Annotated in this window: 57 protein-coding genes and 2 pseudogenes; 30 read left to right on the top strand and 29 right to left on the bottom strand. The window is 71.8% G+C overall.

All coding sequences use genetic code 11. From position 1 onward, the window contains the following. Nucleotides 1–72: 72 nt before the first annotated feature. A complete protein-coding gene (locus ACFWGZ_RS09590) occupies nt 73–498 on the top strand; it encodes a MarR family winged helix-turn-helix transcriptional regulator (protein ID WP_382451040.1) in 426 nt (141 codons plus the stop codon). A 34-nt stretch (nt 499–532) separates the two neighbouring features. Further along, complete coding sequence (locus ACFWGZ_RS09585) at nt 533–1,516, top strand: alcohol dehydrogenase catalytic domain-containing protein (RefSeq protein WP_382451039.1); 984 nt, start codon at nt 533–535, stop codon at nt 1,514–1,516. 19 nt (nt 1,517–1,535) lie between these two features. Here the strand turns inward: ACFWGZ_RS09585 and ACFWGZ_RS09580 are convergent, their stop codons facing one another. Beyond that, nucleotides 1,536–1,724, bottom strand: coding sequence for an MbtH family protein (locus tag ACFWGZ_RS09580; RefSeq protein ID WP_382451038.1), 189 nt, complete (start codon nt 1,722–1,724; stop codon nt 1,536–1,538). Between the two features lie 113 nt (nt 1,725–1,837). Here ACFWGZ_RS09580 and idi point away from each other — a divergent pair, with 113 nt between their 5' ends. Further along, nucleotides 1,838–2,419, top strand: a complete 582-nt coding sequence (gene idi, locus ACFWGZ_RS09575) for an isopentenyl-diphosphate Delta-isomerase (RefSeq protein ID WP_382451045.1) — start codon at nt 1,838–1,840, stop codon at nt 2,417–2,419. Nucleotides 2,420–2,434: 15 nt separating this feature from the next. Here idi and ACFWGZ_RS09570 read toward each other — a convergent pair whose 3' ends face one another. Continuing rightward, nucleotides 2,435–2,983: a LysE/ArgO family amino acid transporter gene (locus ACFWGZ_RS09570; protein ID WP_382451044.1), complete on the bottom strand. Its 549-nt coding sequence runs from the start codon at nt 2,981–2,983 to the stop codon at nt 2,435–2,437. Between the two features lie 99 nt (nt 2,984–3,082). Here ACFWGZ_RS09570 and ACFWGZ_RS09565 point away from each other — a divergent pair, with 99 nt between their 5' ends. From ACFWGZ_RS09565 to ACFWGZ_RS09540, 6 genes are all read left to right on the top strand, one after another. Continuing rightward, nucleotides 3,083–3,940 carry a LysR family transcriptional regulator ArgP gene (locus tag ACFWGZ_RS09565; protein WP_382451043.1) on the top strand — a complete coding sequence of 286 codons (858 nt, stop codon included), beginning with the start codon at nt 3,083–3,085 and terminating at the stop codon, nt 3,938–3,940. Between the two features lie 18 nt (nt 3,941–3,958). Continuing rightward, nucleotides 3,959–4,702, top strand: a complete 744-nt coding sequence (locus ACFWGZ_RS09560; RefSeq protein WP_382451037.1) for an SDR family oxidoreductase — start codon at nt 3,959–3,961, stop codon at nt 4,700–4,702. 108 nt (nt 4,703–4,810) lie between these two features. Next, on the top strand, nt 4,811–5,473 hold the full coding sequence (locus tag ACFWGZ_RS09555; RefSeq protein WP_382451036.1) for a DUF998 domain-containing protein: 663 nt from the start codon (nt 4,811–4,813) through the stop codon (nt 5,471–5,473). Further along, entirely contained in the window at nt 5,398–5,808 is a 411-nt protein-coding gene (locus ACFWGZ_RS09550) for a hypothetical protein (protein WP_382451035.1), read from the top strand. Before ACFWGZ_RS09555 ends, ACFWGZ_RS09550 begins: the two co-directional genes overlap by 76 nt. Next, nucleotides 5,808–6,374 (top strand): TIGR03086 family metal-binding protein, encoded by a 567-nt coding sequence (locus ACFWGZ_RS09545; RefSeq protein WP_382451034.1) that lies wholly within the window; start codon nt 5,808–5,810, stop codon nt 6,372–6,374. The genes ACFWGZ_RS09550 and ACFWGZ_RS09545 overlap by 1 nt, the downstream gene beginning before the upstream one ends. An 11-nt stretch (nt 6,375–6,385) precedes the next feature. Further along, nucleotides 6,386–6,724 (top strand): hypothetical protein, encoded by a 339-nt coding sequence (locus ACFWGZ_RS09540; RefSeq protein WP_382451033.1) that lies wholly within the window; start codon nt 6,386–6,388, stop codon nt 6,722–6,724. On the opposite strand, the gene ACFWGZ_RS09535 is transcribed toward ACFWGZ_RS09540, so the two are convergent. From ACFWGZ_RS09535 to ACFWGZ_RS09510, 6 genes are all read right to left on the bottom strand, one after another. After that, nucleotides 6,717–7,415, bottom strand: coding sequence for a class I SAM-dependent methyltransferase (locus ACFWGZ_RS09535; protein WP_382451032.1), 699 nt, complete (start codon nt 7,413–7,415; stop codon nt 6,717–6,719). The genes ACFWGZ_RS09540 and ACFWGZ_RS09535 overlap by 8 nt on opposite strands. Next, nucleotides 7,408–8,076, bottom strand: a complete 669-nt coding sequence (locus ACFWGZ_RS09530; RefSeq protein ID WP_382451031.1) for an NAD-dependent protein deacetylase of SIR2 family — start codon at nt 8,074–8,076, stop codon at nt 7,408–7,410. The genes ACFWGZ_RS09535 and ACFWGZ_RS09530 overlap by 8 nt, the downstream gene beginning before the upstream one ends. After that, on the bottom strand, nt 8,076–9,092 hold the full coding sequence (locus tag ACFWGZ_RS09525) for a hypothetical protein (protein ID WP_382451030.1): 1,017 nt from the start codon (nt 9,090–9,092) through the stop codon (nt 8,076–8,078). The genes ACFWGZ_RS09530 and ACFWGZ_RS09525 overlap by 1 nt, the downstream gene beginning before the upstream one ends. Before the next feature lie 828 nt (nt 9,093–9,920). Further along, nucleotides 9,921–11,402, bottom strand: coding sequence for a glutamate--cysteine ligase (locus tag ACFWGZ_RS09520; protein ID WP_382451042.1), 1,482 nt, complete (start codon nt 11,400–11,402; stop codon nt 9,921–9,923). 86 nt (nt 11,403–11,488) lie between these two features. Then, entirely contained in the window at nt 11,489–12,127 is a 639-nt protein-coding gene (locus ACFWGZ_RS09515; RefSeq protein WP_382451029.1) for a 4'-phosphopantetheinyl transferase, read from the bottom strand. Nucleotides 12,128–12,129: 2 nt separating this feature from the next. Next, nucleotides 12,130–12,948, bottom strand: a complete 819-nt coding sequence (locus ACFWGZ_RS09510; protein WP_382451028.1) for a metallophosphoesterase family protein — start codon at nt 12,946–12,948, stop codon at nt 12,130–12,132. A 683-nt stretch (nt 12,949–13,631) separates the two neighbouring features. Between ACFWGZ_RS09510 and ACFWGZ_RS09505 the strand changes: the two are divergent. Beyond that, a pseudogene (locus ACFWGZ_RS09505) lies at nt 13,632–13,976 on the top strand (transposase); the annotation flags it as partial. An 81-nt stretch (nt 13,977–14,057) separates the two neighbouring features. On the opposite strand, the gene ACFWGZ_RS09500 reads toward ACFWGZ_RS09505, so the two are convergent. The 7 genes from ACFWGZ_RS09500 to ACFWGZ_RS09470 all read right to left on the bottom strand — a co-directional run bounded on the left by ACFWGZ_RS09500 (nt 14,058) and on the right by ACFWGZ_RS09470 (nt 23,184). Further along, entirely contained in the window at nt 14,058–15,233 is a 1,176-nt protein-coding gene (locus ACFWGZ_RS09500; RefSeq protein ID WP_382451027.1) for a histidine kinase, read from the bottom strand. Between the two features lie 13 nt (nt 15,234–15,246). Beyond that, nucleotides 15,247–16,989 (bottom strand): cation acetate symporter, encoded by a 1,743-nt coding sequence (locus tag ACFWGZ_RS09495; RefSeq protein ID WP_382451026.1) that lies wholly within the window; start codon nt 16,987–16,989, stop codon nt 15,247–15,249. Continuing rightward, nucleotides 16,986–17,387, bottom strand: coding sequence for a hypothetical protein (locus ACFWGZ_RS09490; RefSeq protein ID WP_382451025.1), 402 nt, complete (start codon nt 17,385–17,387; stop codon nt 16,986–16,988). The genes ACFWGZ_RS09495 and ACFWGZ_RS09490 overlap by 4 nt, the downstream gene beginning before the upstream one ends. After that, nucleotides 17,384–18,274 carry a LytR/AlgR family response regulator transcription factor gene (locus ACFWGZ_RS09485; protein WP_382451024.1) on the bottom strand — a complete coding sequence of 297 codons (891 nt, stop codon included), beginning with the start codon at nt 18,272–18,274 and terminating at the stop codon, nt 17,384–17,386. The genes ACFWGZ_RS09490 and ACFWGZ_RS09485 overlap by 4 nt, the downstream gene beginning before the upstream one ends. A 318-nt stretch (nt 18,275–18,592) precedes the next feature. Then, the gene (locus ACFWGZ_RS09480; protein WP_382451023.1) at nt 18,593–18,880 is read right to left on the bottom strand and encodes a hypothetical protein; all 288 of its coding nucleotides are present in this window, start codon (nt 18,878–18,880) and stop codon (nt 18,593–18,595) included. 472 nt (nt 18,881–19,352) lie between these two features. Next, nucleotides 19,353–21,839 (bottom strand): DEAD/DEAH box helicase, encoded by a 2,487-nt coding sequence (locus tag ACFWGZ_RS09475; RefSeq protein WP_382451022.1) that lies wholly within the window; start codon nt 21,837–21,839, stop codon nt 19,353–19,355. A gap of 10 nt (nt 21,840–21,849) precedes the next feature. Further along, nucleotides 21,850–23,184 (bottom strand): glutamine synthetase family protein, encoded by a 1,335-nt coding sequence (locus tag ACFWGZ_RS09470; protein WP_382451021.1) that lies wholly within the window; start codon nt 23,182–23,184, stop codon nt 21,850–21,852. A gap of 315 nt (nt 23,185–23,499) precedes the next feature. Between ACFWGZ_RS09470 and ACFWGZ_RS09465 the strand changes: the two genes are divergently transcribed. Continuing rightward, nucleotides 23,500–24,075 (top strand): MarR family winged helix-turn-helix transcriptional regulator, encoded by a 576-nt coding sequence (locus ACFWGZ_RS09465; RefSeq protein WP_065920564.1) that lies wholly within the window; start codon nt 23,500–23,502, stop codon nt 24,073–24,075. 82 nt (nt 24,076–24,157) lie between these two features. Here the strand turns inward: ACFWGZ_RS09465 and ACFWGZ_RS09460 are convergent, their stop codons facing one another. Continuing rightward, nucleotides 24,158–25,507, bottom strand: a complete 1,350-nt coding sequence (locus tag ACFWGZ_RS09460) for a pyridoxal phosphate-dependent decarboxylase family protein (RefSeq protein ID WP_382451020.1) — start codon at nt 25,505–25,507, stop codon at nt 24,158–24,160. A 203-nt stretch (nt 25,508–25,710) separates the two neighbouring features. Between ACFWGZ_RS09460 and ACFWGZ_RS09455 the strand changes: the two genes are divergently transcribed. The 4 genes and pseudogenes from ACFWGZ_RS09455 (at nt 25,711) to ACFWGZ_RS09440 (ending at nt 28,087) form a co-directional block, all read left to right on the top strand. Next, entirely contained in the window at nt 25,711–26,397 is a 687-nt protein-coding gene (locus ACFWGZ_RS09455) for an energy-coupling factor ABC transporter permease (protein WP_382451019.1), read from the top strand. Then, nucleotides 26,394–26,678, top strand: a complete 285-nt coding sequence (locus ACFWGZ_RS09450; RefSeq protein WP_382451018.1) for a PDGLE domain-containing protein — start codon at nt 26,394–26,396, stop codon at nt 26,676–26,678. The genes ACFWGZ_RS09455 and ACFWGZ_RS09450 overlap by 4 nt, the downstream gene beginning before the upstream one ends. After that, nucleotides 26,675–27,313, top strand: a pseudogene (gene cbiQ, locus ACFWGZ_RS09445) (cobalt ECF transporter T component CbiQ); the annotation flags it as partial. The gene ACFWGZ_RS09450 and the pseudogene cbiQ, both read left to right, overlap by 4 nt. After that, the gene (locus ACFWGZ_RS09440) at nt 27,302–28,087 is read left to right on the top strand and encodes an energy-coupling factor ABC transporter ATP-binding protein (protein ID WP_382451041.1); all 786 of its coding nucleotides are present in this window, start codon (nt 27,302–27,304) and stop codon (nt 28,085–28,087) included. The pseudogene cbiQ and the gene ACFWGZ_RS09440, both read left to right, overlap by 12 nt. Here the strand turns inward: ACFWGZ_RS09440 and ACFWGZ_RS09435 are convergent. Further along, nucleotides 28,069–28,581, bottom strand: coding sequence for a TetR/AcrR family transcriptional regulator (locus tag ACFWGZ_RS09435; protein WP_382451017.1), 513 nt, complete (start codon nt 28,579–28,581; stop codon nt 28,069–28,071). The genes ACFWGZ_RS09440 and ACFWGZ_RS09435 overlap by 19 nt on opposite strands. A 79-nt stretch (nt 28,582–28,660) precedes the next feature. Here ACFWGZ_RS09435 and ACFWGZ_RS09430 point away from each other — a divergent pair, with 79 nt between their 5' ends. After that, on the top strand, nt 28,661–29,077 hold the full coding sequence (locus ACFWGZ_RS09430; protein WP_382451016.1) for a nuclear transport factor 2 family protein: 417 nt from the start codon (nt 28,661–28,663) through the stop codon (nt 29,075–29,077). Then, on the top strand, nt 29,074–29,979 hold the full coding sequence (locus ACFWGZ_RS09425; protein WP_382451015.1) for a hypothetical protein: 906 nt from the start codon (nt 29,074–29,076) through the stop codon (nt 29,977–29,979). The genes ACFWGZ_RS09430 and ACFWGZ_RS09425 overlap by 4 nt, the downstream gene beginning before the upstream one ends. On the opposite strand, the gene ACFWGZ_RS09420 is transcribed toward ACFWGZ_RS09425, so the two are convergent. Then, on the bottom strand, nt 29,976–30,704 hold the full coding sequence (locus ACFWGZ_RS09420; RefSeq protein WP_382451014.1) for an RDD family protein: 729 nt from the start codon (nt 30,702–30,704) through the stop codon (nt 29,976–29,978). The two genes, ACFWGZ_RS09425 and ACFWGZ_RS09420, sit on opposite strands and share 4 nt — an antisense overlap. A gap of 19 nt (nt 30,705–30,723) precedes the next feature. Between ACFWGZ_RS09420 and ACFWGZ_RS09415 the strand changes: the two genes are divergently transcribed. Beyond that, complete coding sequence (locus ACFWGZ_RS09415; protein ID WP_382451013.1) at nt 30,724–31,731, top strand: stage II sporulation protein M; 1,008 nt, start codon at nt 30,724–30,726, stop codon at nt 31,729–31,731. Here the strand turns inward: ACFWGZ_RS09415 and ACFWGZ_RS09410 are convergent. The 6 genes from ACFWGZ_RS09410 to ACFWGZ_RS09385 form a co-directional block, all read right to left on the bottom strand. Then, a complete protein-coding gene (locus ACFWGZ_RS09410) occupies nt 31,728–33,017 on the bottom strand; it encodes a DUF58 domain-containing protein (protein WP_382451012.1) in 1,290 nt (429 codons plus the stop codon). The genes ACFWGZ_RS09415 and ACFWGZ_RS09410 overlap by 4 nt on opposite strands. Before the next feature lies 1 nt (nt 33,018). After that, nucleotides 33,019–33,975: an AAA family ATPase gene (locus ACFWGZ_RS09405; RefSeq protein WP_382451011.1), complete on the bottom strand. Its 957-nt coding sequence runs from the start codon at nt 33,973–33,975 to the stop codon at nt 33,019–33,021. Next, nucleotides 33,972–35,003: a DUF4350 domain-containing protein gene (locus tag ACFWGZ_RS09400; RefSeq protein WP_382451010.1), complete on the bottom strand. Its 1,032-nt coding sequence runs from the start codon at nt 35,001–35,003 to the stop codon at nt 33,972–33,974. The genes ACFWGZ_RS09405 and ACFWGZ_RS09400 overlap by 4 nt, the downstream gene beginning before the upstream one ends. Continuing rightward, entirely contained in the window at nt 35,000–35,599 is a 600-nt protein-coding gene (locus ACFWGZ_RS09395; protein ID WP_382451009.1) for a DUF4129 domain-containing protein, read from the bottom strand. The genes ACFWGZ_RS09400 and ACFWGZ_RS09395 overlap by 4 nt, the downstream gene beginning before the upstream one ends. After that, nucleotides 35,586–36,560, bottom strand: coding sequence for a hypothetical protein (locus ACFWGZ_RS09390; protein ID WP_382451008.1), 975 nt, complete (start codon nt 36,558–36,560; stop codon nt 35,586–35,588). The genes ACFWGZ_RS09395 and ACFWGZ_RS09390 overlap by 14 nt, the downstream gene beginning before the upstream one ends. A gap of 70 nt (nt 36,561–36,630) precedes the next feature. Continuing rightward, nucleotides 36,631–37,209, bottom strand: a complete 579-nt coding sequence (locus ACFWGZ_RS09385) for a uridine kinase (protein ID WP_382451007.1) — start codon at nt 37,207–37,209, stop codon at nt 36,631–36,633. A 67-nt stretch (nt 37,210–37,276) separates the two neighbouring features. Between ACFWGZ_RS09385 and ACFWGZ_RS09380 the strand changes: the two genes are divergently transcribed. Next, nucleotides 37,277–38,626: a replication-associated recombination protein A gene (locus tag ACFWGZ_RS09380; RefSeq protein ID WP_382451006.1), complete on the top strand. Its 1,350-nt coding sequence runs from the start codon at nt 37,277–37,279 to the stop codon at nt 38,624–38,626. A gap of 21 nt (nt 38,627–38,647) precedes the next feature. Here ACFWGZ_RS09380 and ACFWGZ_RS09375 read toward each other — a convergent pair whose 3' ends face one another. Next, nucleotides 38,648–39,055 carry a MarR family winged helix-turn-helix transcriptional regulator gene (locus ACFWGZ_RS09375; RefSeq protein ID WP_382451005.1) on the bottom strand — a complete coding sequence of 136 codons (408 nt, stop codon included), beginning with the start codon at nt 39,053–39,055 and terminating at the stop codon, nt 38,648–38,650. An 85-nt stretch (nt 39,056–39,140) separates the two neighbouring features. Between ACFWGZ_RS09375 and ACFWGZ_RS09370 the strand changes: the two genes are divergently transcribed. Next, nucleotides 39,141–40,037, top strand: coding sequence for an alpha/beta hydrolase (locus tag ACFWGZ_RS09370; RefSeq protein ID WP_382451004.1), 897 nt, complete (start codon nt 39,141–39,143; stop codon nt 40,035–40,037). A gap of 27 nt (nt 40,038–40,064) precedes the next feature. Further along, nucleotides 40,065–40,700: a maleylpyruvate isomerase N-terminal domain-containing protein gene (locus ACFWGZ_RS09365; RefSeq protein WP_382451003.1), complete on the top strand. Its 636-nt coding sequence runs from the start codon at nt 40,065–40,067 to the stop codon at nt 40,698–40,700. On the opposite strand, the gene ACFWGZ_RS09360 is transcribed toward ACFWGZ_RS09365, so the two are convergent. Then, entirely contained in the window at nt 40,697–41,275 is a 579-nt protein-coding gene (locus tag ACFWGZ_RS09360) for a GNAT family N-acetyltransferase (protein WP_382451002.1), read from the bottom strand. The genes ACFWGZ_RS09365 and ACFWGZ_RS09360 overlap by 4 nt on opposite strands. 103 nt (nt 41,276–41,378) lie before the next feature. Here ACFWGZ_RS09360 and ACFWGZ_RS09355 point away from each other — a divergent pair, with 103 nt between their 5' ends. The 8 genes from ACFWGZ_RS09355 to ACFWGZ_RS09320 all read left to right on the top strand — a co-directional run bounded on the left by ACFWGZ_RS09355 (nt 41,379) and on the right by ACFWGZ_RS09320 (nt 48,374). Further along, nucleotides 41,379–41,909, top strand: a complete 531-nt coding sequence (locus tag ACFWGZ_RS09355) for a DinB family protein (RefSeq protein ID WP_382451001.1) — start codon at nt 41,379–41,381, stop codon at nt 41,907–41,909. A gap of 94 nt (nt 41,910–42,003) precedes the next feature. Beyond that, complete coding sequence (locus ACFWGZ_RS09350) at nt 42,004–42,396, top strand: DUF948 domain-containing protein (protein ID WP_330851618.1); 393 nt, start codon at nt 42,004–42,006, stop codon at nt 42,394–42,396. Further along, a complete protein-coding gene (locus ACFWGZ_RS09345) occupies nt 42,393–42,662 on the top strand; it encodes a hypothetical protein (protein WP_382451000.1) in 270 nt (89 codons plus the stop codon). The genes ACFWGZ_RS09350 and ACFWGZ_RS09345 overlap by 4 nt, the downstream gene beginning before the upstream one ends. Before the next feature lie 57 nt (nt 42,663–42,719). Beyond that, nucleotides 42,720–45,389 carry an alanine--tRNA ligase gene (gene alaS, locus ACFWGZ_RS09340; RefSeq protein WP_382450999.1) on the top strand — a complete coding sequence of 890 codons (2,670 nt, stop codon included), beginning with the start codon at nt 42,720–42,722 and terminating at the stop codon, nt 45,387–45,389. Beyond that, nucleotides 45,376–45,861 (top strand): Holliday junction resolvase RuvX, encoded by a 486-nt coding sequence (ruvX, locus tag ACFWGZ_RS09335; RefSeq protein WP_382450998.1) that lies wholly within the window; start codon nt 45,376–45,378, stop codon nt 45,859–45,861. Before alaS ends, ruvX begins: the two co-directional genes overlap by 14 nt. Further along, nucleotides 45,861–47,078 carry an endolytic transglycosylase MltG gene (gene mltG / locus ACFWGZ_RS09330; protein ID WP_382450997.1) on the top strand — a complete coding sequence of 406 codons (1,218 nt, stop codon included), beginning with the start codon at nt 45,861–45,863 and terminating at the stop codon, nt 47,076–47,078. The genes ruvX and mltG overlap by 1 nt, the downstream gene beginning before the upstream one ends. Then, on the top strand, nt 47,078–47,899 hold the full coding sequence (locus ACFWGZ_RS09325; RefSeq protein ID WP_382450996.1) for a shikimate dehydrogenase: 822 nt from the start codon (nt 47,078–47,080) through the stop codon (nt 47,897–47,899). Before mltG ends, ACFWGZ_RS09325 begins: the two co-directional genes overlap by 1 nt. 1 nt (nt 47,900) lies before the next feature. Then, a complete protein-coding gene (locus ACFWGZ_RS09320) occupies nt 47,901–48,374 on the top strand; it encodes a DUF6985 domain-containing protein (RefSeq protein ID WP_382450995.1) in 474 nt (157 codons plus the stop codon). A gap of 12 nt (nt 48,375–48,386) precedes the next feature. Here the strand turns inward: ACFWGZ_RS09320 and ACFWGZ_RS09315 are convergent, their stop codons facing one another. Genes ACFWGZ_RS09315 through ACFWGZ_RS09305 form a run of 3 tightly spaced genes read right to left on the bottom strand, consistent with a single transcriptional unit; the run spans nt 48,387 to nt 50,790 of the window. Further along, nucleotides 48,387–48,776 carry a hypothetical protein gene (locus tag ACFWGZ_RS09315; protein ID WP_382450994.1) on the bottom strand — a complete coding sequence of 130 codons (390 nt, stop codon included), beginning with the start codon at nt 48,774–48,776 and terminating at the stop codon, nt 48,387–48,389. Further along, nucleotides 48,773–50,119 (bottom strand): ATP-binding protein, encoded by a 1,347-nt coding sequence (locus tag ACFWGZ_RS09310; protein ID WP_382450993.1) that lies wholly within the window; start codon nt 50,117–50,119, stop codon nt 48,773–48,775. Before ACFWGZ_RS09310 ends, ACFWGZ_RS09315 begins: the two co-directional genes overlap by 4 nt. Beyond that, complete coding sequence (locus tag ACFWGZ_RS09305) at nt 50,116–50,790, bottom strand: response regulator (protein ID WP_382450992.1); 675 nt, start codon at nt 50,788–50,790, stop codon at nt 50,116–50,118. The genes ACFWGZ_RS09310 and ACFWGZ_RS09305 overlap by 4 nt, the downstream gene beginning before the upstream one ends. A gap of 103 nt (nt 50,791–50,893) precedes the next feature. Here ACFWGZ_RS09305 and ACFWGZ_RS09300 point away from each other — a divergent pair. Next, a partial coding sequence (locus ACFWGZ_RS09300; RefSeq protein WP_382450991.1) for a phosphatase PAP2 family protein occupies nt 50,894–51,474 on the top strand: 581 nt, incomplete at its 3' end.

The raw sequence follows: 51,474 nt of genomic DNA, 5'->3' as shown, positions 1-51,474 counted from the left end.
GGGCGGAACCCCCTCCCGGCCTCCCGTCGTTCGTGGAGAAACTCCAGGAACTCCTCCGGTTAAGCTCGGCTCATGGCGGTCGATGAGCTCGCGGCTTCGTTGCTGTACCAGGTCACGGCGCTGGCCGGGGAGGTCGCCGGCCGGATGCGCGACGGGCTGGAGCGGCTGGAGCTCACCGGCCCGACGGCGAACCTGGTGTGGGTCCTCGACCCGGACGCCGAGCCGCAGCCGCTGCGCAAGCTCGCCGGCCTCCTGCGGTGCGACCCCTCCAACATCAGCCTGCTCAGCGCGCAGCTCGAGGAGCGCGGGCTCGCCGAGCGCCGCCCGCACCCGCGTGACGGGCGCGTCCGGACGCTGGTGCTCACCGGCGAGGGCCGGGAGGTGCGCGAGCGGCTGCTCGCCGTCGTCGCCCGGCACTCGCCGTTCGTCGGCCTCGGCGCCGAGGAGCAGCGGCTCCTGCACTCCCTGCTCGCGAAGGCGCTCGCCGAAGACCGCTGACCAACTCCTTGAGTTTCTCATGTATCTTTCGGGCATGACCACAGCAGCGGGTGCGCGACGGGTGCGGCTGACCTCCACGGGAGGACCGGAGGTGCTCCGGGTCGAGGCCGTACCGGTGCCCGAACCGGGGCCGGGCCAGGTCCTGATCACGATGGAGGCCGCGGGGGTGGCGTTCCACGACGTCACGACCCGCCGGGGTCTCACGCCCGGCGCCCTCCCGGAGGTCCAGGGCTTCGACGTCGTCGGGCACGTCATGCGGGTCGGCGCGGGCGTCGCGGAGTTCACCCCCGGTCAGCGCGTCGGCGCCCTCGTCGGCGACGGCGGGTACGCGACCCACGTGCTGGCACCGGCGGCGCGGACCGTCCCGCTGCCCGAGGGTCCTCCCGCCGCGCAGCTCGACGCGCTGGTGCTCAACTACCTCACGGCCTGGCAGATGGTGCACCGGGTGGCCAGGCCGGCGCCCGGTGACGCCGTGCTGGTGCTCGGGGCGGCCGGCGGCGTGGGGTCGGCGCTGACGCAGATCGCCAGGGCGGCGGGGGTCGCCGTCTACGGCACCTCGAGTCCCGGCCGGCGTGGCCGGGTCGAGGCGGGCGGCGCCATCTGGGTCGCGGACCAGGCCTCCGTGCCCGTGCCGGTCGCGGCCACGTTCGACCCGGTGGGCGGCCCTTCGCTGGTGCGCTCCCGGCGCGCCACGAAACCGTCCGGGGTGGTCGTGTCGTACGGGTTCAGCTTCGCCACCGGAGCGGGCCACTCCCGGGCCGGCGCGATGGCGCGCACCGTCGGTGCCCTGCTGCGGGCGAAGCTCACACCGGGGCCGCGGGTGGTCGTGCACACCGTGGCGCGCGCGGTCGACGGGGACCCGGCCGGGTTCCGGGCCGACGTGGCGGCACTGGTCGAGCGGCTGGTGGCCGGGGTCATCGAGCCCGAGGTGGTCACCCTGCCGCTGGAGCAGGCGGCCGAAGCGCACCGCCGGCTGGAGAACCGCGAGGTCGAGGGCAAGCTGGTCCTGGTGCCGTGACGGGTCACGGCACCAGGCCTCACGCCGCTGCGGGCAGGTGCGACCGCCGTGCGTCGACGTAGTCCTGGCAGGACTGCCTGCAGGCGACTCCGTGGACGACCTGCCAGCCGGCGGGCACCTGCAGCACCGCCGGCCAGATCGAGTACTGGCCCGTTGGGCTGACCAGCACCAGGAACATGGTGTGCGCCTGAGCGAACGGGGACGTCATGACCCCAGGGTGACCTGCGCCACCTGTGGTCCGGCTAGCCCCGCGCTCGAGCCCCTCACCCGGACGCCTGGTTCCCGATCTTCGGCCGCGTGTGATTACGTGTGGGCGTGACTGTGGAACAGGTGGTCCTCCTGGCCGAGGACGGTTCGGCCATCGGCGTCGAGGACAAGGCCGTGGTGCACCACGCGGACACCCCGCTGCACCTCGCGTTTTCCAGCTACGTCTTCGACTCCGCCGGCAACACGGTGCTCACCCGCCGCGCGCTGCACAAGAAGACCTTCCCCGGTCTGTGGACGAACACCTGCTGCGGCCACCCGGCCCCCGGCGAGGACGTCGCGGAGGCCGTGGTGCGCCGGCTGCGGGACGAGCTCGGCATGACGGTCCAGGCTCCCGAGCTGCTGCTGCCCGCTTTCCGCTACCGCGCCGAGATGGACGGGATCGTCGAGAACGAGATGTGCCCGGTGTTCCGGGTCCTCACCGACGACGACCCCGCGCCCAACCCGGACGAGGTCGATTCCACCGAACGGGTGGCGTGGGCCAAGTTCGCGTCCGACGTCCTCGACGGCACGCGCGAGATCTCGCCGTGGTCGAGGCTCCAGGTCGCCGAGCTCGTGGAGCTCGGTCCCGACCCGCTGGCGTGGCCGGTGGCGGACCGGGCCGGTCTGCCACCGGCGGCGTCGTCACCGCTGCGGTGAGCCACCGCTCCCGCGTCACGACCCGGCGATCAGCGCGATCCCGAGACCGGTCATCACGGCGGCGATCACGCCGTCCAGCACCCGCCACGCGCGGGGCTTCGCGAACAGCGGGCTGAGCAGCCGGGCGCCGAAGCCCAGCGCGACGAACCACGTGACGCTCGCCGTGACCGCGCCGATCCCGAAGAGCCACCGGCCCGCGGCGATCGAGCCGAGCAGCAGCAGGGTGTCGAGGTAGACGTGCGGGTTGAGCCACGTCAGCGCGAGCGCCGTCAGCACGGGCCGTCCCGACGCCTCGCCGGAGCCGGTCAGCGCGGAGGGCCGCATCGCCCTCCGCGCCGCGAGAAAGCCGTAGCCCAGCAGGAAGACCCCGCCGGCGAGCGCGGCGGCGGTGATCACCGCGGGCCACCTCTGCACGATCGCGCCGAACCCGGCGACGCCCACCGCGACCAGGATCGCGTCCGAGATCGCGCACACCGCGACGACCTTCGCCACTGCCTGGCGCCGGAGTCCTTGGCGCAGCACGAAAGCGTTCTGCGCGCCGATCGCGACGATGAGGGTCATCATGGTGCCGAAGCCGAGGAGCAGGTCAGTCACCTCGCCGACGGTAGTGACGCGCTTGTGGTGAGACCAGCTAAAGATTTTTACGTAGCATTAGCGCCCGTGATGGACCTGGACCTGGTGCGCACGCTGCTCGCGGTCGTCGACGCGGGCACGTTCGACGCGGCGGCCGCGGTGCTGCACGTCACGCCTTCCGCTGTCTCGCAACGCATCAAGGCGCTCGAACAGCGCACCGGCCGCGTGCTGCTGGTGCGCGCCCGCCCGGTGCGCCTGACGCCGTCGGGCGAGGTGCTGGTCCGCTACGGCCGGCAACTGCTCGCCCTGGACCAGGACCTCGACGCGGCCCTCGGCGAGACGGCCGTCGTGCGGGTGCCGATCGCGGTGAACGCCGACTCGCTCGCCACCTGGTTCCTCCCGGCGCTGCAACGGGTTCCGGCGGAGCCGCGGATCTCGTTCGACCTCCACCGCGAGGACCAGGACCACACGACGGCGTTGCTGCGCCAGGGCCTGGTGATGGCCGCGGTGACGTCGTCCGGGGAACCGGTGGCGGGCTGCGAGGTGCGCAAGCTCGGCCACATCCGCTACGCCGCGATGGCGTCGGAGTCCTTCGTGCGGCGCCACGCCAACGGCGAGCTGAAGTCGTGGCTGCCGCAGGCCCCGGTCGTGGTGTTCGACCGCAACGACGACCTGCAGGACCGGTTCGTGCGCACGCTGACCCGCGGCCGCGGCGCGTCCGACCACCGCCACTACGTGCCGTCGTCGGAGGTGTACGTGCGGGCGGTCGCCGCGGGCCTGGGCTGGGGGATGGTGCCGCCGCAGCAGGTGCAGGAGGGGCTGGTCGACCTCGCGCCGGGCCGGTCGGTGTCCGTGCCGCTCTACTGGCAGCGGTGGAAGCTCGACTCGCCGGCGCTCAGCGCCGTGTCCGCGGCGGTGGCGGCCGAGGCGGCGGAATCGCTCGAATAGGAGTTATCGTCTTCGGCCATGACCGGACGAGAGCTGGATCTCAACGGCAGGGTCGCAGTCATCTACGGCGGTGCGGGCAGCATCGGCGGCGCCATCGCCGCGGCGTTCGCGCAGGCCGGGGCCGAGGTGCACCTCGCGGGACGGACCGAGGCCACGCTCCGGGCCAGGGCCGGGCAGCTCGGCGCCCAGTACGCCGTGGTCGACGCGCTCGACGAACGGGCGGTGGACGAGCACGCCGCCACGTTCGACCGCCTCGACATCTCGGTCAACGTCACGACCGACAACGACGTCCAGGGCACACCGATGGTCGAGATGAGCGTGCAGGACTACCTCAGCCCCGTCGTCTCGGCCGTGCGGTCGAAGTTCCTCACCGCCAGGGCGGCGGCCCGGCACATGACGCGGCAGAAGTCCGGCGTCATCCTGTTCTTCGGCGGCACCGGCGACGCCTCCGCGCACCGCGAGTGGCGGCTCGGCGGGCTGCTCGCGGCGTTCGACGCGGTGGAGTCGATGCGCCGCCAGCTCGCGGTGGAGCTCGGCCCGCACGGCGTCCGCGTGGTCACCCTGCAGACCGCGGGCGTGCCCGAGTCGGTGCCGGAGGACTTCCGCGGCCAGGTCGAACCGGACATGCTCCGCCGCTCGCCGCTCGCACGGGTGGCGACGCTCGAGGACGTCGGCAGGGCGGCGCTCTTCGCGGCGTCGGACTGGGGCCGCACGATCACGGGAGCGCAGGTCAACATCACCTGCGGCAGCGTGCTCGGCTGAGGGCTTCCTGTCGGTTCCCTGAATGCAGGAACCCGCCGGGTTCGTCCGGGCGTTGTCCGTTGTGTGCTGATTCCTCGACTTGCCGCCGTCGGCGGTTCACTCGCCGTCGTGGTCACGGTGGCCATGGTCGGGCTGCTCGACCTCACCGTCGGGTCGCTGCGCCGCACGATCAGCGAGTACGCGCTGGGCGACTACCGGCCGGTCTTCGACGTCGCCGTGCTGCTCCTCGCGTTCGGGTCGCTCGCGATCCTGCTGGCGCTCGTGCACCGGGGGCTGTCCCGCTGGCGGGCACCGGGCGCGGTCGCGCTCGTCCTGTGGTCGGCAGGCCTGCTGCTCGTGGTGGTGTTCCCGAAGACGAACTGGGCGATGGGCACCAACGAGCTCAGCGGCAGCATCCACCGGTTCGGCAGCATGCTCGCGTTCGTCAGCCTGCCGATCGCGATCATCCTGCTCGCCCGGCCGTGGCTGCGGCACGCCGTGTGGGGACGACACGCCAGGTGGACGATGGCATCCGGATTGTTGAGCGTTGTCGCATTCATGCCGATCTTGTACGCCATTGCGATGGGGATGGTGTCCGACGTTCGGTGGTGGCGCGTGTTCCCGTTGGGCTACATCGAGAGGATCTTGCTCATCGCCGAGGTCGGCGCCGTGCTCGTCACCGGGCTCTGGGCCGTCGCGGCCAGTAGGGTTGCGCCATGGCGAGTTGGGGAGACCTCGCGGATTACGTCCGCGCCGAGTACGACGTCATCCACGACGACGGCGAAGAGCTGAGGATCCTCTTCACCTTCGGGGACGAGGACGAGGGCGACGACGACCGCACGCAGGTCGTGATCATCGTCAGGGAAGTGCTCGACAAGATGCACGAGTGGGTGCAGATCGCCTCCCCGTGCGGGCTGGCCTCGCAGGTCGACCTCCGCGCGGTGCTCGAGGAGGTCGGCAACTCCACCGTCGCGTGCGGTCTCGCGATCATGGGGGAGCACGTCGTCGTGCGGCACTCGCTGCCGCTGGCCGACCTGGACATCCACGAGTTCACCGACCCGCTCCAGCTGCTCGCCGGCACGGCGGACACGCTCGAGGAGCAGTTCTGGGGAGGGGACGGCTACTGATGTTCGACCTGGAGCCCGCGGCCGTGCGGCTGGCGGAGGTGGTGCGCAACGTGGGGGACGGCGACCTCAAAGCGCCGACGCCCTGCCCCGGCTACGCGGTCGCCGACCTGCTCGACCACGTGAACGGCCTGACGCACGCGTTCACCATGGCGGCGCGCAAAACCCCGGTGACCGGCAGCGGCACGGGCGACGCGGCGCGGTTGCCGCTCGACTTCCGCGAGTCTGTCCCGCGGCGGCTGGACGAGCTCGTGCAGGCGTGGCGCTCGCCGCAGGCCTGGGAGGGCATGACGGCGGCGGGCGGCGTCGACCTGCCCGGAGAGGTCGCGGCGGCGGTGGCGCTCGACGAGATCGTCCTGCACGGCTGGGACCTCGCCCGCGCGACCGGCCAGGACTTCGCGGTCGACGCGGACCTGCTCCAGGTCGTCCACGGCTTCGTGTCGTCGATCGGGCCGGACGACCGCGACGGCTCGCTGTTCGGGGCGGTGGTGGAGGTCGACTCGAACGCGCCTCTGCTCGACCGTGTCCTGGGCCTCAGCGGGCGTGACCCGCACTGGAGAATAGGTTAGCCTCTCCTAATGTGAGAGCGATTACAGTGCAGGTCCGGGCAGGGCTGGGCGTGGGCCGCCTGGCGGCCGCGATGGAGTCCCTGGTGGAACTGCATCCCGAGCTGTGCCGGTCCGGGTTCGCCCACCACGAGGTCTCCGACCCCGCCGCCGCCACCCCCGCCGCCCTCGCGGAGGCGGAGGCGGGGCTCGACCTGCAGGCCGGCGTGCTGATGCACGTCGTGTGGCTCGACGCCGGCCCCGCGCGGTCCGGGCGGATGGTGCTGGTGCTGCACGACATCGTGGCCGACCGGCTGCCGCAGGTGCTGCCGTGGCTCGTCCACGCCTGGAAGCAACCCGCGTTCGTCAGCTGACCCGCCGCGCCACGAACACGAACTCGCGGCCCGGCCGGTCCGGTGCGTCGCGGACGTCCACGACCTCGAACCCGCACCGCGTGAGGCTCTTCTCGACCTCGGGGCGCGAGCGGAACCGCAACGTCGAGTCCGACGCGATCAGCGAACCGTCCGGGAACGTGTAGGTGTGCCGCAACGAGACGAACGGCAGGCTGACGGTGAGCAGCTCGAGCTGTTCACGCACCCCGCCGCGCACCCGCGGCCGCACCCGCGACCAGTCCTCCCAGGCCCGCCGCTCCGGTCGCCGCGTCTCGAACACGAGGTGACCGCCGGGGCGCAGCGCGGCGTGCACGCCCCGCAGGGTCGCCTCCCAGTCGTCGCCGAGGAACACCTGCGCGACGTTGCCGGTCATCGTCGCGAGATCGGCTTGCAGGGCGGGCAACGTCGTCGCGTCGCCGTGGATCCACGTGACGCGGGAGTCCTTGGCCCGCGCGATCTCCAGCGACGCCAGTGCCGGGTCGACGCCGACGACCGCGTGCCCCGCGTCCGCCAGCAGCGTGGCGAGGCACCCGGTGCCGCACCCGACGTCGAGCACGGAACGCGCCCCTAGTTCGGCCGCGACTCCCAGGTACAGCGCCAGGTCGTCCCGCGGCCCGTCGAAGGCGTCGTAGAGCCGGGCGAGACGGGGGTCGGCGAACAGCGCATCAGGCATTCCACATCCCAGGTCCGACGACGAACGGCATCAGCAACTCGATCACCTCGCGGTCAGGTCGTCCGTTGAGTTCTTCTTCCGCGACCCGCCGCGCGATTCCTGCCAGGAAATCGGCCACCTGCACGCGTGCGTCGTACTGAGAGTCAACCAGAGTCAGGCTCCGCAGCCGCGGGGCGATCTTCCTCAGCTGCCGGATGCGCCCCTCGGTCAGCGACAACTGCTGGTCGTGCACGATCGACACGGGCCCCTGCCACTGCGCCACGGCCCGCAGGATCGCCGGGAACAACGGGTCGAGCGCGCCGCGCGGGCCCCGTGCGCGCAGGAGGTCGTTGTAGAGCTCCAGCGGCCCGCTCACCGCGCCGAACTCGGCGCGCACCCGTGCGGCCAGGAACCGCCGCTTGTCCACGAGCTGCACGCGCGCCCTGCCCGCCAGCGGCCCGTCCGGGCCGAGGAACCACAGCAGCACCCACCGGTTCTTCTGGCGCAGCAGGTGGTTCGCCTTGTACTCGAGCGCCGGCGACTTGATCATCTCGCGCAGCGTCCCGACGCAGTCCGACGCCTCCTCGTGCGTGACGCGGACGCCGGCGTGCGCGAAGACCGCGGTGACGCCGCCGACGAGCTTCTCGCCCTCGGACCCCGACTCGTCGCAGGCGATCTCCATCAGGACATCCGGAAGACCGGGCCGCGGGGGCGGAACGGCAGGTGGGCGCCCGCCGGGATCAGGAACGCGTGCTCGCGCCGGACCCGCAGCACGTCGCAGCCGCCGTCGGTGATCACCAGGACCGGGCCGGAGGAGGCGATGGCGCCCAACGCCTTGCCCAGCAGCCTCGGGTCCATCGAGCCGGACGTGTCGAGCACGACCCCGAACGCCGGCCGCGCCTCCCGCGACTCCGGCCGCACCCAGCCCGGCCGCGGGATGTCCGGAGTGGACGCCTGGCGCCGTGATGCCCGCGCGTGGGAACGCCTCCTCTCGGCGGCGGGGACGAACTCCTCGAACCACCGCGCCAGCCGGGCGTCCCACGGCAGCGGCGGGTGCTCCAGCGCGCGGATCTCCTCGACCAGCCCCGCGGGCAGCAGGCAGCGCGACACCGTGTGGTGGCCCAGGCGGGTGAGCAGGGCACGCCGGTAGAACGCGTCGAGGTCCGCGACGCCGGCCGGGCCGCGCAGCGGTGCGCCGAGCAGGTCGCCCTGCCTGCCGCGCAACGTGAGCAGCCCGCGGTGGCGGCGCAGGTCCACCGCGATCCGGTCGTAGACGGACTCCGCGGACAGTCCGCGCAGCTCGGGGTCGTGCAGCACGCCAGGGGGAGGGGACCCGACGCCCATCTCGACCAGCCAGTCGTTGACCACGAAGTAGGCGGCGATGTTCCACAGGTGGGGGTCGCGCCCGCCCGCCCGGTCGCCGTGGCGCAGCGCGGCGTGCAGCATCTCGTGGGCGAGCACGAAGCGCCACTGCGGTGTCGTGAGGCCCGCCACCGGGTTCACGTAGATCTCGGCCGCCTCCGCGGACACCGCCACGATCGAGATGTCCCAGCCCCGCGCCAGTTCCGCGTCCGCCACGACCGTCATCGTCGCCGCCAGCGCGCCCAGCAGCGGGTGGTGCGACACGAACCGGCCGACGGCGACGTGCAGCAGCACCTCCGGCAGCTGTGCTGGTGTCTTGGTGACTGTGGATGGCATCAGGCTTCGAGGATGCCCCACCGGAGTCGGCCGGGTCGCCTCAATTTGCCGGTGCGGAGCTGTTCCGCGGCTGAGCCGCTCGCGGCCGGGACTCCGGAGGGGCGGTCGCCGTTTTCTGTCGGTGCCGGCCGCTATGGTGGTTGCTGTCGGTGGTCCGGGTGCTCCAGACGCGGGAGCGCTCGCCGCCCTTGATCCGCCGGGCCGCTCTGGTCCCGGCCTGTCGCTGCCGGTCCGACTTGCTGTTGTCGGGTACGACGTGCTGCTTGTCGGGTACGACGCGGATCGTGGCTGTTCCGGGAACACGGGTGGCTTGCGCTCACCACCGCCCGAACCGCGCCGCACCAGCCGAACGCGCCGCACCAGCCGAACGCGCCGCATCGGTCGAGTCCGCCGCACCCAGCCGAGCCCGCCCCTGGGCCGGTCACGCGCGCCCGTGCCCGGCCGGTTTTGCCGCTCGGACCGGGCGACCCGCTCCGGCCCCGACGACCCACTTCACCCCTGGCCGCCTCGCCGCGACCCCGACGACTCGCTCCGGCCCTGGTCGTCTCGCCGCGGCCCCGACAGCCCACTTCCGCCCCGGCCGCCTCGCCGCGACCCTGACAACCCGCTCCGGCCCCGGCTGCCTCGCCGCGGCCCCGACAACTCACTTCCGCCCCGGCCGCCTCACCGCGGCCCCGACGACCCACTTCCGCCCTGGTCGCCTCGCCGCGGCCCCGACAACCCACTCCACCCCTGGCCGCCTCACCGCGGCCCCGACCACCGCTCCACCCCCCGGCCGCGCCTCACCGCGACCGGGACCCGTCTCAGCCGACCGGCGAGATCACCCACTCACCCGGTGACCGGCCACGTGTGCACGGGCTCGTTGGCGTGCATCAGGTCCACGTACGTCCGCAGCATCGTGCGGAGCGCGTCGGCCCGGTCCAGGTGCGAGTGGTCGTAGTGCCGGTGGAACTCGCGCGCCTGCCAGGTCGCGCCGTTCACGCCGGACAGGCACCGCTGCTCGATCACCCCGAGCAGGCGGTCGCGCTCGGCCGAGTCGACGCCCCACCGGATCAACCCCTCGTGCGCGAGAGGGAGGAGTCGCCGCAGCACCAGTTCCACCACGGGCACGGTGCCCACGCCGGGCCAGTACATCTGCGCGTCCATGCCGTTGCGGGAGGCCGCGTTGAAGTTCTCCTCGGCGGCCTGGAAGCTCATCTGCGACCACAGTGGACGCTCGTCCTCCGCCAGCGCTCGCACCAGGCCGAAGTACAGCGCGGCGTTGGCCAGGGTGTCGACGATGGTCGGGCCCGCGGGCAGCACGCGGTTCTCGACGCGCAGGTGCGGCTTGTCCCGCACCACGTCGTAGACCGGGCGGTTCCAGCGGTAGATGGTGCCGTTGTGCAGCTTGAGCTCGCTCAGCGAGGGCGTGTCGCCCTTGTCGAGCACCGCGAGCGGGTCCTCGTCGTCGGTGATGGGCAGCAGCGCGGGGAAGTAGCGGACGTTCTCCTCGAACAGGTCGAAGATCGAGTTGATCCACCGCTCGCCGAACCACACGCGCGGCCGCACGCCCTGGGCCTTGAGCTCGTCGCCCCTGGTGTCGGTGGCCTGCTGGAACAGCGCGATGCGGGTCTCGCGCCACAGCTCCTTGCCGAGGAAGAACGGCGAGTTCGCGCCAACCGCGACCTGCACGCCCGCGATGGCCTGCGCCGCGTTCCAGTAGGCGGGGAACTGCTCCGGCGACACCTGCAGGTGCAGCTGCGTGCTGGTGCAGGCCGCCTCGGGCACGATCGAGCTCGACGTGAGGTGCAGTCGCTCCACGCCGTCGATGGAGATCTGCAGGTCCTCGCCACGCGCGGCCAGCACCTGCTCGTTGAGCAGCGCGTAGCGCGGGTTGCTCGAGAGCAGGTGCGGCGAGATGTGCCGGGACCGCAGGGTCGGCAGGATGCCGTTGACGACCATGTGGGCGCCGACCTCGCGCGCCTTCTCCTCGGCGGAGTTCAGGCTGCGGCGGACGGTCTCCTCGAACGAGGTGATCCCGCCGCCCGCGAGCCTGCGCGGGGCCACGTTGATCTCGATGTTCCACTGGCCCAGCTCGGTCACGAAGTCGGGGTCGTCGATGACCTTCAGCGCCTCGTGGTTCTTCATCGCGGGGTCGCCGTGCTCGTCGATGAGGTTGATCTCGATCTCGAGACCAGTCATCGGCCGCTCGAAGTCGAACCGCGCCTCCCGCAGCATGCGCGCGAACACGTCGAGGCACCGGCGCACCTTGGTGCGGTACCGCGTGCGGTCCTCGCGCGTGAACTCGTGCTTCGCGACGTCCTCGCCCATGGTGGCCTCCCGGCGGTCGAGGGTTAAGCCCACCACTCCTTACCCCGGTTGATCAAGCCTGACACCCTCGACTTTCGGCCTGGGCGTCAGGCGGGCACCGCGATGGCGGTGACCAGCACGTCTCCCTGCACCAGCCAGCGGCCGTCGAAACCCGCGACCGGGGTGTCGGGCAGCAGGACGCGCGAGTGGAACGTGCCGTCGGCGCGGAGCGTGATGTCGGCGTCCTCGAAGCCCAGCCACCGCCGCGTGACCGGGAACCAGGCCTTGTAGGTCGACTCCTTCGCGCTGAACAGCAGCCGGTCCCAGCAGATCTTCGGGTCCTCGGCCCGCAGGACGGGGATCCGCTCGATCTCCGCCGGGAGCGCGATCGCCTCCAGCACGCCCTCGGGCGCGGGCGCGTGCGGCTCGGCGTCGATGCCGATGGTCCGGAAGTCGGTGCTGAGCGCGAGGGCCGCGGCGCGGTAGCCGGCGCAGTGCGTCAGGCTGCCGACGACGCCGTCCGGCCACCGCGGTTCGCGCTTCGGGCCCGGCAGGATCGCGACCGGCGCGATGCCGAGCGTCCGCAGCGCGTCACGGGCGCACGCGCGGGCCGAGCCGAACTCCGCCCGGCGCTTCGGCACCGCGTTGACGATCAGCGCCTCCTCCTCGGGGAAGAGGTCGGCGGGCTGCTCGTCGTCGAACCGCTCCACCGCCGCGATCGGCGGGGGGAGAAGCTGTTCCAGCACCTCTACGACTCCCGCAGCACGTCGTGCAGCTTCACCCTGGTGGTGCCGCGTGGTTTCCACTCGCGCGGGTAGCCGAGCGAGACCTCGTCGAAGCGCACGCCGTCGTGGTGCGTCGTGCGGGGGATGTGCAGGTGGCCGTAGACCATCTCGACCGCGTTGAACCGCGTGTGCCAGTCGGCGGTCAGTTCGGTGCCGCACCAGAGCGCGAACTCGGGGTAGCGCAGCACGAACGTGGGGTCGCGCACGAGCGGGTAGTGGTTGATCAGCACCGTCGGCCCGCTGATCTCGGCGAGCCGCGCCGCGGTCTCCTCGACCCGCGCCTTGCACCACGCCTCGCGCGACGGGTACGGGTCCGGGTGCAGGAAGTACTCGTCGGTGCACACGACGCCCGCCTCCCGCGCGATGGCGAGGGCCGACTCCACGTCCGTGGCGCCCGGTGGCCGGAAGGAGTAGTCGTAGCCCAGGAACAGCGGACAGACGGTGACCGGTCCGCCGGTGCCCTCGAAGACCTCGTACGGGTCCTCTGGCGTGAGCACGTCGAGGCTGCGGCACAGCTCCACGAGCTGCTTGTAGCGCATCTCGCCGCGGGCCTGGTTGGGGTCGTCCTTGGTGGTCCAGAGCTCGTGGTTGCCGGGCGACCACACCACCCGCGCGAACCGCGGGCGCAGTTGCCCGAGAGTCCACTCGACGGCGGCGAACTTCTCCCCGATGTCCCCGGCGACGATCAGCCAGTCCTCGGGGTCCGGTGCCTCGATCGCCGCCACCACGTCGTGGTTGTCCTGGTAGGAGACGTGCAGGTCGCTGGTGGCCCAAAGCTTCACCCCCGAACGGTAACCCGACCGTCAACGCTCGCGGGGGCCTCGCCGGCGGTGACCACCGGGCGCCCACTGGGTGGGCACCGGGTGTCACTCGATCGTGTAGCGGGTACCACGACCGGTTATCCGTTCGTCGCAGACGGTGCGCCACTCGTCTCAACTGGGCGAGCCGCGTATCGCCGCCGCACGCCCGTTCGTCGCCTTGATCGGCTCGACCACTTACCCGCCGAGTGACCGCGTTCTTACCGTGAGCGCTGTCACCTGACGGAAAAGTCCTGGCGGAGGACCACACGATGACCGAATCGCAGTACGCACGCACCCCGGACCCGCGGCTAGCGCGGCAGGTCCCGCCCCGCCAGGTGCCCCCACGCCCGGTGGCCCCGCGCCAGGGCCAGGTCCCGGTCCGCTACGGCCAGCCGGTCGATCCGCGCCTGGCCGCCGGCACGTCGTTCCGCCGCACCGTCGGCGCCGAGATCGCCCGCGGCGTCCAGCCGCACCAGGGCTACGCCGTCCCGCAGCGCCGCACCACGGCCGAGGACACGGCCCTGGCCACCCTGCTCCGCTCCCGCCAGCGCGCCGAGGCCCTCCGCCAGGACTCCCGGCCCGCCGACGCGGCCCCGCGGCAGGACTCCTGGACCCGCGCCCAGGCCTGGCCGGAGCACCCGGCCGACAGCGGCCGCGGCGACGTCATCGACCAGCTCTCGGCCCGCCTCGTGTCCCCGAACCTGTGGGCCGTGGTCGAGCCGCTCATCCCACCCGCCAAGGTGCGCCGTCAGGGCGGCGGCCGCGGTCGCGTGTGCAACCGGTCGGTGTTCACCGCGATCGTGTTCGTCCTTTCCTCGGGCTGTGCCTGGCGGCACCTGCCCGCTTCGTTCGGCGTGACCGTGCCCACCGTGCACCGGCGGTTCCAGGAGTGGACCGACCTGGGGCTGTGGGTGCGGTTGCGCAGGGCCGCGGCCGAGGGGGCCTGCGGGACCGACGAGCTCGACTGGATCAGGGCCGTGCTCGACGCGGCCGATCGGCGGGCGGCGAAGGCTGCCGGCTGAGCTCGTCCGTTCTGCGCCGGGGGCGCCCCCGAACCGGGGGCGCCCCCGGCTTTGTCGTGCCGGGCGCGGTCACATGCCGTTGATGCCCGCCTGGTACTTCGGCACCCGCACGGTGATCTTCGTGCCCAGCCCGCACGCCGTCTCGACCACCAGGCCGTACTCGTCGCCGTAGACGCGGCGCAGCCGCTCGTCGATGTTGCCCAGGCCGATGCCCGCCGACTCGTCCACCTGCCCGGCCAGCGTGCGGCGGAGCTTGTCGGGGTCCATGCCGATGCCGTCGTCCTCGATCGTGATGTGGGCTTCGGCGCCGCCGTCGTTGGCGTAGATCTGGATGTGGCCCGGTTCCACCTTGCCCTCCATGCCGTGGCGCACCGCGTTCTCGACCAGCGGTTGCAGGCACAGGAACGGGACGGTGACCGGCAGGACCTCCGGGGCGACCTGGAGGGTGACCTTCAGGCGTTCGCCGAAGCGGGCCCGTTCCAGGGCCAGGTACTGGTCGATCGAGCGGAGCTCCTCGGCCAGGGTGGTGAAGTCGCCGTGGCGGCGGAAGGAGTAGCGGGTGAAGTCCGCGAAGTCGAGCAGCAGGGTGCGGGCGCGCTCCGGGTTCGTGCGGACGTAGGAGGCGATAGCGGACAGCGAGTTGTAGATGAAGTGCGGGGAGATCTGGGCCCGCAGGGCGCGCACCTCGGCTTCGACGAGGCGGGTGCGGGAGCGGTCGAGCTCGGCCAGCTCCAGCTGGCCCGCCGCCCAGCGGGCCACCTGGTTCGTGGCGCGGACCAGGCCCGCGGAGGCTTCCCGCGAGTAGGCGGCCAGGGTGCCGACCACCCGGCCCTCGACGGTCAGCGGGGCGACCACCGCGCAGTTGATCGGGCAGTTCGGCTCGGCGCAGCCGATGTCGAACGCCTGGGTGCGGCCGGTCAGGAACACGTCCTCCGCCTGGGCCATCGCCTCGGCGGCGTGGTGCTCGGAGACGCCCTCCCAGGCCACGACCTCCGTCTCGTCGGTCAGCGCGAGCGCCGGGGTGTCCAGCAGGGTGCGGAGGTGGCGGGCGGACTTCTTCGCCGCGTCCGGGACCAGGCCCGCGCGCAGCGGAGGGGCGGCCGACCAGGCCGTGTGCAGCGTCTCGTAGGTGACGCGCTGGGCCTCGGTCGAGAGCGACTGCCGGTTGCGCGTGCCGTGCCACAGCACGAGCACGGCCGCGCCGCCCACGATCAGGATCGCGGCCGCGGTGAGGAAGTCCTGCACGTCACGTCACCTTCTAGCTTCGCTCGTGGCCCGACGAGGGACCGGAGCCGTCCAGCCCGAGGTTCTCGGGGGCGTGGAGCTTGACCATCGTGCGTTGCACTCCCGGCGGCACGTGCCGTTGCGTCAGCAGCGAGACCACGTACATCACCGTGAAGCCGAGCGGCACCGTCCACGCGGCAGGACGCGAGAGCAGCACCTCGTACCAGGAGTCGCCGGTGTCGGTGAACATCGTCACCAGACCGGCGGTCAGAGCGGGGACGCCGCCCGCGAGCATGCCCGCCACCGCGCCCACGGTCGTCGTCTTCGACGACCAGATGCCCAGCAGCAGCAACGGGCACAGCGACGACGCCGCCACCGCGAACGCCAGGCCGACCATGTCCGCGACCGGCATGCCCGTCGACACGAACGTCATCGCGAGCGGCACGAGCCCGGCCAGCACCGCCGAGATCCGGAACCCGCGCACGCCGCCCAGCCGCAGCACGTCCTGCGACAGCACCCCGGCCAGCGACACGACGAGGCCCGACGACGTCGACAGGAACGCCGCGAACGCCCCGCCCGCCACCAGCGCGCCGAGGAGCTGGCCGCCGACGCCGTCGAGCACGCGGGCCGGCAGCACCAGCACCACCGCGTCGGTCTGGCCGGTCATCAGCAGCTCCGGCGTGTAGATGCGGCCGAGAGCGCCGTAGATCGGCGGCATCAGGTAGAAGACCGACAGCAGGCCCAGCACGATCAACGTCGTGCGGCGCGCGGCCGTGCCGTTCGGGTTGGTGTAGAAGCGCACGATCACGTGCGGCAGGCCCATCGTGCCGAGGAAGGTCGCGATGATGAGCGAGTAGGCCCCGTACAACGGGAAGTCCGCGCCGCTCGACATCGGCAGCGACCACGTCTCGTCGGTGTTGTGGGCCATCGTGGACAGGTGGGGGACGGGCGCGTCCTTGGGGAACGTGAACTCCGAGCCCTGGCCGATGCGGTGGTAGCCCCCGGACAGCGTGAGGCTGCCGTCCTGCACGCGCACGCCGTCGACCTCGCCCGTGCCCCTGATCCGCACCGGCTGCTCGGCGTGGATCGTGGTCTGGCGCTGGAACGCGACCTCGGTGTCCTGCCGGAACGCCGGGTACTCGGGCTCGGTCAGCGACTGCGCGCCGTGCACCTGCCACACGACCACCAGGAACACGATCGGCACGGTGATCGCGGTGAGCTTGAGCCAGTACTGGAAGGCCTGCACGAACGTGATCGACCGCATCCCGCCGGACATCACGTTCACCGTCACGACGGCGGTGACGATCAGCGCGCCCACCCAGTCCGGCGCGCCCGTGACGGTGTTCAGCGTCAGGCCCGCGCCCTCGAGCTGCGGCAGCAGGTACAGCCAGCCGATCGCGAGCGCCAGGACCGACGCGACCGCGCGCACCGTCCGCGACCGGAACCGCGCCTCGGCGAAGTCCGGCAGCGTGTAGGCGCCGGAACGCCGCAGGGGCGCCGCGACCATCGTCAGCAGCACCAGGTACCCGGCCGTGTAGCCGACCGGGAACCACAGCATGTCCGGCCCGTAGGCGAAGATCAGCCCCGCGATGCCGACGAACGACGCCGCCGACAGGTACTCGCCGCCGATCGCCGAAGCGTTCCACCACGGCGACACCGTGCGCGAGGCGACGTAGAAGTCGGACGTCGTGCGGGAGACGCGCAGGCCGTAGGCGCCGACCAGGATCGTGTCCAGGACGACGACCACCACCGCCACGACGGCGTACCCGCTCGTCATGGACGTTCGACCAGCTCCGCGAACTCCCGTTCGCTGCGCTCGGCCTGCCGCACGTAGAACCAGCCGGCCAGCAGCAGCATCGGGCACGTCGCCACGCAGAGCAGGAACCACGGCAGCCCGAGGCCGAGCACCCGGAACTTCCCGAGCTCCGGCTCGATCGCGAACAGCAGCGGCAGCAGCCCGAGCGCACCGCACGTCACCAGGCACACGGACAGGCCCAGCCGCCGCTGCGCCCGGATCAGCGTGCGCATGTAGACGGCGCCGAGCTCGCTCTGCTCGTTGATCTCGCGCGTGGCGGGGTAGGGGCGGCGTGCCCGGGGCGCCCGCGTGCGCGGGCTCGTCACCACCACGCGCTGGACCGGCCTGGGCGTCGGCCGGTGGGGTGGTGGCGTCGTCACGACCCGAGCCCGTTCCTCGGGTGCGCGCCCCCGGACGATCCGGGCCCGGTGCGGCGCACGAGCAGCTGCCGCAGGTGCCGCGCGTGGCGGCGGCTGACCGGCAGCACGGCGCCGCCGATCGTGACGCTGAGGTGGCCGTCCTCGAGGCGCATCTCGTCGATGTGCCCGAGCGACACCAGGTGGCTGCGGTGGATGCGCACGAACCCGGCGCTGCGCCAGCGCTCCTCCAGGCCGTTCAACGCCGCGCGCACCAGGCCGCTGCCGGTCGCGGTGTGCAGGCGGGCGTAGTCGCCGTGCGCCTCCACGTACCGGATGTCGGCGAGGCGGATGAAGCGCGTGACGCCGCCGAGCTCGACGGGGATGACCTCGTCACCGACCTCGGGCGGGGTGCCGCCCGCGGGCTGCGCGGACGGGGGAGCGGCCGGTTCGGCGGCGGTCTTCGAGTCCCACACCTCGTGCACGATGCGGTGCACGGACTCGGCGAGCCGCTCCTGGCGCACCGGCTTGAGCAGGTAGTCGAGCGCCTTGAGCTCGAACGCCTCCACGGCGGGCTGCTGGTGCGCCGTCACGAACACGATGGGCGGCGGCTGGGCGAACCGGGAGAGCACGCGGGCGAGGTCGAGACCGTCGAGCCCGGGCATGCGGATGTCGAGGAACACGGCGTCCAGCGGCTGACCGGCGTCCATGGCCCGGTGCAGCACCCGCAGCGCCTTCGTCGCGTCGGTGACCGCCTCCACGTGCGCGATGCGCGGGTCGGAACGCAGCAGGTACACGAGATCTTCCAGCGCGGGTGCCTCGTCGTCGACGGCGAGCACCCGCAGGGAGCGCTCGAGGCTGCCACGCCGATCCGGCCCCTCGCAGACGGGGCAGGGCAGACCAGAGGTCATCGAGATCGAGTCCAAACTGTGTACGGCCGACCCTCACGTGGCGGCGGCCGGACCACGTCCGGCCTCACGCGCACGGTGAGCCGAGGGCGTCGGATACGCGATCATGCCCCCTCACGGAGGGTGACCCGCCACGGGGGTGCGTGTGCCACGCGTGCGCACAGCCGAGCACCCCCTCCCCGCCCTCGAAACCGGCGGGCCGAATCATCCGCCAGGGGGAGGACGTGCGGAAACCCTCCGATCGGGTGTGTCTCGAATGCCAGACGCAAACCGCGTGACCACCCTCGATCGGGTGTGCTGCGCGGGGCGCCGGAGGAGGGGTCAGGGCTGGCGGACGGCGCGGGGCGCGGCCGCGAGCGCGTCACCGAGCGTGATCTCCAGCTCGATGAACGACTCCTCGGCACGGCGGGCGGCCACGCTCACGGACGCGGCGGCGGCGGGCCCGACCAGCCTGCGGGTCGGAGCGCGCAACGCCTGGATCGCTTCGGACCACTGGTTCGAGAGCTTGGCGAGACCGCTCAGCGTGTCGACGAGGTCGTCGGTGTTGTCCGGCGGTGACGCGACGATCTCCGCCAGCCGGGCGCGCAGCGCGTCCAGTGCCGGGTCCACTTCATTCCTCCCGTCGTGCCGCGACAGCGGGTGAGGACGAGTGCGAACATTTCCCCCACTGGGCGACACCATATCTCGGCAACGGTGGTCCAGCGCACTGATGTTGCCCCATTGCGGCGGACAAGGTCAATCGCACTCCATTGCGTCTCAACAGGACGTTTAGCCCTCGCAGCCCGTCCTGCACCGGTTCTGCCGGTGAGATGGGCCAGGTGGAGCCGGGGTGTTGGGCCGAACCGGTGTGTCGCGGGTCGCAGGAAATCACCGCATTGCGTTAGCCGGTCGCAAAGTCCTCGGTGAACCAATTAACTCTTTTGCGGGAGTGCCGCAGGAAATGGTGGACGGTTCTACGATCGTGCGCCGGCGGGCCGCCGCCGAAGTGATCGACTGTGCCCTCGGTTGCACGGGACCGGTCGCGGCACGAAAAAGCGCGAGGCCGGAAACGACCTCGCGCTGCCCGGCTCGCCCGGTGGGGTCAGAGCCGGCCGACGTCCGTGATCGTCACGACCGCCTCGCCCACCTCGTCCGACGCCGCCAGGTCGACCTCGGCGTTGAAGCCCCAGTCCTTGTCGCCGGCCGGGTCCTCGAAGATCTGCCGGCACACCCAGCGCTCGGGCTCGACGTTGATGATGAGGAACGCCGGGCCGCGCGCGTTCGGGCCCGCGCCGATGTCCGAGTGCTCCTCGAAGTACGGCTCCAGGGCGTCCATCCACTCCTTGGCCGTCCAGCCCGACTCGTGGTCGAGCTCGCCCAGGGAGTACCAGTCGCGCTTCGCGGCCAGCTCCACGCGGCGGAACAGCGCGTTGCGGACGAGCACGCGGAACGCGCGGACGTTGCGGGTGACGGCGGGCGGCAGGTCGACGCGGACCTCCTCGACGACGCCGTCCGGGTTCGTGAGCTTCTCCCACTCGTCGATCAGCGACGAGTCGACCTGGCGGACCAGCTCGCCCAGCCACGAGATCAGGTCCTGCAGCTCCTCGGTCTTGGCCTCCTCCGGCACCGTCTGCGACAGCGCCTTGTAGGCGTCGGCGAGGTAGCGCAGGACGAGGCCCTCGGAGCGGGCGAGGCCGTAGAACGACACGTACTCCGTGAACGTCATCGCGCGTTCGTACATGTCGCGCACGACGCCCTTGGGGGACAGCGCGTAGTCGCCGACCCACGGGTGACCCCGCCGGTAGGTGAGGAACGCCGCCTCCAGCAGCTCCTGCAGCGGCTTGGGGTAGGTGACCTCGTCGAGCAGCTCCATGCGCTGGTCGTACTCGATGCCGTCGGCCTTCATCGCGCCGATCGCCTCGCCGCGCGCCTTGTGCTCCTGCGCGCCCAGGATCTGCCGCGGGTCGTCGAGGGTGGACTCGATCACCGACAGCACGTCGAGGGCGTAGCCCGGCGCCTCGCGGTCGAGCAGCTCGATCGCGGCCAGCGCGAACGGCGACAGCGGCTGGTTCAGCGCGAAGTTGAACTGCAGGTCCACGGTCAGCCGGAAGTCGTCGCCGTCGCGCTCCACGACGCCCGCCGCGACCAGCGCCCGGTACATCGCGAGCGCGCGCTTGATGTGCTTGAGCTGCTTGGACCGGTCCTCGTGGTTGTCCTCGAGCAGGTGCCGCATGGCCCCGAACGCGCCACCGCCGGGACGGCCGATCACGTTCAGCAGCATCGCGTGCGAGACCTGGAACGACGACGTCAGCGGCTCCGGCTCGGCGCCGACGAGGCGGTCGAACGTCGACTCGCTCCACGACACGAACCCGTCCGGCGCCTTCTTGCGCACGACCTTGCGGCGCTTCTTCGGGTCGTCGCCCGCCTTCGCGAGCGCCTTGATGTTCTCGACCTCGTGCTCGGGCGCCTGCACGACCACGGTGCCCACGGTGTCGAAGCCCGCCCGGCCCGCGCGGCCCGCGATCTGGTGGAACTCGCGGGCCTTGAGGATCCGGGTGCGCGTGCCGTCGTACTTCGACAGCGCGGTGAAGACGACCGTGCGGATCGGCACGTTGATGCCGACGCCGAGGGTGTCGGTGCCGCAGATGACCTTCATCAGGCCCGCCTGCGCGAGCTGCTCGACCAGGCGGCGGTACTTGGGCAGCATGCCCGCGTGGTGCACGCCGATGCCGTGGCGCACGAGCCGCGACAGCGTCTTGCCGAAGCCGGAGGAGAACCGGAAGTTGCCGATCGCCGCCGCGATCTCCTCCTTCTCCGGCTTCGAGGCGACGTTCACGCTCATCAGCGACTGCGCGCGCTCCAGCGCGGCGGCCTGGGTGAAGTGCACGACGTAGATCGGTGCCTCACGGCCGTGCAGCAGGTCCTCGATCGTCTCGTGCAGCGGCGTGGAGACGTACTGGAAGTTGAGCGGCACCGGCCGCTGCGCCGAGCGGACCACCGCGGTCGGGCGGCCGGTGCGGCGGGTCAGGTCCTTCTCGAAGAACGAGACGTCGCCGAGCGTCGCCGACATGAGCAGGAACTGCGCCTGCGGCAGCTCGACGAGCGGCACCTGCCACGCCCAGCCGCGGTCGGGCTCGCTGTAGAAGTGGAACTCGTCCATCACGACCTGGCCGACGTCGGCGGCCGCCCCGTCGCGCAGCGCGATGTTCGCGAGGATCTCCGCCGTGCAGCAGATGATGGGCGCCTGGTCGTTGACCGAGGCGTCGCCGGTCATCATGCCGACGTTCTTCGGGCCGAACACCTCGCACAGCGCGAAGAACTTCTCCGAGACCAGCGCCTTGATCGGCGCCGTGTAGAAGCTGCGCTGGTTGCCGGCCATGGCGACGAGGTGGGCGCCGATGGCCACCAGGCTCTTGCCCGAACCGGTCGGCGTGCTGAGGATGACGTTGGCCCCGGAGACGAGTTCGATGACCGCCTCCTCCTGCGCCGGGTACAGCGCGAGGCCGCGTTCGGCGGCCCAGTGGGAGAAGGTGTCGAACAGTTCGTCTTCGTCGGCGATCGAGGTGAGCCGGTCCGTGAGTGCAGTCATCGCAGGTGAACTATAGGTGGTACGCGTACTCGGTGAACTCCCAGTCGGTCACGTACCGCTGGAACCGGGCCACCTCCTCCCACTTGAAGTCCACATAGGACCTCACGAAGTCCTTGCCCAGCACCTCGACCATCGCGGTGTCCTCCTCCAGGTGGGCCAGCGCGTCGGGCAGGGTGGCGGGCAGCGTCGGGGCCTTCGACGGGTCGTAGCCGTAGCCCGCGGACGGCCGCGGCGGATCGATGCGGTCGCGGATGCCCAGGTAGGTGGCCGCGATCAGGCCCGCGATGCCGAGGTAGGGGTTGGCGCTCGCGTCCCCGAGCCGCAGCTCGAGGCGGGTGGTCTCGCCGCGCTCGGCCGGCACGCGCAGCATCGCGCTGCGGTTGTCGAGGCCCCAGTCGATCAGCCACGGCGCGAGCGAGTCCGGCCCGAACCTCTTGTACGAGTTGACCGTGGGGTTGAGCAGCGCGGCCAGCGCCGGCGCGTGCTGGAGGATGCCGCCGATGGCCCAGCGCGCCTCGTCGGACAGGCCGTGCGAGGTGCCCGCGGCCTGGAACGCGTTGCGGCCGTCCTTCTCGTGGCACGAGAGGTGCAGGTGGAAGCCGGAGCCGCCGCCGTCGTTGAAGGGCTTGGCCATGAACGTGGCGAGCCGGCCCTCGCGCCTGGCCAGTTCCTTCACGCTCGTCTTGAAGCGGAACGCCCGGTCGGCGGCGTCCATCGCGGGGGAGTGGACGAGGTTGATCTCGAACTGCCCGCCCGCGTACTCGTGGTTGCCGCCGGTGGTCTGCAGGCCCGCGGAACTGAGAGTGCGAAGAGTTCTCAGCAGATGACCGTCGGAATCGCCGCGGCGGCCCGTCGCATACACGTTCCCCGGCTCGTCGCAGTAGGGCCGCCACCCGTTCGGGCGATCTTCGTCGGGTTCGCAGAGAAAATATTCCAACTCGGGACCGATCACCGGCTGCAGCCCGGTGGTCTCGAACATCTCCAGCGCCCGGCGCAGCACCTGCCGGGGCGATTCGTCCACGGGTCTCTCGTCGGACGGGCTCACGGCGTCGCCGATGCACCACGCGACACCCGGTTCCCACGGGATCGGCAGCAGCGTGTCGAGGTCGGGGACCACCGTCACGTCGGGCAGCCCGGCGTCGAGCACACCCCCGTTCTCCGTGGTCTTCCCTCCGGGCGTGGTGCTGTAGACGGCGCGGCAGAACGACAGCCCGCGCTGTATCACCGCTGGTAGATGCTCCACGAGGACGTCACGGCCGCGGTCGGTGCCGAGCAGGTCGGGGAAGACGACGCGCACCACGTCGATCCCGCCCTCGCCCAGTCTCGTCGCGAGTTCCCGTGTCACCTGTTCACCGACCACGTCGGACTACCTTTCCGGCACAGTGTGTCGCTGGCGCGGAGGGGATAACGTCGAGGGGCACACGCCATCGACCCGTCCGCGGAGTGAAGACCGTGTTCGGTCTCAGTGGTGCTCCGCACTCATCGTCCACCACGGGGCAACAGTCCGTAACTGGACGGGTGACGACCGTCACGAGATCTTGCACGATGTGGGATCGTGATCAAAGTGGGTGCGGACGGACTCGCACCACATCACAGACATAGTTCGGAACCGCAAGTATTGTGCCGGGAACACCTGAGCTCGAGCACGGGAGACTTTGAGTTGTCTGGTCACCACACGATTGCCGAGACCGAGAAAGCCGTTCAGGCGAAGCTCGGCGCGGTGCCGCTGCACCGCGAGCAGATGGCGGCGGTGTCGAACATCCACCGCGCCGCGACCGCCATCCGCCAGCACCTCGAGAACTCCGTGCTGCGCACCAGCGATCTGACCTGGACCGGCTTCGTCGTGCTCTGGGTCGTGTGGATCTGGGGCGAGATGGAGACGCGCTACGTCGCCGAGGAGGCCGGCATCTCCAAGGGCACCCTGACCGGCGTCGCCAAGACGCTGCAGTCCAGGGGCCTGCTGGAGCGCATGGGCCACCCCACCGACGGGCGCCTCGCGGTCCTGCGCCTCACCCCCGAGGGTGAGGAGCTGATGGCCGACCTCTTCCCGAAGTTCAACGAGGAGGAGGTCTTCGTCTCCGACCCGCTGGAGTCGTCGGAGGCCCAGTCGCTGGCCGAGATGCTGCGCCGCATGGTCACGCACCTCGAGGCCAACGGCGAGCAGCGCCGGCTCGACCTGCGCGGGGACACGCCGCTGCCGCCGCGGCGCTCCGGCCGCCGGGCCAAGCACGGCTGATCACGCGCTGTCAGGGCGGCTCACCGGGAGTGAGCCGCCCACTTCGGCGTCGCCGGGGGTCTGACCGGCCAGAGCGCAGGGCTCAGACCAGCTCCGACACCCGCGCGTGCAGCGTGTCCAGGTATTCCTCGGACTCCGGCTTCATCAGCACGCTGCGCAGCACCCGTGCCCCGTCGGCGTCGGCCACCACCCGGGGGTGCCGCGCCGCGAACGCCGCCCTCGACGCCCGTGCCACGCTCAGGAACACCGGGTCGACGGCGGCGTTCATGCCGGTCTCCATCACCCGGTGCGACGCGGCGTCGACGGCCGACAGGCTCAACGGGCTGGTGCGGGGGAAGTAGGTCACGATGTCGAGCTCGGGCTCCTGGTAGAGCTCCAGGTGCTCCGACTCGCGGATCATCGACGCCCACCGCACGGCCGCCCGCCGTCCCGCCGCCAAGACCTCGCCCAGTCCGCCGCGGGTCAGCGGCAGCAGTCGCAGGGTCAGCCAGAGGCCGGCCGCGGCCGCCCCCGCCCGGGAGCACTCCAGGCTGATCTCACCCAGGTGCAGCTCGTCGGACGTGAAGTACGTGTAGGGCGATTCGTGCAGGTAGAAGCGGCCGACCGACGAGTCGCGGAACAGGACGGCGCCGCACCCGTAGGGCTGCAAACCGTGCTTGTGCGGGTCCACCACCACCGAGTCGCACGAGCCGATGGCCTCCCACGGTTCGGGGTCCAGGTCGGTGCCCGCGAGCAGGGTGAAGAAGCCGCCGTACGCACCGTCGACGTGCACCCTCACGTCGTAGCGGCGTGCGACGTCCAGCACGAGATGCACCGGTTCGACGGCACCCAAAGCGGTAGTTCCGGGCGTGACGACGACCGTTCCGACCTTTCCGGTCTTCAACAGCTCCTCGAGGGCGTCCAGATCCATGCGGCCACGGCCGTCCACGGCCACCGGGAACCCCTCGATCGCGAGCACGCCGCACATCCGTGAGTGCGTGTAGTGCGCCTCGGAGGAGTACGCGATGCCACGGCCCGGATGCAGCGAACGGGCGACGAAGAGCGCCTCCAGGTTCGCGATCGTGCCGCTGGAGGTCAGGTGGCCGAGGTGGCCCTCGCCGTAGCCGAACATCGCCGCGAGCTCCCCGACCACCTCGCGTTCCATGGCGGCGGTGGCGGGACCGCCGTCGAGCGCGTGGTTGTTCGGGTTGATCAGCATCGCCGACAGGTAGCCCACGACCGCGGCCGGGTGCGGCGGCTTGAGCATCTGGCCCGCGTAGCGCGGGTGGAAGAACGGGTAGTTGTCGCGCAGCCGGTCCTGCAGCTCCGCGAGCGCCGAGCCGAACACCGTCGGGTCGACCTGCGTCGACGAGTGGGGTGTGAAGGCTCCGTACTCGGCGGCCCACTTCTCGTGGTTGGCCAGCGCCTCGTTGAGCCAGTGCTGAAGGTCCACCGCACACCCCACTCGTCCAGAAATCCGGATGTTCGAATTTGGACGTTACGGCAGATGCCCGCACGGCGACGAGCCGCCGGGGGACGAACCGGGCGAACCGGTACAGGGTGCGCCGCGGTGTGACGACCGACGCCTTACTGCATCGGGATTGTTGTTGCACAGTCCTAGCCACAGCCGATGCCGGGCAATTAGCGTTCTGGCCCATGTCACCTGTTGCCATGCACATGAGCGACGGTCTGCTGAACGCGCCGGTGTCGGTCGTGTTCCTCGTCATCGCGGCCGTGGGGGTCGGGTACGCGCTGGTCAGGGCTCGCGCCGACCTCGACGACCGGACGGCGCCGATGGCGGGCCTGGTGGCCACGTTCATCTTCGCCGTCCAGATGATCAACTTCCCGATCCTGCCCGGCGCCTCCGGCCACCTGCTCGGCGGCGCGCTCGCGGCGATCCTCGTCGGCCCGTACGTCGGCGCGCTGTGCGTGACGATCGTGCTCGTCGTGCAGGCGCTGCTGTTCGCGGACGGCGGCTTGACCGCGCTCGGCGCCAACGTCACCAACATGGCGCTGATCGGCACCGTGACCGGGTTCCTCGTCGCCGTCGCGCTGCGCAAGCTCGCCGCGCGGGGCAAGGGCGGCCTGGCCGCCGTCGCGTTCATCTCGGCGTTCGTCAACACCGTGGTGGCGTCGACGGGCTTCGTCCTCGAGTACGCGATCGGCGGGGTCGGTGGCGTCGAGATCGGCAAGGTCGCGGTGCTGATGTGGGGCCTGCACGCGTTGATCGGCATCGGTGAGGGCCTGATCACGGCGGTGACGGTCACGTCGGTCGCGGCGATCCGGCCCGATCTCGTCTACCTGCTCAGGGGCAATCGGAAGCCGTTGGAGGTGCGGTCGTGAAGAAGTTCTTCCTCGGGTTCGCGGTGGTGTCGCTGCTGATCGCGGGCGTGCTGTCCTACTTCGCCTCCGGCGACCCGGACGGCCTCGACAAGACCGTCGAGGAGACGGGCATCGCGGAGCACGCGCAGGAGCACCCGTTCGCCGGCAGCGCGTTCGCCGACTACGCGCTCGGCGGTGACGACAAGTTCACCGGCCTGGCGGGCGTGCTCGGCGTCGTCGTGGTGCTCGCCGTGTCGTTCGGGCTGTTCTGGTTGCTGCGCAAGAAGCCTGCCGCGAAGTGAGCGGCAGCCACGACGTCCTGCACCACGCCGGCGACTCGCCGGTGCACCGCCTCGCGCCCCACGTGAAGATCCTCGTGGCGTTCGGGGCCGTGCTGGGCGTCGTGGCGACACCGCGCACGTGGTTCCCGCTGTTCGGGGTCTACCTGCTGGTGATCGTCGCCGTGTGGGCGGTGGCGCGGGTGCCCGTGCAGTGGTTCCTCAAGCGCTCGGTGATCGAGGCGCCGTTCGTCGTGCTCGCGTTCCTGCTGCCGATCTTCGGCACGGACCCGCGCGCCGACTTCCTGGGCTTCTCCGTCTCCGTCGAGGGCTCGCTCGCGGGCTGGAACATCCTCGTCAAGGGAACGCTCGGTGTGCTGGTCAGCCTGACGCTGGCCGCCACGACGGCTCCCGGTGAGCTGCTCGAGGGCCTGCAGGCGCTGCGCGTGCCCGCGCCGTTGATCATGATCGCCACGCTGATGCTCCGCTACGGCGAGGTGGTGGTGGGGGAGGCGAAGCGCATGCGCGTCGCCCGCATCTCCCGCGGCGACGACCCGCGGTTCCTGTGGCAGGCGGGCGCCACGGCGCGCTCGGTCGGCACGTTGTTCATCCGGTCCTACGAACGCGGAGAGAGGGTGCACCTCGCAATGGTGTCGCGCGGCTGGACCGGCAGTCCTGGAGGTTCGGTGACTTTCGTGCCGGAGACCCCGGAGGCACCCGCGCTGGAGGTCTCGAAGCTCGCCTTCGCCTACCCCGACGGGCACCAGGCGCTGTTCGGCGTCGACCTGCGGGTGGAGCGCGGCGAACGCGTCGCGGTGCTCGGCCCGAACGGCGCCGGCAAGACCACGTTCGCGTTGCACCTCAACGGAGTCCACTCCGGCGGCTCGGGCACGGTGTCGGTCGCCGGCCTCGAGGTGACCAGGAAGAACCTGCGCGAGATCCGCCGCCGCGTCGGCCTCGTCTTCCAGGACCCCGACGACCAGCTGTTCAGCCCGACGGTCGCCGAGGACGTGGCGTTCGGGCCGCGCAACTTCGGCATGTCCGACGTGGACGGCCGGGTGCTGCGGGCGTTGCGCGCCGTCGGCATGGAGTCCGTCGCCGGCCGCTCGCCGCTGCACCTCTCGGGCGGCCAGCGCCGCCGCGTCGCGCTGGCGTCCGTGCTCGCCTGCGACCCCGAGGTCCTGGTGCTCGACGAGCCGTCCGCGAACCTCGAACCGGTGGCGCGGCGCGAGCTCGCCGAACTGCTGCTGTCGTTGGACCGCACGATGCTGATGGTCACGCACGACCTGCCGTTCGCGTTGCAGATCTGCCCCCGCAGCGTGCTGATCGACGACGGCGTGGTCGTCGCGGACGGCCCCACCCGCGAGCTCCTCGCCGACGCCGACCTGCTCGCGCGGCACCGCCTGGAACTGCCCTACGGCTTCCGGCTCTGAAGACCGCCGAGCACGATCTCCAGCAGCACCGCGGGGTTCGCGCCCTCGTGCATGTTCTGCAGCAGCCCCTTCATCAGCACGACGAGGTCGGTCGCCGTGACGTCCGCGCGCACCTCTCCGGACTCCTGGGCCCGGGCGAGCAGGCCGCCCAGCGCGGCGTGCAGGCTCTCGCGCAGACCGGCTGAGAGCGTGAAGGCGTCCGTCATGTCCCGCTTCGCCGCCGCCTCGTCCGCCATCCGCCCGAGGAACGCGGACAACGCCTCCCCGGGGCTCTCCGCGGGCTCGTCGGCGGACGCGATCATGGCCGACACGCGCGTCTCGGTGACGGCCTGGAACAGCGCCTGCTTCGTCGGGAAGTGGCGGTAGACGGTGCCGGGCCCGACGCCCGCCCGCACGGCTATCTCGTCCAACGGCACCTCGTAGCCCTGTTCGGCGAACAGCTGCCGTGCCGCGTCCAGCACCTTCTCGCGGTTGCGCGCCGCATCGGCTCTCATCGTTGCCAACCGGGGCGTGCGTTCCGTATCGTCCTAAGCGGGGTCACCGTTCCGATTCTACGAGTCTTGGGGGCACGGCATGGCACGCACGCCAGAACAGATCGTCGAGCACGTCCGCCGCATGGTGGCGGGGGAGGAGACGCACGCCCGGTTCGCCGACCTCTTCGCCGAGGACGGCGTGATGGCCTACCGGTTCCCGACGTCCTTCCAGCCGGAGGAGGTCCGCGGCCGCGAGGAGCTCCGCGCGTACTTCTCCCGGGTCCGCGGCGCGTCCGTGCGGGAGCGGATCGAGATCCAGCACGTCGAGGCGCAGTGCTGGCTCACCCACGACCCCGCCGTGGTGGTCTCGGAGATCACCCACCGCGGCTGGTCGAAGGTGAAGCAGGACCACTACACCTTCACCGCCGTCGCGATCATCCGGTTGCGCGACGGCGAGATCGTCCGCTACGACGACTACATGAACCCGTTGCTGCTGCAGGAACTGCTCGGCGCATGACCTTCGACCTCGCGGCCTGGTGCGCTTCCGAGCTGGGGAGCGCACCGGCCGAGGTGTTCTGCTCGCGGGTGTCGACCTCGTCGGTGCACGGCGTGCGCCTGGCCGACGGCCGCCGGGTCTACGTGAAGGCCCGCGAGGACGACGGCCGCGCTGCCTCCTGCCTGGCCGTGCAGTCGGTGCTGGCCTCGCGCGGACTGCCGTGCCCGCGCCCGATCACGCCGGTCGTCGCGGTGGGCGGACTGGCCGTGCACGCGGAGGAGGCGTTGCCCGGAGGCACGATGCTGCCGGGCACTTCCGCCGCGGTGGCCAGGCGGTACGCGGCCGTCTACGCCCGGCTGATGGCCGCGTTGTCCGACGTGCCGGTCGCGCCGCCGCTGCCGAACCCGCGCTGGTCCCGGTGGGACCACACGGATCCGGGGCCGTGGCCGTCGATCGACTTCCTGGACGCGCGGGACCAGAGCGTGGTGCCGGTGTTCGTCGTGGACATGGCTCTGCGGTTGCGCACGCGGCTGCTGGCCACCCGGCTGCCGTGCGTGCTGGGGCACCTGGACTTCGAGGCGCAGAACCTGCGCTGGCAGGACGGCGAGGTGCTGGCCGTGCACGACTGGGACAGCCTGGGCGGGCAGCCGGAGGCGGCACTCGTGGGTGCGGCCTCGGGCGCCTTCGCGAACGCCTCACCGCCGGGGCTGGTGCCGATCGCGAGTTCGGCGGCGTTCCTGGAGACCTACCAGGAGCTTCGCGGGCGGCGGTTCAGCGCGCAGGAGTGGGAGGTCGCGTGGGCCGGGAGCCTGTGGACCGCGGTGCACAACGCGCGGTGGGAGGCGTTGCACGGGGACGCGCCGGTGTCGCTGGAGGCGGTCCGGGAGCAGGGGGCCGAACGCCTCCGGCTGGCAGGCGCCTAGGAAGCGCGCCGGCGTCGTTCCGCCAGCACCGCCGCGAGATAGGCCTGCGGATGCGTGTACTCGACTCGGGGCGACCGCACCGCCCTGCCCACGTCGTCCGCCAGCCGCACCCCGAGGTCCCAGCGGGCCTTCTCGCTCAGCTCCGGGTACCGCGTCAGGTACTGCCGCACCGCCAGCGCCAGCTCCTCCGGCAGCTGTGAGAGGTCGAGGCCGGCCGCCCAGTCCGCCATCTCCGGCGGCATCGCCACCGGGGAGACCTCGCGCTTCGGCACACGGGTGTGGATCACCACCGTGCCCGCCAGGTAGTCGCCGACCCGCTTGCCCTGCGCGGAGAACAGCGACACGAACAACGCGATCGCGCCGCCCAGGCCGAGCACCCAGAAGTCCACGACGAACCCGCCGAGAGCGCGCACCAGGGCCTGGCGGAAGCGGATCGCGCCGCCGTCGTCGCGCACCACGCGCAGGCCCATGACGAGCTTGCCCAGCGAACGGCCGCGGGTCAGCGTCTCGACCGCCGTGGGGTAGCCGATCATCACGGCCACCGTCAGCGCCAGTGCCAGCGCTGACTGCAGCGCGCCGTCGAAGTCGACGGGCGAGAGCAGGAACACGAGCAGCAGCAGGCCGAACTGCACGGCCACGTCGAACGCGAACGCCACCGCCCTGCTCGCGAGCTGTGCGACGCGCAGGTCCAGAACTACGGCTTCACCGGTTACCAGGTCCCCCACGCCGATAGTGTGACCCATCGTGGATCTGGACGTGTTCATCGAGCGCCACCGCGCGTCGTGGCAGCGGCTCGAGCAGCTCGTGAAGCGGTCCGGCAGGCTCAGCGGGCCGGAGGCCGACGAGCTCGTCGAGCTGTACCAGCGCGTCACGACACACTTGTCGACCGTGCGCAGCCGGATGCCCGACCCGGCCACCGTCGAACGCCTCTCGGCCCTGGTCGCGGGCGCGCGGTCGGCGCTGACCGGCGCGCACACCCCCGCGTGGCGCGTGGTCACCCGCTTCTTCACCCACCGCCTGCCCGCCGCGATCTACCTCGGCTGGCGCTGGTGGGTGCCGGCCGGGCTCGCGTTCTACCTGGTCACCGGACTCGTCGCGGCGTGGATCGCGACGAACCCGGACGTGCAGGCCACCATCGCCGCGCCGGAGGAGATCCGCGAGATGACCAGGGCGGGCGGTGGGTACGAGGCCTACTACTCCAGCGGGCCCGCCGGGTCGTTCGCGGCGAAGGTCTGGACGAACAACGCCTGGATCTCCGCCGCCTGCCTGCTGCTCGGCGTGCTGTTCGCGATCCCGCCGGTCTACCTGCTCCTCACCAACGCCCTCAACGTCGCCGTCGGCATCGGCCTCATGTTCGGCGCCGGGCGCGGCGGGCTGTTCCTCGGACTGCTGGCGCCGCACGGGTTGCTGGAGCTGACGGCGGTGTTCGTCGCGGCCGGCATCGGCATGCGGCTGGGCTGGCAGGTGATCGACCCCGGCCGCCGCACCCGTGCCGCGGCGCTGGCCGCCGAGGGGCGGTCGGTGGTCGCCGTCGCGCTCGGGCTGGTCGTGGTGCTGCTCGTCTCCGGTGTGCTGGAGGGGTTCGTGACGCCGTCCGGGCTGCCGACGTGGGCGCGCGTCGGCATCGGGGGCGTCGCCGAGGTGCTGTTCCTGCTCTACGTGTTCGTCATCGGCCGGAGGGCCGCGCTGGAGGGCGAGACGGGCGACGTGGACGCGCGCGAACGCGAGGACGTCGCACCGGTCTCCGTTTAGAGCTTTCCCGCTGCCTTCAACGACAGGTAGCGGTCCGCGAGTGCGCGCGGCAGGTCGTCGGGCAGTGCGTCCACGACGTCGACACCGTGCCGTGTCAGCAAAGCGGTGATGCGACGGCGTTCGGCCAACGTCCGTTCCGCTGCTGCGGCGGCGTACACGGACTCCAGGTCGCCACGGCCCGAGGCCATCGCGTGCACGGCCGGGTCTTGCACCGACGCGATCAGCAACCGGTGCCGTGCGGCCAATGCCGGCAACAATGGCAGCAAGCCGTGCTCGATCGACGGTTCCAGCGATGTCAGCAACACCACCAGCGACCGCCGCGAGGCTCGGCGCAGCACCTCGGCGACCGCGCCGCGGGCGTCGAACTCCACCAGTTCGGCCTCCAGCGGTGCCATCGCCTGCACCAGCACGGGGAGCGAAGCGCGCGGCACCGACGCGCGGACCTTCGTGCCGAACGCCAGGAGGTCGACCTGGTCTCGGGCGCGGGAAGCCAAGGCGGACAACAACAACGCGGCGTCCATCGACGTGTCGAGCCGCGGCAGCCCGCCCAGCACGCCGTCGACCCGTCCGGCCGACGTGCGCGAGGTGTCGAGCACGATCGTCACCTGGCGGTCGCGTTCCGGCCGCCATGTCCGCACGACCACGTCCGACGAACGAGCCGACGCACGCCAGTCGATCGACCGCACGTCGTCACCGATGACGTACGAGCGCAACGAGTCGAACTCCGTGCCGGCGCCACGAATCAGCGACGCGCGACGGCCGTCCAACTCGCGCAAGCGTTCCAGCAGGGGCGGAAGGTGCCGACGGCTGTGGAACGGCGGCAGCGCGCGCACGGTCCACGGCACCTGATGCGAACCCTGCCGTGCCGCAATGCCCAACGGACCGAGGGAACGCACCGTCACACGGTCTGCCGTGCGGTCGCCCCGGCGCACAGGTCGTAGCTCGAACGACAACACACGCGAACCGCCGGCAGGCACGTCCACCACAACCCGGTCTGCGACGACACCAGCCGAGGGCGCCCATCCGTCCCGAAGAACACCCCGCAACCGACGGCCGGGGTTGTGGACAGTCAGCTGCACCACACACAACTCGCCCGTACGCACCGAGGTCGCCCCAGCGCGCGTGAACGTCAGGCGCCGAACGCCTGCGGCCAGCACCAAGTCGACGGCCACGCACAGCACGAGAACGCCGAGCATGAGGAAGATGCCCTGCCACGACGGCAGGAGCAGACCCACCACGAGGACGCCGATGAGCGCGAGCAGCCCCGCGCGGCCCGTGAGCGCCACGTCAGCGCGGCACCTGGACCGCGCCGAGCACGCCGTCCAGCACGCCGTCCGCCGTGACGCCTTCCAGTTCGGCCTCCGGGCGCAGCTCCAGCCGGTGCCGCAACGCGGGCCGTGCGAGTGCCTTCACGTCATCGGGCGTCACGTAGTCACGGCCCGAGAGCCACGCCCACGCGCGCGCCACAGCGAGCAGAGCCGTTGCGCCACGCGGAGAAACGCCCAGGCGAACCGCCGGGGACTCTCGCGTCGCACGGCACACGTCGACGACGTACGCGATCACCTCGGGCGCCACGGTCAGCGAACGCACCGCCGCGGAACCGGCGTCCAGGTGCTCGGCACCGGCGACCGGCGACAGCGAGGAGAGGTCGCGCGGGTCGAAGCCGGCGGCGTGGCGCGTCAGCACGTCGATCTCGTGCTCCCGCGCCGGGATCGGCATGGTGACCTTGAGCAGGAACCGGTCCAGCTGGGCCTCGGGCAACGGGTAGGTGCCCTCGTACTCCACCGGGTTCTGGGTCGCCACGACGATGAACGGCGCCGGCAGCGGCCGCGTCTGCCCGTCGGCCGAGACCTGCCTCTCCTCCATCGCCTCCAGCAGCGCGGCCTGCGTCTTGGGCGGCGTGCGGTTGATCTCGTCGGCCAGCAGCAGGTTCGTGAACACGGGGCCCTGGCGGAAGGAGAACGCCGCGCTGTGCGAGTCGTAGACCAGCGACCCGGTCAGGTCTCCCGGCATCAGGTCGGGCGTGAACTGCACGCGCGTGGTCGACAGGTCCAGCGCCCGCGCGAGGGCCCGTACCAGCAGCGTCTTCGCGACGCCCGGCACGCCCTCCAGGAGCACGTGCCCCTTGCACAGCAACGCGAGGATCAACGACGTGACGGCGGCGTCGTTGCCCACCACGGCCTTGCCGATCTCCGTGCGCAACGCCACCAGCGCCGTGCGTGCTTCCTCTGTGGTGACAGTCATCCCTTGCGAACCTCGTTCTCCAGTGCGTCGAGCGCGGATGCCAGCGCGACCAGCCCCCGGTCGTCCACGGGCTCCTCGGAATACAGCAGAGTCCTGATCCCGGCGGCGGGACGGGAGGTCCTGCGCGCGATCTCGTCCGCCGGGTCGTCTCCCGCGGGCAGCCCCAGCAGCGAGGTCAGCCGGTCGCGTGCCGCCTGCCGCAGCACGGCGGCCGCGTGACCGGCGGCGTGCGAACGGCGGTAGAGCCGGGCGCGCCCCTCGACGGTCTCGGCGGCGCGCACCACGACCGGCAGCCGTTCCGGCACGACCCGGCCCAGCCGCCGCGCCCGCCACAGCGCGATCAGCACGACCGCGACGGCGAGCTGCAGCGCGCCGAACTTCCAGCCGTCCGGGACCAGGTCCCCCAGCGACTTCTGCTGCGAGCGGTCCGCCGCGGACGGCACGTACCAGACGAGCCGGTCGTGCTGCCCCAGCAACGACAGCGCGAGCGCCGCGTTGCCCTCGGAGTCGAGGTCGCGGTTGGTGAAGATCGCGCCGTTGCCGATCGTCGTCACGGTGCCCGTGCGGACCAACGTCGAGTCGTAGCAGCGTTGTTCGCCCTCGTAGACGAACCCGCCGCTGGTCGCCGCACCGGCCTTCGCCGCGAGCGGGCAGCCGGGCTGCCGGGTCGCGGTGTCCACGCGGCCGACCCCGCCCGCGGGGGCCAGCAGCACCGTGGCGGCCGCGCGGCGGCTCAGGCCGGCCAGCCGCTGCGGGTCGATCAGGTTCGGCTGCGTCACGAACAGCGTCGCGCCCTCCACGGCGGAGGCGTCGTCGGTGAGCTCGACGCGCACGCCGTTGCGCTCCAGCAGCCGCGCGACCGCGTGACTGCCCTCCGGGCGGAACGAGCGGGGGTCGAGCGAGCCGCCCTCGCCGCTGCCGCGCAGCAACGCGAGCACGACGGCCGCGAACAGGATGATCACGCCGATCAGCAGGGGACCGCGCGCCGCCGTCCAGATCCGCCGGGCGTCGGGGGAGACCGCCGTCATCCGCGCACCCTGTCGTCGACGGAGACGAGCCGCCGGTAGCCCTCACCGGTCGCGGGACGGCCGCCGTACCAGACGTCGTCGAACTGCACGGCAGCACTGCGCAGGTCGCCTGCCAGGTCCGGAAGTGCCCGTCCCGCCTCGGCGGCGACCTCGTCGACGGTGCGCCCGGCGCGGGCGTCGAGCACGCCGCGCTGCTCCAGCTCCCGCACGACGGCGCGGAACCGCTCGCGCACGGCCTCGGCGAGCTCGCCTTCGGCCGCGGCCCGCTCGGCGGCGGCGCGGTGCTCGGCGGCCGTCCTGACCGCGGACCCGAACACCTCTCCGCTCGCGCGGCGCGACCGGGTGGTGCGTCCCGTGCGCAGCCGGACGACGACGACGATGACCACCGCGACCACGACGAGCACGGTGACGGCGGTGATGCCGCTGACGCCGCCCGCCCCGGCGAAGAGCTCGCCGAGGCGGTCCAGCACCCAGTCGAGGGCGCGTTCCAGCGGGTTGGGGTCGTCCGAGACGTACGCGGGGTCGGCGAGCTCCCGTGCGGCCGCCTCGCGCGCCTCGTCCCGGCCGAGATCTACCGGTACGTCAGAGACCGCCATGTCCTGCGGCCCGCTGGAGTTCGATGTCCATGCCCTCGGCGCGCATCCGGCGGTCGACGTAGAGCAGCACGGTCACGGCCGAGCTGAACGGCAGCGTGATCGTCGAGGCGATGATCGCGCCGACCGTCGACAGGACCAGCGCACCGACGCTCAGCACGGCCGTCGGGTCGGCGCTGAAGCCGGTGCTCGCGGCACCCAGCAGGCCGAACGGCAGGCTGATGATCCAGCTGATCACCGAGCCGATCACGATGGTGAGCAGCAGGACGCCGAACGTGCGCCACCACGCGCCCTTGACGAGGGTGTTCGAGCGGCCGAACGCGGCGCCGACGCCGCAGCGCTCCAGCACCAGCGCGGGCGTGACCAGCGCGAAGATCACGTACAGGTAGATGCCGGGGATGACGCAGAAGACCAGGCCGACGGTGATCACCAGGCCGGACAGCAGCGTCGCGCCGAGCAGCGGCAGCAGGCGCGGCTTGAACTCCTCCCACGCCTGCGCGAACGTGACGGGCTCGCCCAGCACGGCGTGGCCCACGACGACGGTGATGAAGCCGGACAGGAACACCGTGCCGAGCAGCAGCGGCAGGACGCTCAGGAACGTGCCGCCGAAGAACCCGACCATCGAGTCGCGGAACTGGTCCAGGATCTGCTGGTCCGTCATCGCGTTCGGGTCGAGCGTGGCGAGCGCGGTGAGGTCGTCGAGGAAGGGCAGCTGCACCAGCAGGCCGATGATCTGCGTGATCGCGGCGACGACCGCGGCCGCGCCGATGATCAGCTTCGGGTAGCGGCGCATGGTGGTGATCGCGCCGTCCACGATCTCGCCGACCGCCAGCGGCCGCAGCGGGATCACGCCGGGCTTGATCGACGGCTGCGCTCCGGGCGGAGGCGGCGCGTTGTAGCCGTACGGCTGCTGCGGCTGGTTCGGCTGCTGGTCTGGTGAGGACCAGCCCGGCGTTTCGGACATAGCGGCTACCCCCGGTCGTGGTGTGTGCGGGATCCTGCCAGATCAGGGCACTGGGCACAGATCAACACGATCACGAAACGAGCTCGGTCCTGGCCCTCGCCGGCGTCGTGCGGCGCATGCCCGCCGCGACGCACCTCCTGACCACCTGCGGCTGCTCGCGCATCAGCCTCAGCCCGCGCCTGACCAGCGTCGGAACCGGTTTGCGGGCCTCGGCGACGTCGCGGGCGAACCGGCGCACGAACGTGACCGGCGGGCTCGGCGCGAGCACGATCGCGTCCCGCAGCACCCCGGCCTCGCGGGCACCCCGCACCAGCAGGTCCGCGAAGAGCCCCTCGGCGATGAACGCGGGCGCGTCGCCCAGTTCGATCGTCTGCGTGCCGACCGCGCGGTCCTCGCTGATGGAGTAGACGGGCGCCTCGACCGAACCGGTCTCCGACAGCTCGATGATCGCCGCGAGCGCCTTGTCCGCGTTCCACGACCCGACGTCGTCCCAGTCCGCGCGGCCGTGCTCGTCGCGGGGCAGCAGCGGGTCGTCGCCGTCGCGGTAGAAGTCGTCGAGGCGCAGGACGGGCCAGCCGAGGTGGGCGGCGAGGGTCGACTTGCCGGAGCCGGACGGTCCGGCGAGCAGCACGGCGCGGGGGATGGGCACGGGACGCGATCCTCGCACACGACCTGGCCCGCTCCGGTCCGGTGGCACGTCAACTAGGCTCGAACGCATGAGCGAGGGTCTGTTCGACGAGGGCCTCTTCGGCGCGACCGACGAGGAGAAGGCCGAGCGCATCGCGGCCAACGCCCCGCTGGCCGTGCGGATGCGTCCGGCCGTGCTGGACGAGGTCGTCGGCCAGGACCACCTGCTCGGGCCGGGCGCGCCGCTGCGCCGCCTGGTCGAGGGCGCCACCCCGGCGTCGGTGATGCTCTACGGCCCTCCCGGCACCGGCAAGACCACGCTCGCGACCCTGGTCTCGAAGGCGACCGGGCGCCGGTTCGTGGCGCTGTCGGCGTTGTCCGCGGGCGTCAAGGAGGTGCGCGCGGTCATCGACGAGGCCCGCCGGCGCCTGGTGCGCTCGGGCGAGGCGACCGTGCTGTTCATCGACGAGGTGCACCGGTTCTCCAAGACCCAGCAGGACGCGCTGCTCGGCGCGGTCGAGGACCGGATCGTGCTGCTGGTGGCGGCCACGACGGAGAACCCGTTCTTCTCGGTCGTCTCCCCGCTGCTGTCGCGCTCGCTCGTGCTGCAGCTCAGGTCGCTGACCGACGACGGCGTGCGGTCGGTGATCCGGCGCGCCGTGTCCGACGAGCGCGGCCTGGGCGGGAAGGTCACCGTCGAGCCCGACGCCGAGGACCACCTGATCCGGTTGGCGGGCGGCGACGCGCGCCGGTCGCTGACCGCGCTGGAGGCGGCGGCCGACTCGGCGCTCGCGTCCAACGACGGCGTGATCACGCTGGCGCTGCTGGAGTCCACCGTGGACAAGGCGGCGGTCCGCTACGACCGCGACGGCGACCAGCACTACGACGTGACGTCGGCGTTCATCAAGTCGATCCGCGGCTCGGACGTCGACGCGGCCCTGCACTACCTCGCGCGCATGATCGAGGCGGGCGAGGACCCGAGGTTCATCGCGCGGCGGCTCGTGATCCACGCCAGCGAGGACGTGGGCATGGCCGACCCGACGGCGTTGCAGACGTGCGTGGCGGCGGCGCAGGCCGTGCAGCTCATCGGGCTGCCGGAGTGCGCGCTGAACCTCGCGCAGGCCACGATCCACCTCGCCACCGCGCCGAAGTCGAACGCGGTCACCACGGCCATCTACGGCGCGATCGAGGACGTCCGCAAGGGCGCGATCGGCGCCGTGCCGGCACATCTGCGCGACGGGCACTACGCGGGCGCGGCGAAGCTGGGCAACGCGCAGGGGTACCGCTACCCGCACGACGTCCCGGAGGGCGTGCTGACGCAGCAGTACGCGCCGGACGACCTGGTGGGACGCGACTACTACGAGCCGACCGGCCGCGGTGCCGAACGCGCGGTGGCGGAGCGGTTGCCGAAGCTGCGCCGGGTGATCCGGGGCGAGTGAGCGCGCCCGCGGGCGCGATGGTCAGCCGAGCAGTTCCAGCAGGATCCGTTCCAGCTCGCCGCGGTCGCGCGCCGAGATCCGGGTGAGCCTGCGGTCGAACTCCGCCGCGAGCGCGGTCAACGCGGCCGTGCGCGCGGCCTCGCCCTGCTCGGTCAGCACGAGCCGGTGCCGGCGCAGGTCCGCGTCGTCGATCTCGCGGCGCATGAACCCCTTCGCGACGAGGTTGCGCACGTAGACCGTCATGGTCGCCTTCGGGATCACCAGCGTCGCCGCCAGCTCGGCCGGGTACGGCGACGCCGGCGCCTCGGCCAGGACGAAGAACTCCTTCGGGTCCAGGCCGAGCGCCGTCAGTTCGGTGGTGCAGGCGTCGAGGACGACGGTCAGCAGGCGGTGGTTCAGCGTCCACAGCCCGGCGGCGTCAACCGGCATGACTCTCCCGATGTGGTACCGTTCGGAACTAGTCCAGAAGTGTACTAGTGGTGTTCTTGAACGAACTGTACGCGAAAGGTCACCCGTGATCCGCCACCTCCCGATCCCGCGCGGGCCGTTCGAGCTCGCGGCCGACCTCCACCTGCCCGGGGAGCACGCCACGCCCCGTGCCGTCGTGCTCGCCACGCCCGGCAGCAGCGTCAAGGAGCAGATCGGCGCCAACTACGCGTCCCGCCTCGCCGCCCGCGGCATCACGGCGCTCGTCTTCGACCCCGCCCACCAGGGGCGCAGCGGCGGCGAGCCCCGCGACCTCGAAGACCCGTACCGCCGCGGCGAGGACATCTCCTTCGCGATCGACGCGCTGTCCGCGGTCCCCGGCGTCGATCCGGACCGCATCGGCGTCCTCGGCATCTGCGCCGGCGGCGGCTACGCCGTGCACACCGCCCGCACGGACCACCGGATCAAGGCCGTCGGCACCGTCGTCGCCACCGACATGGGCGAGGCGTTCCGCGGCTTCCAGCCGGACGGGCCGGCCGCCGCCCTCGATGCCCTCGCCGCCGCGCGCACCGAGGAGAACCGCACCGGCGAGCAGACCCGGCTGAACTGGCTGCCCGACACCCTGGAGGAGGCCGGCCCGACCGACCTCGACACGACCCAGGCGATCACCTACTACCGCACCGCGCGCGGCTGGAGCGAGCACTCCACCAACCGCCGCCTGGCCCGCGGCGACGCGCTGCTGCTGGGCTACGACCCGTTCCACCTCGTCGACCCGCTGCTGACCCAGCCGCTGCAGGTCGTGCTCGCCGGCCGCAAGGGCAACACCGGCAGCTACGACGCCGGCCTGCGGCTGTGGAGGGCGGCGCCCAACCCGGTCGACCTCATGGTCGTCGAGGGCGCCGGGCACTACGAGATGTACGACGTGCCCGAGCACGTCGACGCCGCGGTCGACCGGCTGGCCGGCTTCTACGAGACCCACCTCTGACCCCTGCTCCCCGAGTAGCTTCGGGGAGTGACGACCAGAGAAGACTTCCTGACCGCGGCCCGCACCGCGCTCGGCCTCCTGTGCCGCGACGAGGTGGCGAGGAACTGGGACGGGCCGAGCGCACTGCCCGGGTTCGGCGTCAGCGGCCTGGCGGGCCACCTCTCCTACCAGGTGCTGCCGCTGCCGTCGATGCTCTCCGCGCCGGTCGGCGACGAGCCGGTCGTGCCGCTGGCGGAGCACTACGCGCGGGCCGGCTGGACCGACCTCGACGTCGACTCCGACTTCCACACCCGCATCCGCGCGGGCGGCGAGAAGCTCGCCTCGGGCGGCCACGCCGCGCTGTGCGACGAGGTCGGGCGCACCCTCGACGAGCTCGGGAAGTCGTTGCCCGGCAGCGACAACCGGCCCGTGCGGATGCCGCACTGGGGACCGTGGGCGGTGCCGCTCGACGAGTACCTGCTCAGCCGCCTGATGGAGCTCGTCGTGCACTCCGACGACCTCGCGGTGAGCGTCGGCGTGGACACGCCGGAGTTCCCGCGCGCGGTGAACGAGGCGGTGATCGGCCTGCTGACCCGCATGGCGCTCGACAAGCACCGCGCCATCGACCTGGTGCGCGCGCTCAGCCGCAAGGAACGCGCACCGCGGGACATCACCGCGTTCTAACGCTTGCAGACCATCAGCAGGGCGAACTTGCCCGACAACATGATCTCGTCCGCGGCCGTGAACCCACCGGCCTCGAACGACCTGATGGTGCGCTCATCGCGCACGTCCGGCTCCACCACGATCCGCGTGCAGTGCGGGTCCGCCTCGAACAGCGCGTCGGTGAGCCGGGGCAGCAGCGAGCGCACCAGCCCGCGGTCGGTCAGCGCGAGCTCGCCGACCGCGAGGGTCAGGCCCAGGTCGTGCGGGCGCGCCGGGTAGCACTGGGCGAGCGCGTCGCGGGCCGCCCGGTACACCTCGGCGTAGATCACCGGGCGGCCGTGCCAGGCGATCAGCAGCGGCCGCACGTCGTCGCCCGCCAGGTGGTGCGCGAGGCGGCGCTCCCACCGCGGCAGCGACCACGCCCGCCGCCAGAACGCCGCCACGTGCGGCGCCTGGTTCCAGCGGTGCACCAGGTGCAGGTCGTAGCCGTCGGCGCGGGCGAGGCGGGCCCGCCACGGCTCGCCCAGGTCCGGCACCGGGGGCGCCTGCGCCCTGGTGTCCCTGCGGTAGGAGTCCAGGTGCGACACCGGCTTCACGAGGCCTCCTGCGTCACTTCGGGGTTGCCGGGGATCAGGGCGCGAGGCTGCGGTGTCAAGCCCTGTGTGACCGGTATTTCACAGCCTGTGACGGCCGGCGTCAATGAGCATTCCTCACACTCCCGTACGTCGGACGCCATGTCGCAGACCCGGCGCGAACCGGCGGCCCCGCATCGACACGGGCGAGCTCGACGTCGCGCGCGCGTTCCTCGGGTACCAGCGCCACTGCGTGCTCAAGAAGGCCGAAGGCCTCACCGAGGAGCAGCTGCGCCGCCGGCTCGTCGGCAGAGGCACGTCGATCCTCGGCCTCGTCCGGCATCTCGCCGAGACCGAGCGCGGCTGGTTCCGCCACCACCTCGCGGGCGGCGAGCGGCCAGGGGAGGCCGAGCCGGGCGCGACCGTGCCGCTCGACCGGAGCGCCGCGGAGGTGCTCGACGACCACCGCGCCGCGATCGAGGAGAGCGACCGGGCGATCGAGGCCGCTGGCGACCCGGAGGCGTTCCTGGCGATCCCGGTCGACGGCCACCGCATGTCGCTGCGCCGGCTCCTCGCGCACATGACCGCCGAGACCGCCCGGCACGCGGGCAACACCGGCGTCCTGCGCGAGCGGATCGACGGCGCCACCGGCCGCTGAAGATCAACACCCGGTGCCGATCGGCTGGGTGTCGGACCCACCCGGTAACCTCATCCCCAATCCAAGCCAGAACACCGGTTCACCAGGAGGATCCGTGTCGCCAGGGTGGCTCGCCGCCGGTGCCTTCGTGCTGCTCGTGCTGCTGCTGGCGATCCCGGCCTTCAAGGCCGCGCGCTTCTTCGACGAAGCGACGATCGCGATGCGCAAGGCCCACGAGAACACGGACCCGTTGTTCACCGAGGCCAACACGACGCTCACGCACGTGAACACGCAGCTCGAGCGCGTCGACGGCATCACCGCCAACGCGCGCGCCGTCACGGGCAACGTCTCCGCGCTCACCAGCCTGTTCACCGCCACCCTCGGCGGCCCGCTGGTCAAGGCCGCCGCGCTGTCCTACGGCGTGAGCAAGGCCGTCAAGGCGCGCCGCAAGGCCGCCGAGCAGCCCAACAAGCACGCCAAGCGCCGTCCGAGGCGAGGTTCGCGATGAGCCGCCTCTTCTGGTTCGGCCTGGGTGCCGCCGCGGGCCTCTTCGTCGCGAAGAAGGCCGCCGAGGTGACAAAGCAGGCGACTCCCGCCGGCATCGGCGCTAACGTGGGAGAAGGCCTGCGCGAGCTCGCGGGCGCCCTCGGTTCCTTCGGCGCCGAGGTGCGCGCGGGAATGGCCGAACGGGAACAGGAGTTGCACGAGACCGTGGAACGTCAGACGGGATTCACGCCGGGGCGCCGAGCGCCCAGGGCGAACGGCAAGCACTAGTCGTTCGCCTCGTTCGCGTGCCCTGACAACCACCGGCAACACCCCCGAGGACTTCCCGTGCAGACCCACGAGATCATCAAGCGCTTCCGCGAGCACTTCGAGAACGCCGGGCACAAGTACATTCCCAGCGCCTCGCTGCTGCTCGACGACCCCAACCTGCTGTTCGTCAACGCCGGCATGGTGCCGTTCAAGCCGTACTTCCTCGGCGAGGCCCCGCCGCCCGCCCCGCGGATGACGAGCATCCAGAAGTGCGTGCGCACGCCCGACATCGACGAGGTCGGCAAGACCACGCGCCACCTCACGTTCTTCCAGATGGCCGGCAACTTCTCGCTCGGCGACTACTTCAAGGAAGACGCCATCCGACTCGCCTGGGAGCTGATCACCAAGTCCCAGGACGACGGCGGCTACGGCTTCGACCCCGAGCGCATCTGGGTGACGGTCTACGAGACCGACGACGAGGCCATCGAGCTGTGGCAGAAGGTCGCCGGCATGCCGCTGGAGCGCATCCAGCGCCGCGGCGTCGAGGACAACTTCTGGTCCATGGGCGTGCCCGGCCCGTGCGGCCCCTGCTCGGAGATCTACTACGACCGCGGCCCCGCCTACGGCAAGGAGGGCGGCCCGGTCGTCGACGAGGACAGGTACCTGGAGATCTGGAACCTCGTCTTCATGCAGAACATCCGCGGCGAGGGCGGTGCCAAGAAGGACTACCCGGTCCTCGGCGAGCTGCCGTCGAAGAACATCGACACCGGCATGGGCGTCGAGCGCGTCGCCTACCTGCTGCAGGGCGTCGACAACGTCTACGAGACCGACCTCGTCCGCGCCGTCATCAACAAGGCCGAGGAGCTCTCCGGCCGCAAGTACGGCGCCAGCGAGACCGACGACGTCCGCTTCCGCGTCATCGCCGACCACGCCCGCAGCGGCGTGCTGCTGGTCGGCGACGGCGTCACGCCCGGCAACGAGGCCCGCGGCTACGTGCTGCGCCGCCTGCTGCGCCGCATCATCCGCAGCTCGCGCCTGCTGGGTGTGACCGAGCCGGTGCTGCAGACCTTCGCCGAGGTCGTCCGCGACTCGATGGGCGAGGCCTACCCCGAGCTGGTCAGCGGGTTCGCCCGCATCCAGCAGGTGCTCAAGGCCGAGGAGGACACGTTCCTCCGCACGCTCGACTCCGGCTCGCGGATCTTCGAGAACGCCGCCGCCGAGGTGAAGTCCGACGGCCGCGCCACGCTGCCCGGCGACAAGGCCTTCCAGCTGCACGACACCTACGGCTTCCCGATCGACCTGACGCTGGAGATGGCCTCCGAGGCCGGGCTGACGGTCGACGAGGACGGCTTCCGCAAGCTGATGGCCGAGCAGCGCGCCCGCGCCAAGGCCGACGCCGCCGGCAAGAAGACCGGCCACGGCGACCAGTCGGTGTACCGCGAGCTGCTGGAGCAGGGCCCGACCGAGTTCACCGGCTACACCGAGCTCGCCTCCGAGGCCACGCTGCGCGGCATCGTGCTGGGCGGCGCCCGCGTGAAGTCGGCCCGCGAGGGCGACATCGTCGAGGTCGTCCTCGACCGCACGCCGCTCTACGCCGAGTCCGGCGGCCAGGAGTCCGACGCCGGCACGATCGTCACCGGCAACGCCGAGCTCGAGGTGCTCGACGTGCAGAAGGTCGCCCGCAAGCTGTGGGTTCACCAGGTGCGCGTCGTCTCCGGCGAGGTCGCCGAGGGCGAGCAGGTCGAGGCCCGCGTCGACCAGGAGTGGCGCGTCGGCGCCCGGCAGGGCCACTCGGGCACGCACGTCGTGCACGCCGCCCTGCGCCAGGTGCTCGGCCCGTCGGCCCTGCAGAGCGGCTCGTACAACAAGCCCGGCTACCTGCGCCTCGACTTCGCCTGGACCGGTGGCCTGTCCACCGAGGCCAAGTCGGAGATCGAGGAGGTCTCCAACCTGGCCGTGCGCAAGGACCTCCCGGTCGCCGTCGTCTACACGGACATGGCCGGTGCCCAGGACATGGGCGCCGTCGCCCTGTTCGGCGAGACCTACGACGAGACGGTGCGCGTCGTCGAGATCGGCGGCCCCTGGTCGCGTGAGCTCTGCGGTGGCACGCACGTCGAGCACTCGTCGCAGATCGGCCCGATCACGCTGCTCGGCGAGTCGTCCGTCGGCTCCGGCGTGCGCCGCCTGGAGGCCTACGTCGGCATCGAGGCCATGCGGTTCCTCGCCAAGGAACGCGCCATCGTGCAGAACCTCTCCGACATGCTCAAGGTCGGTTCCGAGGGCCTGCCCGAGCGGATCGAGTCGCTCGTCGAGCGCCTGAAGTCCGCCGAGAAGGAGCTCGAGAAGGTCCGCGCCGCCCAGCTGCTCGGCAACGCCGGGTCGCTGGCCGACAAGGCCCTCGACGTCCGCGGTCTCTCGCTCGTGGCCCTGGGCCTCGAAGGCGTGTCGGGCAACGACCTGCGCACGCTCGGTGGCGAGGTCCGCAACCGCCTCGGGAGCAAGCCCGGCGTGGTGGCCCTGTTCTCGGTCGACGGCGACAAGGTGAGCTTCGTGGTCGCCACCACGGCCGCCGCCCGCGACCTGGGGCTCGCCGCCGGCAAGCTCGTCCCGGTGTTCGGCCCGGCCATCGCCGCCCGCGGCGGCGGCAAGCCGGACCTGGCCCAGGGCGGTGGCACCAACCCCGGTGGCGTGCCCGAGGCCATCACGGCCCTCACGAACGAACTGGACAAGGTGCTTGAGCAGCACTGACTCACCCGGTGTCGACGATCCGGGCCTGGGCCGCAGGCTCGGCGTCGACGTCGGATCGGTCCGCGTGGGAATTTCCCTCAGCGATCCGAGTGCGTTCCTGGCGACTCCGCTGGTTACCCTGCAACGTGACGAGAAGCGGGGCTCGGACCTCACCGAGCTCGTACGTCTCGTCGCCGAGCATGACGTGGTCGAGGTCGTCGTCGGCCTGCCCAAGACGCTGGCGGGCAGGCACGGCCCCGCCGCCGAGGCGGCGACCACGTACGCTGCCGCTCTGGCCGCACGGGTCGACCCCGTGCCGGTCAGGTTCAGCGACGAACGGCTGACCACGGTCGTGGTGAGCCGGGTGCTGGCGCAGCGCGGTGTGAAGGGCAAGAAGCAGCGTGCCGTGGTCGACCAGGCCGCCGCTGTCGAGATCCTGCAGTCTTGGCTGGACGCACGGGCACGGTTCCTGGCCGCCCGAAAGGACGAGTAGTGAGCGACGACCTCGGGTTGTTCACCGACCCCGAAGCGGACGAACGCCGTCCGCTCAAGCGCGATCGCGAGCGGGACAAGGCGCGCGCCAAGGCGAAGAAGCGCAAGAAGACGGTCCTGTGGCTCGTCGTGGCCGCGGTCCTCGCCGTGGGCATGGGCGGCGCCTACTACGGCTACCGTGAGCTGCGCGGCATCGGCTCCTACGACGACTTCGCCGGGGCCGGCGAGACCGACGCGATCGTCGAGGTCTCGGACGGCGACGTGGTCAGCAAGATCGCGTCCACCCTGTACGACAACGGCGTCATCGCCTCCGCCCGCGCCTTCACCGAGGCCAGCAAGACCGACGCCCGCGTGACGTCGATCCAGCCGGGCTTCTACCTGATGAAGACGAAGATGTCGGGTCAGGAAGCCGTGGCCCGCATGATCGACCCGAAGACCCGCGTCCCGGCCGTCCAGATCGTCGGCGGCCTGAAGCTCACCGACATCCAGGCCAACGGCAAGACCGTCCCCGGCATCTACTCCCAGCTCGCCGCTGCGAGCTGCACGGAGAAGGACGGCCAGAAGAAGTGCCTGTCCGTGGACGAGATCAAGGCGGCCGCCGAGCAGACCGACCCGGTCGCCCTCGGCGTCCCCGACTGGGCGCTGGCCGACGTGAAGAAGGCCGAGCCGCAGTTCCGCCTCGAGGGCCTGATCATGCGCGGCGTGTACCAGGTCAAGCCGGGCGTCTCCGCCGTCGAGCTGATCCGCAGCATCATCGTCTCGTCCGCGCAGAAGCTGCAGGGCGCGGGCATCCCCGCCGGCACGATGAACACCGGTTTCCGGCCGTACGAGATCCTCGTCATCGCGTCCCTGATCGAGAAGGAAGCGATCGAGCCGGACTTCACCAAGGTCTCGCAGGTCATCTACAACCGCCAGAAGATCGGCATGAAGCTGCAGTTCGACTCCACGGTCAACTACCTGCTGAACCAGCCGCACATCCGGACCTCGGACGAGAACCGGAAGTCGGACAGCCCGTACAACACCTACGAGGCGTTCGGGCTCACCCCGACGCCGATCGGCTCGCCGTCGCAGCAGGCCATCGCCGCGGCGCTCAAGCCGGAGGGCGGCGACATCCTGTTCTTCGTGAAGTGCCAGGAGAACGGCACGTCGTGCTTCTCGACCACGCTCGACGAGCACAACGCGAAGGACCAGAAGGCCCAGAAGGAGGGCGTGTACTAGTGCGCAGGGCGGCGGTGATCGGATCGCCGATCGAGCACTCGCTCTCCCCGGTGCTGCACAACGCCGCGTACGCCGCGCTGGGCCTCGACTGGGAGTACACGCGCCTGGAGTGCGCCGAAGCCGGTGTGCCCGCTCTGGTCTCCTCGCTGGGACCGGAGTGGGCGGGCCTGTCCTGCACGATGCCGACGAAGCGCGCCGCGCTGGCGGTCGCCTCGTCGGTGACGGACCGCGCCGCGGCCGTGGGTGCCGCGAACACGCTGGTGCGCACCGAATCGGGCTGGCACGCCGACTGCACCGATGTGGACGGTGTCGTGGGGGCGTTGCGGGAACAGGGTTTCTCCGGCGGCTCCCACGGTGTCGTGATCGGTGCGGGCGGCACGGCCACGGCCGTCCTGGCCGCGTTCGCCGAGCTGGGCGTGAAGTCGGTTTCCCTGGCGGTGCGGGATCTTTCGCGCGCGAGCGAGGCCGTCGGGACCGCGGCGCGGGTCGGCGTTGAGGTGGACGTGCTCGACCTGTCCGTCGTGGACCTCGCCGTGCTGGCGGGCGCGTCGGACGTGCTGGTGTCGACCGTGCCCGCGCAGGCCACGGTGCCGCTGGCCCCGGCGCTCGCGCGGGCGCCGTACGTGCTGGACGTGATCTACCACCCGTGGCCGACCCCGGTCGCCGCGGCCGTGCAGGAGTCGGGCGCGCGTCTCGCGACCGGCCTGGACATGCTGCTGCACCAGGCGTTCGGGCAGGTGGAGCAGTTCACCGGCATGCCCGCGCCGCAGGACGTGATGCGCGAGGCGCTCGCCGCCGAGCTGGCCCGGCGGGACGGGTGACGTGGAGGTCCCCGGTCTCGGCACCGTCTCCGAAAGCGACTACGGGACGCTGGTGAGCGCACCGGTCCCGGTGCCGCTCTTCGGCGGCCGGTCCCTGCCCTTCGTCCTGGAGGGCTACGAGGACGACGACGCGCCGGAGGAGTTCCACGCCGCCATCGGCACGTTCCTGGCCCTCACCCCCGAAACGCTCACGGCGGCGGCGCCGGCCGCTTTCGCCTACTACAGCGAAATCCTGGAGGCGTTCGGCGAGGGCTTCGACGGCTTCCCGCGCATCGAAGGTCCTGACGAGGTCTGGAACCACGTCACCTTCGACCGCCACGAGGTGTCCGTGCTGCGCGCCGGCGAGGGCACCCCGGTCTACGTCTCCATCGAGTGCGAGTGCTCCTGGGAGGAAGAGCACGGCTTGCAGCTCGTGCTCCGCGAGGGCAGGACCGTGACGAGGGTCGGGCCGTACGACGGCCACCTCACCGACTGAGGACCGCGCCCGTCAGGGACAGTCGAGGTCGGTCGGCGGCACGCCCTCCACCTTCGCGCGGCTCGCGATGGCCGTGCAGTAGAGCTGGAACTGCGCCATCTTCGACAGTTTCAGCATGTCCTCCGGCAGCACGATGACGTTGGAGACGGCGTAGACCCGCGACGACGACGCGGGCACCTCGGTCACCAGGCCGAGCTTCTTCTCCTCGTCGGTCAGGCCGGCGACGAGGAGGTTGATGGCGGTGGCCGTGTCGACGGTGCCGGAGTAGGACCGGGTGCGCCGGACCAGTTCGTCGCCCTGCGCGGACACCAGGTAGACGGTCAGTTCGTGCGACGAGACCGTGGGGGCCTCGCCGCCGGTCAGGACGGGCGTGGGGCGGATGCCGCAGGCGGTGAGGGTCACCAGGGCAAGCGCAAGGTGAAGACCGCTCCGCCCGATGGCGCGCCGGCCGCCTCGATGGTGCCGCCGTGCAGGCGCGCGTTCTCCCATGCGATCGCCAATCCCAGTCCGCTGCCCTCGGAACGGGAGCGGGCCGTGTCTGCCTTGTAGAAGCGGTCGAAGATGTGGGGGAGCGCCTCGGCGGAGATGCCGGGGCCGTGGTCGGACACCTCGATGACGCCGGGCCGCACCTCGACGCGGACCGGGGCGCCGCCGTGCCGCAGCGCGTTGCCGACGAGGTTGGCCACGACGACGTCCAGGCGGCGGCGGTCGACCCTGCCGACGACGCCCTCCGGCAGCACGGCCTCGACCGACGTGGTCCAGCCGCGGGCGGCCAGCGTGTCGCGCACCGCCGTGCCGATGTCCCAGTCGTCGAGCTCGAGCAGGTTGCGGCCCTCGTCGAACCGCGAGATCTCCATCAGGTCGTTGACCAGGCGGGTCAGCTTGCGGGTCTCGGCGGAGACCAGGCGGGCCGCGACGGCGGTGTCGGGCGGCAGCGTGTCGGCGTCCTCGTCCAGCACGGCCGTCACGGCGTTCATCGCGGTCAGCGGGGTGCGCAGCTCGTGCGACACGTCGGCGACGAACCGGCGGGAGGCGGCCTGCGCGGCCTCCAGCTGCTCGGCGGCGCGGTTGAACGTGCGGGCGAGGTCGGAGAGCTCGTCGGAGCCGCGTTCGTCCACGCGGGTGTCGAGCCGCCCCGAACCGAGGGCGCGCGCCGCGGTGCCCAGCCGGCGGACCGGGCGCAGCACGCCGCGCGCGGTGAACAGGGCGAGCCCGAGGGCCAGCGGCAGCACCAGGCTGACACCGACCCAGGCGGCGGTGGAGAAGCTGTTGATGGCGCTCTGCGGCCCGCCCAGGCTCGTCACGGCCCACACCTCGACGCCGGTCCGGCCGCCGCCGGGGTGCAGCAGCGGGATGCCGACGACGACGTACGGCTCGGCCATGTCGGTGCGGCGCTGCCAGAGGACCGTCGCGCTGTCCCGGAGCGCGGTGCGCATCTCGGCCGGGACGAACGACGGGTCGGGACCGCTGCGGGACCGCAGGCCGTCGTAGAGCACGACGCCCTTGCCGCGCAGGAACGACGCGAAGTCGTCGAGGTCCTGCTGCGAGGGCGGCACGGTCAGGCGGGGCGCGTAGTCGCGGACGTCGTCGACGATCGGGTTCATGAAACCGTCCTGCGCGTCCTCCAGCAGCAACGTGCGCGCCGTCGCGTAGGAGGCCCCCGCCGCCGCCACCGCGCCCAGCAGCGTCAGCAGCAGGAACGCGGCCATCAGCCGGGGCCGCAGGCCGCGGAACACCGACCTCATCGCGGGCCGAAGCGGTACCCGAAGCCGCGCACGGTGTGGACGTGGCGCGGCTCGGACGGGACGTCCTCGATCTTGGCGCGCAGCCGCTGGACGCACGCGTCGACCAGGCGGGAGTCGCCGAGGTAGTCGTGCTCCCACACCGCCTCGAGGATCTGCTGGCGGGTCAGCACGCGGCCGGGCGTGCGGGACAGCTCGAGCAGCAGCTTGAGCTCCGTGGGCGTGAGGGCGACCTTGGCGTCGTTCTTCAGCACCTGCAGGCCGGCCCGGTCGATCACCAGCGTGCCGTGCCGCTCGACGTTCGACGGCTCGGAGACGGTCCGGCGCAGCACCGCGCGGATGCGGGCCTCCAGCACGCGCGGCTCGACCGGCTTCACCACGTAGTCGTCCGCGCCCGCCTCCAGGCCCGCGACCACGTCGAAGTCGTCGCCGCGGGCGGTGAGCATGATGATCGGCACCTCGGCCTGCACCCGCATCCGGCGGCACGTCTCGAAGCCGTCGATGCCGGGCAGCATGATGTCCAGGACGACGATGTCGGGACGGGACTCGCGCAGCCGGTCGACGCCTTCCTCACCTGTTCCCGCCGCGCGGACGTCGTGCCCCTGGCGGCGCAGCGCCAGCCCGAGTCCCTCACGCACCGACGGGTCGTCCTCGACCAGCAAGACCATCGCCACGAGATCCATTATCCGCGAGGTCATGGCGGCTGTGCCCGATCTGTAGCGCAACCATGACATGGCGTGGACGCTCCCGTAGAGCGGCTCGCGGAATCTCGACCGCATGGCAGGAAGCTTGCTGGGATTCCTCTTCACGTACTTCGCGCTGGTGTGGACGTCGTCCGGGCAGAGCGCGGAGAACGCCGCGCTGCCCGAGCTCTCGCTCCAGCGGTCGTGGGCGTCCGACGTGGACGTGGTGGTCCTCTTCGCCGCGGTCCTCGTGGTCCTCCTCGCGCGCCGGAGGTCGTTCGCGCCGCTGGCCGTGCTCGGCGGTTCGGTGCTGCTCGCGCAGGTGTTGAAGCTCCACGTGCTGGTGCGGCCGCCGCTCGACTACAACGCGGTGCTCGTGCACAACAGCTTCCCGAGCGGGCACACCACGGCTGCCGTCGCGTCGGTGGTCGCGGTGACGATGGCGGTGCCGCGGCGGTTCGCGCTGCTCGTGGCCGTGCCGGGGGCGCTCGGGGCGGGGGCCGTGGCGGCGGAGACGGTGTCGCTCGGCTGGCACCGGTTCAGCGACACGCTCGGCGCGGCGCTGCTGGTCTCGACGCTCGCGTTCCTGGTGCTGCGCCGGTGGACCGCGGGGCTGGTCGTGCCGCCCGTGCTCGCGGCGGGCGGGTGCTGGCTGGTGGTGACGTACCCCGGCGC

This window comes from Lentzea sp. NPDC060358 (assembly GCF_042725365.1).
In the GTDB taxonomy this organism is placed as follows: Bacteria; Actinomycetota; Actinomycetes; order Mycobacteriales; family Pseudonocardiaceae; genus Lentzea.
Note: the sequence above shows the minus strand (reverse complement) of the source record. Positions and strands in the feature narration are given on the sequence as shown.

Coding starts and splice junctions, on each gene's coding strand:
- ACFWGZ_RS09580 (WP_382451038.1), bottom strand. CDS start 1,724: ATGACGTCCCCGTTCGCTCAGGCGCACACCATGTTCCTGGTGCTGGTC.
- ACFWGZ_RS09590 (WP_382451040.1), top strand. CDS start 73: ATGGCGGTCGATGAGCTCGCGGCTTCGTTGCTGTACCAGGTCACGGCG.
- ACFWGZ_RS09355 (WP_382451001.1), top strand. CDS start 41,379: ATGAGCATTCCTCACACTCCCGTACGTCGGACGCCATGTCGCAGACCC.
- ACFWGZ_RS09390 (WP_382451008.1), bottom strand. CDS start 36,560: ATGTCCGAAACGCCGGGCTGGTCCTCACCAGACCAGCAGCCGAACCAG.
- ACFWGZ_RS09570 (WP_382451044.1), bottom strand. CDS start 2,983: ATGATGACCCTCATCGTCGCGATCGGCGCGCAGAACGCTTTCGTGCTG.
- ACFWGZ_RS09395 (WP_382451009.1), bottom strand. CDS start 35,599: ATGGCGGTCTCTGACGTACCGGTAGATCTCGGCCGGGACGAGGCGCGC.
- ACFWGZ_RS09585 (WP_382451039.1), top strand. CDS start 533: ATGACCACAGCAGCGGGTGCGCGACGGGTGCGGCTGACCTCCACGGGA.
- ACFWGZ_RS09545 (WP_382451034.1), top strand. CDS start 5,808: ATGTTCGACCTGGAGCCCGCGGCCGTGCGGCTGGCGGAGGTGGTGCGC.
- ACFWGZ_RS09430 (WP_382451016.1), top strand. CDS start 28,661: ATGGCACGCACGCCAGAACAGATCGTCGAGCACGTCCGCCGCATGGTG.
- ACFWGZ_RS09455 (WP_382451019.1), top strand. CDS start 25,711: ATGTCACCTGTTGCCATGCACATGAGCGACGGTCTGCTGAACGCGCCG.
- ACFWGZ_RS09425 (WP_382451015.1), top strand. CDS start 29,074: ATGACCTTCGACCTCGCGGCCTGGTGCGCTTCCGAGCTGGGGAGCGCA.
- ACFWGZ_RS09530 (WP_382451031.1), bottom strand. CDS start 8,076: ATGGAGATCGCCTGCGACGAGTCGGGGTCCGAGGGCGAGAAGCTCGTC.
- ACFWGZ_RS09405 (WP_382451011.1), bottom strand. CDS start 33,975: ATGACTGTCACCACAGAGGAAGCACGCACGGCGCTGGTGGCGTTGCGC.
- ACFWGZ_RS09495 (WP_382451026.1), bottom strand. CDS start 16,989: ATGACGAGCGGGTACGCCGTCGTGGCGGTGGTGGTCGTCGTCCTGGAC.
- ACFWGZ_RS09565 (WP_382451043.1), top strand. CDS start 3,083: ATGGACCTGGACCTGGTGCGCACGCTGCTCGCGGTCGTCGACGCGGGC.
- ACFWGZ_RS09535 (WP_382451032.1), bottom strand. CDS start 7,415: ATGCCTGATGCGCTGTTCGCCGACCCCCGTCTCGCCCGGCTCTACGAC.
- ACFWGZ_RS09440 (WP_382451041.1), top strand. CDS start 27,302: ATGGTGTCGCGCGGCTGGACCGGCAGTCCTGGAGGTTCGGTGACTTTC.
- ACFWGZ_RS09380 (WP_382451006.1), top strand. CDS start 37,277: ATGAGCGAGGGTCTGTTCGACGAGGGCCTCTTCGGCGCGACCGACGAG.
- ACFWGZ_RS09560 (WP_382451037.1), top strand. CDS start 3,959: ATGACCGGACGAGAGCTGGATCTCAACGGCAGGGTCGCAGTCATCTAC.
- ACFWGZ_RS09550 (WP_382451035.1), top strand. CDS start 5,398: ATGGCGAGTTGGGGAGACCTCGCGGATTACGTCCGCGCCGAGTACGAC.
- ACFWGZ_RS09475 (WP_382451022.1), bottom strand. CDS start 21,839: ATGACTGCACTCACGGACCGGCTCACCTCGATCGCCGACGAAGACGAA.
- ACFWGZ_RS09485 (WP_382451024.1), bottom strand. CDS start 18,274: ATGACCTCTGGTCTGCCCTGCCCCGTCTGCGAGGGGCCGGATCGGCGT.
- ACFWGZ_RS09375 (WP_382451005.1), bottom strand. CDS start 39,055: ATGCCGGTTGACGCCGCCGGGCTGTGGACGCTGAACCACCGCCTGCTG.
- ACFWGZ_RS09525 (WP_382451030.1), bottom strand. CDS start 9,092: ATGCCATCCACAGTCACCAAGACACCAGCACAGCTGCCGGAGGTGCTG.
- ACFWGZ_RS09520 (WP_382451042.1), bottom strand. CDS start 11,402: ATGGGCGAGGACGTCGCGAAGCACGAGTTCACGCGCGAGGACCGCACG.
- ACFWGZ_RS09310 (WP_382450993.1), bottom strand. CDS start 50,119: ATGAGGTCGGTGTTCCGCGGCCTGCGGCCCCGGCTGATGGCCGCGTTC.
- ACFWGZ_RS09345 (WP_382451000.1), top strand. CDS start 42,393: ATGAGCCGCCTCTTCTGGTTCGGCCTGGGTGCCGCCGCGGGCCTCTTC.
- ACFWGZ_RS09400 (WP_382451010.1), bottom strand. CDS start 35,003: ATGACGGCGGTCTCCCCCGACGCCCGGCGGATCTGGACGGCGGCGCGC.
- ACFWGZ_RS09435 (WP_382451017.1), bottom strand. CDS start 28,581: ATGAGAGCCGATGCGGCGCGCAACCGCGAGAAGGTGCTGGACGCGGCA.